Source organism: Vibrio sp. 1CM7H, assembly GCF_023161645.1.
Taxonomy (GTDB): Bacteria; Pseudomonadota; Gammaproteobacteria; order Enterobacterales; family Vibrionaceae; genus Vibrio; species Vibrio diabolicus.
In genome coordinates this window covers 1-57,671 of the sequence record NZ_JALNTV010000006.1, presented here as the reverse complement: position 1 = coordinate 57,671, position 57,671 = coordinate 1, and the positions used below count along the sequence as shown (strand labels likewise).

General features: G+C 44.9%; 51 protein-coding genes and 1 other annotated feature (1 of these 52 running past the window's edge). Of the genes, 31 read left to right on the top strand and 20 right to left on the bottom strand.

Annotated elements, in window-relative coordinates; translation table 11 throughout:
* On the bottom strand, positions 1 to 123 hold the 5' end (the start) of the coding sequence (gene fldB / locus MSG33_RS18645) for a flavodoxin FldB (RefSeq protein ID WP_005397338.1). The gene continues 396 nt to the left of window position 1, outside the view; the window shows 123 of its 519 coding nt (coding positions 1-123); the start codon lies at positions 121 to 123; its stop codon lies off the left edge, out of view.
* 158 nt (positions 124 to 281) lie between these two features.
* Here fldB and xerD point away from each other — a divergent pair, with 158 nt between their 5' ends.
* From xerD to MSG33_RS18610, 7 genes are all read left to right on the top strand, one after another.
* Complete coding sequence (gene xerD / locus MSG33_RS18640; RefSeq protein ID WP_005397336.1) at positions 282 to 1,199, top strand: site-specific tyrosine recombinase XerD; 918 nt, start codon at positions 282 to 284, stop codon at positions 1,197 to 1,199.
* A gap of 59 nt (positions 1,200 to 1,258) precedes the next feature.
* Positions 1,259 to 2,047, top strand: a complete 789-nt coding sequence (gene dsbC, locus MSG33_RS18635; protein ID WP_012842135.1) for a bifunctional protein-disulfide isomerase/oxidoreductase DsbC — start codon at positions 1,259 to 1,261, stop codon at positions 2,045 to 2,047.
* Positions 2,048 to 2,091: 44 nt separating this feature from the next.
* On the top strand, positions 2,092 to 3,831 hold the full coding sequence (gene recJ, locus MSG33_RS18630; protein ID WP_006742673.1) for a single-stranded-DNA-specific exonuclease RecJ: 1,740 nt from the start codon (positions 2,092 to 2,094) through the stop codon (positions 3,829 to 3,831).
* A 173-nt stretch (positions 3,832 to 4,004) separates the two neighbouring features.
* Positions 4,005 to 5,103, top strand: a protein-coding gene (gene prfB, locus MSG33_RS18625) for a peptide chain release factor 2 (RefSeq protein WP_100068604.1) whose coding sequence is annotated in 2 segments (ribosomal slippage) — positions 4,005 to 4,079 and positions 4,081 to 5,103 — 1,098 coding nt in all. Because the reading frame shifts where the segments join, the coding sequence is not laid out codon by codon here.
* Between the two features lie 34 nt (positions 5,104 to 5,137).
* Complete coding sequence (lysS, locus tag MSG33_RS18620; RefSeq protein WP_005397328.1) at positions 5,138 to 6,655, top strand: lysine--tRNA ligase; 1,518 nt, start codon at positions 5,138 to 5,140, stop codon at positions 6,653 to 6,655.
* Positions 6,656 to 6,899: 244 nt separating this feature from the next.
* Positions 6,900 to 8,234, top strand: a complete 1,335-nt coding sequence (vpsR, locus tag MSG33_RS18615) for a cyclic-di-GMP-binding transcriptional regulator VpsR (protein WP_046873964.1) — start codon at positions 6,900 to 6,902, stop codon at positions 8,232 to 8,234.
* A gap of 529 nt (positions 8,235 to 8,763) precedes the next feature.
* Positions 8,764 to 9,015, top strand: a complete 252-nt coding sequence (locus MSG33_RS18610) for a hypothetical protein (protein ID WP_005397324.1) — start codon at positions 8,764 to 8,766, stop codon at positions 9,013 to 9,015.
* 134 nt (positions 9,016 to 9,149) lie between these two features.
* Here the strand turns inward: MSG33_RS18610 and MSG33_RS18605 are convergent, their stop codons facing one another.
* Positions 9,150 to 10,184: an NADP(H)-dependent aldo-keto reductase gene (locus tag MSG33_RS18605; protein WP_047009105.1), complete on the bottom strand. Its 1,035-nt coding sequence runs from the start codon at positions 10,182 to 10,184 to the stop codon at positions 9,150 to 9,152.
* A 154-nt stretch (positions 10,185 to 10,338) separates the two neighbouring features.
* Here MSG33_RS18605 and MSG33_RS18600 point away from each other — a divergent pair, with 154 nt between their 5' ends.
* A complete protein-coding gene (locus MSG33_RS18600; RefSeq protein ID WP_005397320.1) occupies positions 10,339 to 10,650 on the top strand; it encodes a DUF6482 family protein in 312 nt (103 codons plus the stop codon).
* Between the two features lie 15 nt (positions 10,651 to 10,665).
* Here MSG33_RS18600 and mutH read toward each other — a convergent pair whose 3' ends face one another.
* Positions 10,666 to 11,346, bottom strand: a complete 681-nt coding sequence (gene mutH, locus MSG33_RS18595) for a DNA mismatch repair endonuclease MutH (RefSeq protein WP_006742669.1) — start codon at positions 11,344 to 11,346, stop codon at positions 10,666 to 10,668.
* A gap of 619 nt (positions 11,347 to 11,965) precedes the next feature.
* On the opposite strand from mutH, the gene rppH reads away from it, so the two are divergent.
* The 5 genes from rppH to MSG33_RS18570 all read left to right on the top strand — a co-directional run bounded on the left by rppH (position 11,966) and on the right by MSG33_RS18570 (position 17,305).
* Positions 11,966 to 12,487, top strand: coding sequence for an RNA pyrophosphohydrolase (gene rppH / locus MSG33_RS18590; RefSeq protein ID WP_005381953.1), 522 nt, complete (start codon positions 11,966 to 11,968; stop codon positions 12,485 to 12,487).
* A 2-nt stretch (positions 12,488 to 12,489) separates the two neighbouring features.
* Entirely contained in the window at positions 12,490 to 14,736 is a 2,247-nt protein-coding gene (gene ptsP / locus MSG33_RS18585) for a phosphoenolpyruvate--protein phosphotransferase (protein ID WP_114323169.1), read from the top strand.
* Positions 14,737 to 14,742: 6 nt separating this feature from the next.
* On the top strand, positions 14,743 to 15,534 hold the full coding sequence (locus MSG33_RS18580; RefSeq protein ID WP_006743341.1) for a sulfite exporter TauE/SafE family protein: 792 nt from the start codon (positions 14,743 to 14,745) through the stop codon (positions 15,532 to 15,534).
* Positions 15,535 to 15,622: 88 nt separating this feature from the next.
* The gene (lgt, locus tag MSG33_RS18575; protein WP_248381702.1) at positions 15,623 to 16,444 is read left to right on the top strand and encodes a prolipoprotein diacylglyceryl transferase; all 822 of its coding nucleotides are present in this window, start codon (positions 15,623 to 15,625) and stop codon (positions 16,442 to 16,444) included.
* A 9-nt stretch (positions 16,445 to 16,453) separates the two neighbouring features.
* Entirely contained in the window at positions 16,454 to 17,305 is an 852-nt protein-coding gene (locus tag MSG33_RS18570; protein ID WP_005381947.1) for a thymidylate synthase, read from the top strand.
* Between the two features lie 70 nt (positions 17,306 to 17,375).
* Here the strand turns inward: MSG33_RS18570 and MSG33_RS18565 are convergent, their stop codons facing one another.
* Positions 17,376 to 18,518 (bottom strand): flavohemoglobin expression-modulating QEGLA motif protein, encoded by a 1,143-nt coding sequence (locus MSG33_RS18565; RefSeq protein WP_248381700.1) that lies wholly within the window; start codon positions 18,516 to 18,518, stop codon positions 17,376 to 17,378.
* Positions 18,519 to 18,666: 148 nt separating this feature from the next.
* Positions 18,667 to 19,812: a Na/Pi symporter gene (locus tag MSG33_RS18560; RefSeq protein ID WP_031780616.1), complete on the bottom strand. Its 1,146-nt coding sequence runs from the start codon at positions 19,810 to 19,812 to the stop codon at positions 18,667 to 18,669.
* A gap of 386 nt (positions 19,813 to 20,198) precedes the next feature.
* Here MSG33_RS18560 and nhaR point away from each other — a divergent pair, with 386 nt between their 5' ends.
* Positions 20,199 to 21,089, top strand: coding sequence for a transcriptional activator NhaR (gene nhaR / locus MSG33_RS18555; protein ID WP_005381942.1), 891 nt, complete (start codon positions 20,199 to 20,201; stop codon positions 21,087 to 21,089).
* 289 nt (positions 21,090 to 21,378) lie between these two features.
* Positions 21,379 to 21,681, top strand: a complete 303-nt coding sequence (locus MSG33_RS18550) for a metalloregulator ArsR/SmtB family transcription factor (protein ID WP_005397309.1) — start codon at positions 21,379 to 21,381, stop codon at positions 21,679 to 21,681.
* Between the two features lie 306 nt (positions 21,682 to 21,987).
* Here the strand turns inward: MSG33_RS18550 and rpsT are convergent, their stop codons facing one another.
* On the bottom strand, positions 21,988 to 22,248 hold the full coding sequence (rpsT, locus tag MSG33_RS18545; protein ID WP_005381938.1) for a 30S ribosomal protein S20: 261 nt from the start codon (positions 22,246 to 22,248) through the stop codon (positions 21,988 to 21,990).
* A gap of 305 nt (positions 22,249 to 22,553) precedes the next feature.
* Here rpsT and murJ point away from each other — a divergent pair, with 305 nt between their 5' ends.
* The 6 genes from murJ (at position 22,554) to ispH (ending at position 30,175) form a co-directional block, all read left to right on the top strand.
* Positions 22,554 to 24,116 carry a murein biosynthesis integral membrane protein MurJ gene (murJ, locus tag MSG33_RS18540; protein ID WP_074192056.1) on the top strand — a complete coding sequence of 521 codons (1,563 nt, stop codon included), beginning with the start codon at positions 22,554 to 22,556 and terminating at the stop codon, positions 24,114 to 24,116.
* Between the two features lie 70 nt (positions 24,117 to 24,186).
* Positions 24,187 to 25,122 (top strand): bifunctional riboflavin kinase/FAD synthetase, encoded by a 936-nt coding sequence (gene ribF, locus MSG33_RS18535; protein WP_006743103.1) that lies wholly within the window; start codon positions 24,187 to 24,189, stop codon positions 25,120 to 25,122.
* Between the two features lie 64 nt (positions 25,123 to 25,186).
* The gene (gene ileS, locus MSG33_RS18530) at positions 25,187 to 28,015 is read left to right on the top strand and encodes an isoleucine--tRNA ligase (RefSeq protein WP_248381698.1); all 2,829 of its coding nucleotides are present in this window, start codon (positions 25,187 to 25,189) and stop codon (positions 28,013 to 28,015) included.
* A 73-nt stretch (positions 28,016 to 28,088) separates the two neighbouring features.
* Positions 28,089 to 28,598 (top strand): signal peptidase II, encoded by a 510-nt coding sequence (lspA, locus tag MSG33_RS18525; protein ID WP_005397302.1) that lies wholly within the window; start codon positions 28,089 to 28,091, stop codon positions 28,596 to 28,598.
* A 156-nt stretch (positions 28,599 to 28,754) separates the two neighbouring features.
* The gene (fkpB, locus tag MSG33_RS18520) at positions 28,755 to 29,186 is read left to right on the top strand and encodes an FKBP-type peptidyl-prolyl cis-trans isomerase (protein WP_012842130.1); all 432 of its coding nucleotides are present in this window, start codon (positions 28,755 to 28,757) and stop codon (positions 29,184 to 29,186) included.
* Between the two features lie 23 nt (positions 29,187 to 29,209).
* Positions 29,210 to 30,175 (top strand): 4-hydroxy-3-methylbut-2-enyl diphosphate reductase, encoded by a 966-nt coding sequence (ispH, locus tag MSG33_RS18515; protein ID WP_047009110.1) that lies wholly within the window; start codon positions 29,210 to 29,212, stop codon positions 30,173 to 30,175.
* Positions 30,176 to 30,221: 46 nt separating this feature from the next.
* Here ispH and MSG33_RS18510 read toward each other — a convergent pair whose 3' ends face one another.
* The 4 genes from MSG33_RS18510 to MSG33_RS18495 all read right to left on the bottom strand — a co-directional run bounded on the left by MSG33_RS18510 (position 30,222) and on the right by MSG33_RS18495 (position 34,874).
* The gene (locus tag MSG33_RS18510) at positions 30,222 to 30,695 is read right to left on the bottom strand and encodes a low molecular weight phosphatase family protein (protein WP_248381696.1); all 474 of its coding nucleotides are present in this window, start codon (positions 30,693 to 30,695) and stop codon (positions 30,222 to 30,224) included.
* A 71-nt stretch (positions 30,696 to 30,766) separates the two neighbouring features.
* Positions 30,767 to 31,495, bottom strand: coding sequence for a two-component system response regulator BtsR (gene btsR, locus MSG33_RS18505; RefSeq protein ID WP_006743107.1), 729 nt, complete (start codon positions 31,493 to 31,495; stop codon positions 30,767 to 30,769).
* A gap of 12 nt (positions 31,496 to 31,507) precedes the next feature.
* The gene (locus MSG33_RS18500; protein ID WP_109168805.1) at positions 31,508 to 33,196 is read right to left on the bottom strand and encodes a sensor histidine kinase; all 1,689 of its coding nucleotides are present in this window, start codon (positions 33,194 to 33,196) and stop codon (positions 31,508 to 31,510) included.
* Between the two features lie 193 nt (positions 33,197 to 33,389).
* Complete coding sequence (locus tag MSG33_RS18495; RefSeq protein WP_005381914.1) at positions 33,390 to 34,874, bottom strand: carbon starvation protein A; 1,485 nt, start codon at positions 34,872 to 34,874, stop codon at positions 33,390 to 33,392.
* Positions 34,875 to 35,154: 280 nt separating this feature from the next.
* Here MSG33_RS18495 and MSG33_RS18490 point away from each other — a divergent pair, with 280 nt between their 5' ends.
* Together MSG33_RS18490 and MSG33_RS18485 are read left to right on the top strand one after the other, a co-directional pair.
* The gene (locus MSG33_RS18490; protein ID WP_012842128.1) at positions 35,155 to 35,496 is read left to right on the top strand and encodes a DUF2799 domain-containing protein; all 342 of its coding nucleotides are present in this window, start codon (positions 35,155 to 35,157) and stop codon (positions 35,494 to 35,496) included.
* Positions 35,497 to 35,609: 113 nt separating this feature from the next.
* Positions 35,610 to 35,882, top strand: coding sequence for a hypothetical protein (locus MSG33_RS18485; RefSeq protein ID WP_012842127.1), 273 nt, complete (start codon positions 35,610 to 35,612; stop codon positions 35,880 to 35,882).
* 51 nt (positions 35,883 to 35,933) lie between these two features.
* On the opposite strand, the gene murQ is transcribed toward MSG33_RS18485, so the two are convergent.
* Together murQ and MSG33_RS18475 are read right to left on the bottom strand one after the other, a co-directional pair.
* A complete protein-coding gene (gene murQ / locus MSG33_RS18480; protein WP_248381694.1) occupies positions 35,934 to 36,863 on the bottom strand; it encodes an N-acetylmuramic acid 6-phosphate etherase in 930 nt (309 codons plus the stop codon).
* A gap of 20 nt (positions 36,864 to 36,883) precedes the next feature.
* Complete coding sequence (locus MSG33_RS18475) at positions 36,884 to 37,996, bottom strand: anhydro-N-acetylmuramic acid kinase (protein ID WP_203346644.1); 1,113 nt, start codon at positions 37,994 to 37,996, stop codon at positions 36,884 to 36,886.
* A 99-nt stretch (positions 37,997 to 38,095) separates the two neighbouring features.
* Here MSG33_RS18475 and nagZ point away from each other — a divergent pair, with 99 nt between their 5' ends.
* From nagZ to tyrA, 3 genes are all read left to right on the top strand, one after another.
* Entirely contained in the window at positions 38,096 to 39,079 is a 984-nt protein-coding gene (gene nagZ / locus MSG33_RS18470; protein ID WP_248381693.1) for a beta-N-acetylhexosaminidase, read from the top strand.
* Between the two features lie 207 nt (positions 39,080 to 39,286).
* Positions 39,287 to 40,363, top strand: a complete 1,077-nt coding sequence (locus MSG33_RS18465; RefSeq protein ID WP_005397501.1) for a 3-deoxy-7-phosphoheptulonate synthase — start codon at positions 39,287 to 39,289, stop codon at positions 40,361 to 40,363.
* Positions 40,364 to 40,384: 21 nt separating this feature from the next.
* Positions 40,385 to 41,512 carry a bifunctional chorismate mutase/prephenate dehydrogenase gene (gene tyrA / locus MSG33_RS18460; protein WP_248381692.1) on the top strand — a complete coding sequence of 376 codons (1,128 nt, stop codon included), beginning with the start codon at positions 40,385 to 40,387 and terminating at the stop codon, positions 41,510 to 41,512.
* 77 nt (positions 41,513 to 41,589) lie between these two features.
* On the opposite strand, the gene MSG33_RS18455 is transcribed toward tyrA, so the two are convergent.
* The 3 genes from MSG33_RS18455 to ettA all read right to left on the bottom strand — a co-directional run bounded on the left by MSG33_RS18455 (position 41,590) and on the right by ettA (position 44,887).
* Entirely contained in the window at positions 41,590 to 42,591 is a 1,002-nt protein-coding gene (locus MSG33_RS18455; RefSeq protein ID WP_005397491.1) for a M23 family metallopeptidase, read from the bottom strand.
* A gap of 28 nt (positions 42,592 to 42,619) precedes the next feature.
* On the bottom strand, positions 42,620 to 42,988 hold the full coding sequence (locus MSG33_RS18450; protein ID WP_248381691.1) for a PilZ domain-containing protein: 369 nt from the start codon (positions 42,986 to 42,988) through the stop codon (positions 42,620 to 42,622).
* A 231-nt stretch (positions 42,989 to 43,219) separates the two neighbouring features.
* Positions 43,220 to 44,887 (bottom strand): energy-dependent translational throttle protein EttA, encoded by a 1,668-nt coding sequence (gene ettA / locus MSG33_RS18445; protein WP_005381894.1) that lies wholly within the window; start codon positions 44,885 to 44,887, stop codon positions 43,220 to 43,222.
* Between the two features lie 373 nt (positions 44,888 to 45,260).
* Here ettA and sltY point away from each other — a divergent pair, with 373 nt between their 5' ends.
* Complete coding sequence (gene sltY / locus MSG33_RS18440) at positions 45,261 to 47,198, top strand: murein transglycosylase (RefSeq protein ID WP_248381690.1); 1,938 nt, start codon at positions 45,261 to 45,263, stop codon at positions 47,196 to 47,198.
* Positions 47,199 to 47,211: 13 nt separating this feature from the next.
* Positions 47,212 to 47,520 carry a trp operon repressor gene (gene trpR / locus MSG33_RS18435; RefSeq protein ID WP_012842123.1) on the top strand — a complete coding sequence of 103 codons (309 nt, stop codon included), beginning with the start codon at positions 47,212 to 47,214 and terminating at the stop codon, positions 47,518 to 47,520.
* A gap of 111 nt (positions 47,521 to 47,631) precedes the next feature.
* Here the strand turns inward: trpR and yjjX are convergent, their stop codons facing one another.
* From yjjX to MSG33_RS18410, 5 genes are all read right to left on the bottom strand, one after another.
* Positions 47,632 to 48,165, bottom strand: a complete 534-nt coding sequence (gene yjjX, locus MSG33_RS18430) for an inosine/xanthosine triphosphatase (RefSeq protein ID WP_248381689.1) — start codon at positions 48,163 to 48,165, stop codon at positions 47,632 to 47,634.
* A gap of 24 nt (positions 48,166 to 48,189) precedes the next feature.
* On the bottom strand, positions 48,190 to 49,368 hold the full coding sequence (pheA, locus tag MSG33_RS18425; RefSeq protein ID WP_005397485.1) for a prephenate dehydratase: 1,179 nt from the start codon (positions 49,366 to 49,368) through the stop codon (positions 48,190 to 48,192).
* A gap of 12 nt (positions 49,369 to 49,380) precedes the next feature.
* Positions 49,381 to 49,502, bottom strand: a sequence feature (Phe leader region).
* Between the two features lie 108 nt (positions 49,503 to 49,610).
* Positions 49,611 to 49,937 carry a ribosome-associated translation inhibitor RaiA gene (raiA, locus tag MSG33_RS18420; RefSeq protein WP_005397484.1) on the bottom strand — a complete coding sequence of 109 codons (327 nt, stop codon included), beginning with the start codon at positions 49,935 to 49,937 and terminating at the stop codon, positions 49,611 to 49,613.
* Positions 49,938 to 50,262: 325 nt separating this feature from the next.
* Entirely contained in the window at positions 50,263 to 51,744 is a 1,482-nt protein-coding gene (locus tag MSG33_RS18415; protein WP_348983318.1) for a lytic transglycosylase F, read from the bottom strand.
* Positions 51,745 to 51,888: 144 nt separating this feature from the next.
* Positions 51,889 to 52,617: an outer membrane protein assembly factor BamD gene (locus MSG33_RS18410; protein WP_006743118.1), complete on the bottom strand. Its 729-nt coding sequence runs from the start codon at positions 52,615 to 52,617 to the stop codon at positions 51,889 to 51,891.
* A gap of 136 nt (positions 52,618 to 52,753) precedes the next feature.
* Between MSG33_RS18410 and rluD the strand changes: the two genes are divergently transcribed.
* From rluD to clpB, 3 genes are all read left to right on the top strand, one after another.
* Positions 52,754 to 53,731, top strand: coding sequence for a 23S rRNA pseudouridine(1911/1915/1917) synthase RluD (gene rluD / locus MSG33_RS18405; protein WP_005385913.1), 978 nt, complete (start codon positions 52,754 to 52,756; stop codon positions 53,729 to 53,731).
* 1 nt (position 53,732) lies between these two features.
* Complete coding sequence (pgeF, locus tag MSG33_RS18400; protein WP_006743119.1) at positions 53,733 to 54,461, top strand: peptidoglycan editing factor PgeF; 729 nt, start codon at positions 53,733 to 53,735, stop codon at positions 54,459 to 54,461.
* 144 nt (positions 54,462 to 54,605) lie between these two features.
* Positions 54,606 to 57,179 carry an ATP-dependent chaperone ClpB gene (gene clpB, locus MSG33_RS18395; RefSeq protein WP_005397478.1) on the top strand — a complete coding sequence of 858 codons (2,574 nt, stop codon included), beginning with the start codon at positions 54,606 to 54,608 and terminating at the stop codon, positions 57,177 to 57,179.
* Positions 57,180 to 57,671: the final 492 nt, after the last annotated feature.

Sequence of the window (57,671 nt, the reverse complement as noted above, 5' to 3'; positions counted from 1 at the left end):
TGATAACGGTGTCTCTTTCACATTGTGAATGTCGACAAGGTCTTCACCAATAATGGTACGAATTTTCTCTGCTGCCATTTCGGTGTAGCAGGTCGTTGAGCCGTAAAAGAGTCCGATTTTCATTATATTCATCGTTATTTGTGTTGCTGTTGTGGAAGATTCTAACCATAAATTGAGGAAGATTGCAGCGAATATCCTAAGCGGGATGATTTTTTTATGGTATTGGATCGGTAGGTGCCTTAATCTAAGTACTGTAAATATAAACAGATAAGGAAGCGTTCATGACGGCACAACAGCCTGTCAATCAACAAGATTTTTCGCTTGTTGAACAATTCTTAGATGCGATGTGGATGGAGCGTGGGCTATCAGAGAACACGCTGGCCTCCTATCGAAATGATTTGATGAAGCTGCTCACGTGGATGGAGAAACATCGCTACCGTCTTGATTTCATTAGTTTGTCTGGCTTGCAAGAATACCAAAGCTACCTTGTAGACTTGGATTACAAGCAGACGTCCCGTGCGCGTATGTTGTCGGCAATTCGCCGTTTATTCCAATATCTGCATCGTGAGAAAGTACGTGCTGATGATCCGAGTGCGCTCTTGGTCAGTCCTAAACTGCCACAACGCTTGCCCAAAGATATTAGTGAAGAGCAAGTGGACGCCTTGCTCGAAGCGCCAGACCCGAATGATCCTGTGGAATTGCGGGATAAAGCGATGCTGGAACTGCTGTATGCGACTGGTTTGCGTGTGACGGAATTGGTCAGTTTAACTATGGAAAACATTAGTTTGCGTCAAGGTGTTGTGCGTGTCACAGGTAAAGGCGGTAAAGAGCGCTTAGTGCCAATGGGGGAGAACGCGGTAGATTGGATCGAGACGTTTATTCAACAAGGGCGTCCTGCGTTACTTGGTGATACATCATCTGATATTGTTTTTCCTAGCAAACGCGCAAGGCAAATGACTCGTCAGACGTTTTGGCACCGTATTAAGTACTATGCTTTGATAGCAGGGATTGACACTGAACAGCTGTCGCCGCACGTACTGCGTCATGCCTTTGCCACGCATTTATTGAACTATGGCGCAGATCTCAGGGTCGTACAGATGCTATTAGGACATAGTGACTTATCGACCACGCAAATTTATACTCACGTGGCGACTGAACGATTGAAGCAGATCCACAGTCAACACCACCCAAGAGCATAACAATGGTTAGATTCATCCATGTCTTCTTGGAAAAACGATTTTATATTAAGGTGAATTTCATGAGCGTATTACGCCGACTAACTCTGCTGACTTTACCATTTTTTGTTACCGCGTGTGGTGCAGAAGAAAGTCAGGCTAAAACGGACACTCCTGCACAGCAAGTGGCACCAGCTGCGCAAAGCAGTTTTGATGAAGCGGCATTAAAAACTAAGTTCTCAAAGCTTGGTTTATCTATCGTTGATATTCAGCCATCAGAAGTTGCTGGTTTATTGGAAATCCAAACTAATGGCGGGATCTTGTTTGCTTCAAATGATGGTAGCCATTTTATCGCCGGTACGCTTTATGCCATCAATGACGATGGTAGTTACAAAGATGTCATTGCAGAGCGCCAAGCGCCGCTTAATGCGGAGAAAATCGCGCAGTTCTCCGATAGCATGATTGAATACAAAGCCGACGATGAAAAATATGCAGTGACGGTATTTACTGATATCACTTGTGGTTACTGTGTGCGTCTGCACAGCCAAATGCAAGGCTATAACGATCTAGGCATTACAGTGCGTTACATGGCTTACCCTCGCCAAGGTGCTACTGGCCCAGTGGCAGAGCAAATGGCGACGATTTGGTGTGCTGAAGATCCAAAGTCGGCAATGCACAACGCGAAAGTGAATCGTACGTTTGATAACCCTGCGAAAGACTTAAAACAGTGTAAAGAAACCATCCAATCACATTACAATCTAGGTCGCCAATTGGGAATTTCTGGTACGCCAGCGATCTTCTTACCGAATGGCGAAATGGTTGGCGGTTACCTACCGCCTGCAGAGCTATTGAAACGTTTAAAGCAACAATAATCCTTTAGGAGCAGAGCCGGCAAAGTCGCCGGCTCTTTTCAAGCATGATAGAAATTCAACGACGTCCTGAACCTGATCTTTCCCTTCTTCCTGATTCCATTCCTCCGATTCTCAAACGTATCTACATCAACCGTGGGATTACGGATCCTGCGCAACTAGAAACGTCAGCTCGTGGTTTGCATTCTTACCAAAAACTCGGGGGGATTGAGCAAGCTGTCGAGCTTTTGTTTCAGGCAATAAAAGAACAAAAACGCATCATCGTTGTCGGTGATTTTGACGCTGATGGTGCGACGAGCTCTGCATTGTCGGTGCTCGCGCTGCGTATGCTTGGTAGTCACAATGTGGACTACCTAGTACCGAATCGTTTTGAAGACGGTTATGGGTTAAGCCCAGAAGTCGTTGACCAGGCATTAGAGCTTGGCGCTGAGATGATCATGACGGTAGATAACGGTGTGTCATCAATCGAAGGCGTGCGTTACGCAAAAGAAAACGGCATTACCGTGCTCGTTACCGATCACCACTTACCGGGACAAGTGTTGCCTGATGTGGATGCAATGGTGAACCCAAACCTTGAGAGCTGTCATTTTCCGTCTAAAGCGCTCGCTGGTGTCGGGGTCGCATTTTATCTCATGATGGCACTATGCGTTCATATGCGAAAACACAATTGGTTTGCTGAGCAGGGCATGCAAGAGCCTAAGTTGATGGAACTGATTGACCTTGTTGCACTGGGTACCGTCGCCGACGTCGTTCCATTGGATGAAAACAACCGCATTCTTGTACACCAAGGCTTGCAACGTATTCGTGCGGGCAAAGCGCGCCCTGGCATTCAAGCATTGATTGAGGTCGCGAAGCGTGATGCGCGTCGTTTGGTGGCGTCCGATTTTGGTTTTGCTTTAGGTCCTCGTATCAATGCTGCTGGTCGCCTTGATGACATGTCATTTGGTGTTGAACTGTTGATGTGTAACAACATTCACGCCGCTCGTCGTATGGCAAGTGAACTGGATGGTTTGAACCAAACTCGTAAAGAGATTGAAGAAGGCATGAAGCAAGAAGCGATGGCTTTCTGCGAGCGTCTTCAGTTTGGTGAAGGCAGTGAGCTTCCTTACGGATTAGCCTTGTTCCAACGTGATTGGCACCAAGGTGTGATTGGTATTTTGGCCTCGCGCATCAAAGAGAAGTTTCACCGTCCAGTCATCGCATTTGCTGATGGCGGAGAAGGGACAATTAAGGGCTCGTGTCGTTCTATTCCGGGGTTACACATGCGTGATGCGTTGGATTTCATCGACACGCAAAACCCAGGTTTGATCATCAAATTTGGTGGTCACGCGATGGCGGCAGGCTTAACAATTAAAGAGCAGGATTTCGAACGTTTCAGCCGTTTATTTGATGAAGTGGTAAAAAAGGAACTCGATGAAGCGGCGCTAAAAGGCGTGATCATGTCTGATGGTGAACTTAAGCCTGAAGAATTCTCTATGCATGTCGCTGAACAGCTGCGGTCTGGTGGCCCTTTTGGACAAGCCTTCCCTGAACCAATCTTTGATGGTGAGTTTAAAGTGTTGCATCAAAAGCTGGTGGGTGAGAAGCATCTTAAATTGATGTTAGAACCGCTTTACAAAGGTCACCCTACCAATGTGATGATCGACGGCATTGCATTTAATGTCGATTTGCGTCGCTGGCCGGATGCATCAGTTAAAACGGTACGTTTAGCTTACAAATTGGATGTGAATGAATTTCGTGGTAATCAATCACTGCAATTGATGATCGATCATATCGAAGCTAAGTAATATTTAGATTAACCTTTCTTATAGAGTACGGTTGCCCCTAAGAGGGTGTAAAATTTTATGACCGTGCTCGCTCTAACCGCAATCTGATTTCTCATCCGAAATTTTCCTGTATCTCGGTCACATTTTTCAGTAGAATTTCTCGGTTAAATTCTATTCTAAAATGTTGAGTAAACATGTTTGAAATCAATCCAATTAAAAACCGTCTGCAGGACGTGTCTCAGCGCACAAATGTCCTGAGGGGGTATCTTTGACTATGACGCGAAGAAAGAGCGTCTAGAAGAAGTCAACGCAGAGCTTGAACAACCTGATGTATGGAACGAACCTGAACGTGCACAAGCACTGGGTAAAGAGCGTGCATCGCTAGAAGCGGTTGTTGAAACTATTGATCAACTAGAGCAAGGTGTAGAAGACGTAGAAGGTCTTCTTGAGTTGGCTGTAGAAGAAGAAGATCAAGAAACATTTGACGAAATCGAACCAGAACTTGCTGAGTTGGAAGAGAAGCTAGAAAAGCTTGAATTCCGTCGTATGTTCTCGGGCGACCATGATAGTTCAGATTGCTACATCGATTTGCAAGCTGGCTCTGGTGGTACGGAAGCACAAGACTGGACCAACATGCTGCTGCGTATGTACCTACGCTGGGCAGAGGCGAAGGGCTTCAAAGCTGAAGTGATTGAAGTCTCTGAAGGTGAAGTCGCGGGTCTTAAGTCGGCAACAGTTCGCATCTCTGGTGAGTATGCCTACGGTTGGTTGCGCACTGAAACGGGCGTTCATCGTCTTGTTCGTAAATCTCCGTTCGATTCAGGCGGCCGTCGCCATACGTCATTTGCGTCTGCGTTCATCTATCCAGAGATTGATGAAAACATCGATATCGACATTAATCCTTCTGACCTACGCATCGACGTTTACCGTGCGTCAGGCGCAGGTGGTCAGCACGTCAACACCACAGAATCTGCGGTACGTATTACGCACGTACCAACGAACACCGTGGTTCAGTGTCAGAATGACCGTTCTCAACATAAGAACAAAGATCAGGCAATGAAACAGCTTCGAGCGAAGCTATTTGAGCTTGAATTGCAAAAGCAAAACGCGGAAAAACAAGCTAATGAAGACGCTAAGTCTGACATTGGCTGGGGTAGCCAGATCCGTTCTTACGTATTGGATGACTCACGTATTAAGGACCTCCGTACGGGCATTGAAAACCGTAATACTCAAGCGGTTCTTGATGGCGATCTGGACAAATTTATTGAAGCTAGCCTGAAATCAGGCCTATAAAGCTTTTCACCGACAAAAACAGGATACATCGAAAATGACTGATGCTGTTCAAAACGAAACTGTACTAGAAGAAAATAAGCTGATTGCTGAACGCCGCGCTAAACTGGATGAAATCCGAAAGAGCTGCAAAGCAAACGGCCACCCAAACGACTTCCGTCGTGACGCACTAGCGGGCGACCTTCAAAAAGAGTTCGGTGAAAAGACGAAGGAAGAGCTAGAAGAGCTTAACCACGTGGTTGCAATTGCTGGCCGTATTATGGCTAAGCGTGGTCCATTCCTAGTAATTCAAGAAACATCTGGCCGTATCCAAGCTTACGCTGCTAAAGACGTACAAAAAGAGCTAAAAGAGAAATACCAAGGTCTTGATATCGGTGACATCATCGGTGTTAAAGGTGCGCTGCACAAATCTGGTAAGGGTGACCTGTACGTGAACATGGAAGAATACGAGTTGCTAACTAAAGCACTTCGTCCACTTCCTGAGAAGTTCCACGGTCTTACTGACCAAGAAATGCGTTACCGTCAGCGTTACGTTGATCTGATTGTGAACGAAGATTCACGTAAAGCATTTATTGTACGTTCTAAAGTGATGTCTGCAATTCGTAACTTCATGATCTCAAAACAGTTCATGGAAGTAGAAACGCCGATGATGCACGTGATCCCTGGTGGTGCAAGTGCACGCCCATTCATCACGCATCACAACGCGCTAGACATGCCAATGTACCTACGTATTGCACCTGAGCTATACCTGAAGCGTCTAGTGGTTGGTGGCTTCGATCGCGTATTCGAAATTAACCGTAACTTCCGTAACGAAGGTCTTTCTCCACGTCATAACCCAGAATTCACTATGATGGAATTCTACATGGCGTACGCGGATTACAAAGATCTGATGGACTTTACTGAAGAACTACTAAGCTCGGTAGCGCAAGAAGTTCTAGGTTCAACATCAATGCCTTACGGTGATGAAACGGTTGAATTTGGTGGCACTTACACTCGTATGAGCATGTTTGAAGCAATCAAGCAGTACAACCCAGATCACGCGCAAATCCAAGCGCTAACCGAAGAAGATCTACAAAACCGTGAACTGATGGTTTCTATCGCGAAATCAGTACATGTTGAAGTAGAAGACTTCTGGACATGCGGTCAGCTTCTAGAAGAAATCTTCGGTGAAACAGCAGAACCTAAGCTAATGCAGCCAACGTTCATCACTGGCTACCCAGCGGACATCTCTCCACTGGCTCGCCGTAGCGATGACAACCCGTTCTTTACAGACCGCTTTGAATTCTTCATCGGCGGCCGTGAAGTGGCGAATGGCTTCTCAGAGCTTAACGATGCAGAAGATCAAGACGCGCGCTTTAAAGCACAGGTTGAAGCTAAAGAGTCTGGTGACGACGAAGCCATGTTCTACGATGCAGATTACATCACTGCACTAGAGCACGGCCTACCACCAACGGCAGGCCAAGGTATCGGTATCGACCGTCTGGTTATGCTACTGACTAACACGCACACTATCCGTGACGTGATCCTATTCCCAGCAATGCGCCCACAAGCGTAATTTGGCAGGATGATCAAAAAAACCACCTTCGGGTGGTTTTTTTATACCTTTTAGTTAAATAAGTTCAAGTTGTTGCATTTGCTTTTTAATAGGATATGCAAATAAACATTCGCCAAATCTCAATCTATTGCATAGTCTTAATACTGAGACAGACGTGGGGGCGCGGAGTCTCGATAATGTTACCCGCTCGCAAAGATAGGTTTGTGGCGCAAAATTTCTATTAACAATGAAAAAGGGTTAGAGAATGGCTGGGCAGTTTAAGATGGATTCCATCCCGGGATCGCTTGTGGTAGTTGGCGGTACTTATGAGCCTTGGTTATCAGTACTTGAGCAAGTGGGCTGGAAGTGTCACCAAGTGGGTGACTTACGCAAAGCTAATACGTTGTTAGAGGATATTGGTCCATGTATCGGTATTGTCGATCTCAGCCATGACGAATTCAGCTTGAACGGTTTGGCGAACTTAGTCAGTTCTCACAAACACGTGCGTTGGTTAGCGTTTATTCGTGAATCTCAGCTTGGCACTGACACCATATGCCAGTTCATTGTTAACTTTTGTATCGACTTTTTCACTGCGCCAATCCCGGATGCCCAGCTTTTAAGCACGATTGGTCACCAGCTTGGTATGCTCAAGTTGGAGAAAAAAGTTTGGCCTAGTTTTGGTAGCAGCTTAGACATGGGGCTGATCGGTGAATCTATCCCGATGAAGCGTTTACGCGATCAAGTAAAGCGAATCGGTCCGACGGACGTCAGTATTCTGATTTCTGGGGAAAGTGGTACAGGTAAAGAAGCGGTTGCTCGCGCTATCCACAAAGTCTCTTCACGCTCTCATAAACCGTTTATGGCAATTAACTGTCGCGCGCTCAATGAGCAACGTTTCCAGGCGGAAGTATTTGGTATTAACGCCGATGAAGATATGGAAGCATGTATGCTCGAACAAGCAGATGGCGGCACCGTGTTGTTTAATGACATTCTTACCATTTCAAAAGAGCAGCAAATGAATCTGCTGAGATTCTTGCAAGAAGGCACCATTGATACCAAAGATGGTGTAAAAGCGGTCAATGTGCGCATCCTTGCGGCTAACTCGTCAGATGTAGAAAAAGCCTTGATTGACGGAGATTTTAATGAAGAGCTTTACCACTACATTAACGTATTACGCATTAATGTCCCGAGCTTAAAAGAGCGCGCGAGCGATATTTCTTTGTTAGCGCGCTACTACTTACAAGAGTTTTCTAAAGAGTATAACTCGCAAGCAAAAAGCTTTTCTGAGGATGCACTCAAGGCTCTGACACGTTATTTCTGGCCAGGTAACGTACGTGAATTGATGAACCAAGTGAAACGAGCGGTTCTGATGTCTGACAGCGTAATGATTGAAGAGCATCACCTAGATTTGCCTCAGCGTAATGACTCAAAGCGTAGTTTGAAATCGATTCGTGAGAAGAGTGAGCGTGACGCGTTACTGGTTGTTTTGGAATCTCATTCTGGTCAAGTTTCGAATGCGGCGAAGGAGCTTGGTGTTTCACGCGCGACGATGTATCGACTACTGAACAAACATAATTTGATTTCTGATCAAGCCATGTAAATTTGTTCTTTCTGAAGTTAAATTGGTGAATGAATATCAGTGAAGGAGCGGCTACAAAGCCGCTCTTTTTGTTTTGTATTCAGTTTGATTTATAAAATCCGTAATTTCATATATTCCCTAGGTGAATATGTTATATAGAAAAGTATATGAAACTGAATTGCGGTGTATTGATTTGTTTTTAATCAAAAAGACAAAAAATGTTTGATATATATTCATCAAAGCTTACAATTTAACCGTAACTCAATGAGTTATACCTTTCATAAACGGATTAATTTTTAGCTAGGAGGTGCAAGATGAAACATTACGTTGTTAATACCACTGCTTGCGCTGATCGTATGCCTATCGCTCCGATGACTCTTAAGTCGGATGATACCAATACCACTGGCTCACAAGATAAAAATTAATCCGTAACCTATCTTATTTATTACTAGGCTGCGGAAAAGTAGCGGCTTAGTATCAACAGAGCACCTCTGTTCATTTTACGCACTATTTTTCCCAGTCGAATACATCGATAATCGGAGAAAATATTATGCGTCACTCTATTTACCTACAACTGGCAACTTTGCTATTGAAAGCAGACCTTAAACGCGAAGAAAAGCAATGGCAGCGAACCATACGCCGCACTGCTCATGATGTTCCATGGACGAATGTTCATCTATTGAGGGATATTGGTTTAGATAGCGATGGTCGTTCCACACGCGCCAATGTTCCGGATGCAGTAAAAGTTGAACGTCGAGTTCGTCACCTTCGTCGAGTTTTAACGTCGCGAATAATGACGTAATCGTTAGCGTGTTGGACTGACTGAGTTGCTATCGAGTCATTCAACACGCTTAACGTGCGATATGAAGTCATACTTCATTTGATGAACAGTTGACCTTGAAGGTCAGCTGTTTTCGTTTGAGGGGAGCTTTACTGTTAAGGGCATGGATTCGAGTAGGTTGTACCAATTGCTTGAATCTCAGTAAGGAGCTCATCGCTTAGTTTTAGATCGATACTGTCGATGTTGGCTTTTAATTGGTCGAGGTTGGTCGCGCCGATAATATTAGATGCAACAAATGGGCGCTGATTGACAAATGCGAGTGCCATTTGTGCAGGATCCAAACCATGCTCTTGGGCTAAATTGACGTAAGCTTCGGTCGCTTTTATCCCCTGAGGAGTAAAGTAGCGCGCAAAACGCTCCCACTTAGTGCATCGAGCACCCTCTGGTCTCTCACCATTCAAGTATTTGCCGCTTAGGCAGCCAAATGCCAGTGGAGAGTAGGCCAGTAGCTGGACACCTTCATAGTGGCTGATTTCAGACAAGCCCACTTCGAAGCTGCGGTTCAATAAGTTATATGGGTTTTGAATCGAGACAATGCGTGGCAAATCATGCTTTTCGGCTAAACGCAGTAATGACATCACACCCCATGGCGTTTCGTTTGATACACCGATGTAGCGTACTTTGCCTGCATTCACTAGCTCAGTCAGCGCTTCCAAGGTTTCAATTAATGTGACTTCTTCTTGTTTGTCTGGGTAAGGGTAGTTGAGTTGACCAAAGCAGTTAGTTTGGCGTTGAGGCCAATGTAATTGGTATAAATCGACATAATCCGTTTGCAGGCGGTTAAGGCTGTCATCAATTGCTGTATGGATGTGGCGACGATTAAGGCTCATGTTGTCTCGGATGTGAGGGACACCGCGAGGGCCAGCCACTTTTGTTGCCAGCACAACTTTTTCACGTTTGCCGCTCTTTGCTAACCAATTCCCTATGTATTGCTCGGTGAGTCCTTGGGTTTCCGCTTTGGGAGGTACAGGGTACATCTCTGCGGTATCAATGAAATTCACCCCATGATCAAGGGCAAAGTCGAGCTGTTCAAAGGCGTCCTTTTCTGTATTTTGCTCGCCAAACGTCATGGTTCCGAGGCAGATTTTACTGATCTCAAGTGATGAGTGCGGTAGTTTTGTGTATTGCATATCACGTCCTTGAAGAGTTACCGACTAAATAAGTGATTCCAATATAGGGGATTTTTAACCGCTATCGCAAATGATTTACGTATAAAGGAAGACCAAACTCGAAAGCTATACATAGCCTAACTACACTTAAATGATCGTGTGAAGGAGGTACGTTATGCAGAAGCATCAATTGGACATGTGGTTACACGGTCCCCATAAAGATACTTATAAAACTCCCAAAGTATTTGTGATTGGGTGTTCTGATGTCTCTGACTATTTGCTAGCAGTGGAGTACAAGCATCAACTTGAGCCAATTAAAGACGGTGAAGATCCGATACATTTCGGTTCGCTAGATTTGGTGAAAGAAGAGCTGCTGAGGTTAGGGGTAGATAAAGCGTACTTAAGGCTGCACAATGCGTATGACGAATGTGGCACTGAAGAGGCAGCCTCGTACTGTGATATCGAGTTATCGCTCGTGACGCACTAAATGGCGGAAACAACATTACTCAGATTGCGTGTTGATGTAGTGCTTGAGTAAGATCTGTTCAGTAAACTGTGTTCTGAGGTAAAAACCTCGGGGCAGAGTTTTTATCGGCTTGCCATTTGAGCTGTATGCTTCGGTGAGTGCTTTTGCATTCGCGGCTTTAGGGCGAAGATGCAGCGCTTCTCCGTGTCTGGCGGAAATTTGATCGAATTTCCCCAAGACGATCATCTCCATTAGCTCTTCCCAGTCGTTTCGTAAAATACGCTCTTCGTCGTCGTCTGGTGACCAAATCAGTGGGCTACCAACACGTCTTTCTGCAAGTGGAATTTCTCGTTCCCCTTCCACTGGTACCCAAAGCACACGAGATAGCTTGTTTCGAACATGACTTGTTTCCCATGTAAGACCATGAACACCAGTGAGGGGGGCCACAGAAACAAAGGTTGTTTCCAACGGTTTGCCAGAGTGACTGATCGGAATACTTTTCAGCTCGATCCCTAGCTTAGCGAAATCTTGTTGAGGTTTACTGCCAGCTGGAGCGCCCAAGTGCCATTCGAGTAATTGACCCACCCAACCTTTATCACGTTTTAAGTTTTCAGGAACAATCATATTCGCCTCGGCGGCCAACTCAGCAAAACTGAGTCCTGCCATATCATGCGCTCGTTCCAATAGCTCTGCTTCTGTTTGTGGTTCTGGTTTCATAGTCACAAGGTGGTATTACAAAAAATATAGTTTATCAAACTCCGGCCAAATCTACTGTTTAAGATTTCACCGAGGCGGTGTAAGAACGATCAATTCATAACTTATCCACAGGTGGAGGAGGTATTGATAAGATCCTGACGGGGTCTGTATGAATAAACAGGGGTTAAAATGCATTTTTGGGGTTGATTTTGTTGTAATCATCTAAACGAATAGCAGGTGAGTGTGGATAAATAGCCTATTGGTGGATCTTTGACCGATCTGAGTTTGGTGAAAAGATCATCAAGAAACTGAAGATCGATTTATCGCTATTTTTTAAAATAAAGACTTTTTTATCAATGTTTTATGTTCGTTTTTTTGTTTCTTTATTTGTTTTGCTTGTGATGGGGTTGAACAGAATTACTCATTTGAATTGAATTCTTCACAAAGTTATTCACAGAAAAGGTGAATAAATGTGGGCAATGTCTCACTCTTGTGTTGATAAGGTATGGCTTGATTAAAAGATATCCAAATATGGTGAAAAGGTAATAAATCTTGCTCATATCACATCAGTAAGTTTGCTAGTAATGGGGATATGTGGAAAAATCACGGTAATAAAAAATTTATTCATAGAGGTTAGCCAGTGATAGATGGCGATGGTTACCGACTTAATGTTGGTATTGTGATATGTAATAACCATGGTCAGGTCTTCTGGGCTAAACGATACGGGCAACACTCATGGCAATTTCCACAAGGTGGAATTGACGAAGGTGAAACTCCTGAACAAGCCATGTTCAGGGAGTTATATGAAGAAGTCGGTTTAACGAAAAAAGACGTTAAGATCATTGCAACAAGTCGTCATTGGTTAAGATATAAGCTACCAAAACGATTGGTGCGTTGGGACTCCAAGCCTGTTTGTATCGGCCAAAAACAGAAATGGTTTCTGCTGAGATTAGAATGCGATGAATCTCGTATTAATATGCAACGCGGAAAATCCCCTGAATTTGATGGTTGGCGCTGGGTGAGTTACTGGTATCCAGTTAGGCAAGTTGTTTCTTTCAAGCGAGATGTTTATCGACGAGCGATGAAAGAGTTTGCATCCTTAGCCATGCCTTTTCGAGAGAGAAAAGCGAAAGGGAAAAGAAAAAAGCAACGTAGAGGATAATCATGCTCAGTCAGCTAAGGGAAATAGTTGAGAAAGTCTCCAGGGTCGATGATGTGCATCTGGCACTCGATATATTGGTGAAAGAGACTTGTGCTGCCCTTCGCACTGAGTGCTGTACTATCTATCTTGCTAATGAAGAAATGCAGCGCCTTGAGTTAATGGCAACTCAAGGCCTTATTTTTGAAGGTGATAGTATTCATATCAACTTCAATGAAGGCTTGGTTGGGTTGGTTAAACGAAGCGCAGAGCCACTCAACCTTGCCGAAGCCTCAAAACATCCCGAGTTTAAATTCTTCCCTCAACTCGGTGAACAGATTTACCACTCCTTTTTAGCCACTCCAATCATTCATCGCAAACAAGTTTTAGGTGTGTTGGTGATCCAGCAAAAAACACCTCGCTTGTTCAGTGAAATGGAAGAGTCTTTTCTTGTCACGTTGTCCGCTCAGCTAGCAGTGCTTATTGCGCATGCGCAGAATCTTGGGCATTGGCAGTTGGCATCTAAACCCACGGTATTAAAAGGTTTGCCTGCATCTACTGGTGTCGCGATTGGAGAGTTTTGGTTCGACAATACCCAGCCGAGTTTATCGGATGTTTTCCCTTCGTCCACGTTAGATAAAGAACGTGAGCACGAGACATTGCTGGTGGCGATAGAGCGAGCGTTAAATGACTTTCGCCGTATGCGGAAAAAGCTGGACAGTGAAATCAACAAAGATGCGCTGGCGATCTTCGATCTGTTTACGCACTTACTCAATGACCCGATGCTTCGTGGTGATTTGAAGAAGCAGATTGAAAAAGGAGACAGGGCCGATTGGGCGTTACGCCAAGTGGTAGAATCATACTCGAATCGATTTGCCAGAATGTCGGATGTCTACATGCGCGAGAGAGCGCAAGACATCCGAGAGTTAGGGCAAAGGCTGCTCTATTTTCTGCACAACAGTGAGCAAGAAAATTCTGCAATTGATCGTCCCATTATTTTGGTGGCGAATGAACTCACTGCCACCTTGCTCGCGTCTGTACCTAAAGAATTTTTGTTAGCCGTCGTGTCACTAGAAGGTGGCGCGAACTCTCATGCGGCTATTTTGTCTCGCGCACTTGGAGTTCCCGCTGTCATGGGCGCCAACATTAACCCGGATGTGGTCAATGGCAAACTCGGGATAGTGGATGGTTATACGGGCGAGATCTTCCTAGAGCCAAACCGTCAATTATTGCGAGAGTATCGCAGCTTAGTGAGTGAAGAGTCAGAATTGTTTGCAATGGTAAACAAGGACCTCGCACTCCCAGCGGTTACGCAAGACAATCACCACATCGAAATTATGCTCAATGCGGGGCTCAGTGCAGACAGTAATATTGCCATCAATACAGGTGTTGATGGAGTTGGGTTGTACCGAACTGAGATTGCATTTTTACTTCAGCATCACTTTCCGTCAGAAGATGAGCAGTATCATCAATACCAAGCGATACTCAACAGTTATCCGAATCAACGAGTGGTGATGCGCACTTTGGATATTGGTGGTGACAAACCTTTGCCATATTTGCCGATCGAAGAAGATAATCCGTTTCTAGGCTGGCGTGGCATTCGTTTTACATTAGATCACCCAGATATTTTCTTGATCCAGCTGCGTGCAATGTTAAGGGCGAGTGCAGAAAGCGGTAATTTAAGTATTTTGTTGCCAATGGTGTCAGGGGTAAAAGAGCTAGACGATGCCATTAGCTTGATTAATCAAGCTCACAGCGAAGCCGTGTTGCTTGATGATAGAATTCAGTTCCCACAAGTTGGGGTCATGATCGAAGTGCCATCAATGGTGTATTTATTGCCAACGATTGCTCACCGTGTTGATTTTGTTTCTGTCGGGACAAACGATTTAACTCAGTATTTATTAGCGGTAGATAGGAACAATTCGCGCGTAGCGGATGTCTATGAATCTATGCATCCTGCGGTACTACTAGCGCTTAAGCAAATCCATGAGGTGTGTGATAAATATCAGGTGCCCGTGTGTATTTGTGGTGAGCTAGCGGGTGATCCATTTGGCGCTCTTCTCTTACTTGGGTTAGGGTATACCAGTTTGAGTATGAACACCTCTAATGTGGCTAAGGTGAAATATTTGATTCGTCATAGCCAACAAGAAGAATTAGAAAAATTAGCGGAGCAAGCAATGACAAAGTCCTACGGGGAGGACATTCATCAAATGATGCATGACTTCTTCATCCAACAGGGTTTTGCGGGCTTTATCCGTGCAGGTAAAAAGTAGGAAATCGTGACCGTCTCTTTATTTTTGTTATTGTTGGCGCTAGGCGCTTTTGTGGGTGTGATGGCGGGGTTACTCGGTATCGGTGGTGGTTTGATAGTTGTTCCTGCCTTGTTGTATTTGCTTCCTCTTGCTGGAATCTCTCCAGAAATGAGTATGCACATGGCCCTAGCCACTTCGTTAGCGAGTATTATTGTTACGTCAGGCTCATCGGCGATGAATCACCTTAAGCTCGGCAATGTCGATATGTTCGTCGTAAAATGGTTGATGCCAGGTGTGGTTATTGGTGGTTTTGTCGGTGCCAATATTGCTGAGTGGATCCCTACGCACTACTTGCCGAAAGTATTTGGTGTCATTGTTCTTTGCCTGTCAGTACAGATGTTCCGTTCCATTAAAGTTACGAGCAGTAAACCTATGCCGAGCAGCCCGGTGACCGTTGCGTATGGCACGGGGATTGGCGTCGTATCAAGCCTTGCTGGTATTGGTGGCGGTTCACTGTCGGTCCCATTTTTAAATAAACACGGGATAGAAATGCGTAAAGCGGTAGGTTCATCTTCCGTTTGTGGTTGCGTGATTGCTATTTCTGGTATGATCGGTTTTATCTTACATGGCTATAAAGTGGAAGGCTTACCTTCATACAGTATTGGCTATGTTTATCTTCCCGCTTTATTAGCGATTGCCATGGCCTCGATGCTCACAACAAAAGTGGGTGCGAAGCTGGCAACTAACCTTCCAACTGCGGTATTAAAAAAGATATTCGCGGTGTTCTTAATGTTTGTAGCAGCGACCATGCTGCTCTAAGTTTGTACCCAAGTCATTCTCGCTGAACCAAGCATCTAGAGGTTACTTGGGTATATTTATTTTGTTTGTGATAAGAAGAGAATGATTTATGTCTCAGGGATATATTGAATTTCCCAATATTGATCCGGTTTTAATCTCTATTGGTCCTGTTTCGGTTCGTTGGTACGGTTTGATGTACCTTGTGGGCTTTATGTTCGCCCTATGGTTGGCGAACCGACGTGCGGATAAGCCGGGAAGTGGTTGGACACGAGAACAGGTTTCTGATTTGTTGTTCGCAGGCTTCCTTGGCGTGGTGATTGGTGGCCGTGTTGGCTACGTGCTTTTCTACAATTTTGAGCTTTTCCTGGCTGACCCTTTGTATCTGTTTAAAGTGTGGACCGGTGGTATGTCTTTCCACGGTGGCTTACTGGGTGTGATTACCGCGATGTTCTGGTATGCACACAAAAACGGGCGAACGTTCTTCGGCGTTGCCGACTTTATCGCGCCGCTTGTGCCATTTGGTTTGGGTATGGGGCGTTTAGGTAACTTCATGAACAGCGAATTGTGGGGCCGAGTAACGGATGTGCCTTGGGCGATCGTTTTCCCAAATGGTGGTCCACTGCCACGTCATCCATCGCAGCTTTATGAAATGGCGCTTGAAGGTATCGTACTTTTCTTCATCTTGAATTGGTTCATCAAGAAACCTCGTCCTCTAGGTTCTGTTTCAGGACTCTTTCTTGCGGGTTACGGAACCTTCCGTTTCCTAGTAGAATACGTGCGCGAACCAGACGCTCATTTGGGGTTATTCGGTGGCTTTATTTCCATGGGACAGATTTTATCCCTGCCAATGGTGGTTATCGGTGCCCTAATGATGGTTTGGGCATACAAACGTGGTCATTACAAAGACGAGTTACCACAAAAGACGAAGTAAGGTATTGGTGTGAAACAGTATTTAGATTTGTGTCAACGCATCGTTGACCAAGGTGTTTGGGTTGAAAATGAGCGTACAGGCAAGCGCTGCCTGACCGTAATCAACGCGGATTTAACCTACGATGTTGCGAACAATCAATTTCCGTTGGTAACCACACGTAAAAGTTTTTGGAAAGCGGCCGTTGCAGAGCTACTAGGGTACATTCGTGGTTACGATAATGCGGAAGATTTTCGTAAGCTGGGCACGAAAACCTGGGATGCCAATGCCAACCTAAATGATGCTTGGTTAAATAATCCATATCGTAAGGGCGAAGACGACATGGGCCGTGTCTACGGTGTCCAAGGGCGCGCATGGGCGAAGCCTGATGGCGGGCATGTTGACCAATTACGCAAGATAGTGGATGACTTAACGCGTGGTGTTGATGATCGCGGTGAAATCTTGAACTTCTACAACCCGGGTGAATTCCACATGGGGTGCTTGCGTCCTTGCATGTATAGCCACCATTTTTCATTGCTGGATGATACGCTATACCTGAACAGTACTCAGCGTTCGTGTGATGTACCGCTTGGCTTAAACTTCAATATGGTTCAAGTTTACGTGTTCTTGGCGATCATGGCGCAAATCACGGGCAAGAAACCTGGTCAGGCATTTCATAAGATTGTGAATGCGCACATTTATGAAGATCAGCTTGAACTGATGCGTGATGTTCAGTTGAAACGTGAACCATTAAAAGCGCCGACGTTCCACATCAATCCAGAGATTAAATCTCTAGAAGATCTGGAAACATGGGTCACACTGGATGACTTTTGGGTTGAAGGATACGAGCATCACGACCCTATTCGTTACCCATTCTCAGTGTAACCAGTATTATTCTTCAAGATATGAAAAAAGCTCCAAATGGAGCTTTTTTGCTTTTTGTACTTTGAAGGTATTACTTGAGTGCACTGACAATATAGCGGTGAATAGGGTTGGTTTGCAGCGGTGCAGACAGTGCTGGGCTAATAAACTTGGGTTGGGTGAATATTTGCTTCCTCACTAATGAGCGGATAAGCTCAAAATACTTCAGTTCTGTTTTTCCACATAGCAACAATGAAAAGTCATCGCCCAGTTTATCGTAGGCATTGAGCACCTCTCGGAACCCCCTGAGGTACAAGTAATCCTTCGTCAAACCGCCTCCTCGATACACACGAGCAGTCGTCGTAAATGCTTGAAGGTCAGACGTTTTATACTGTTCTTTTAATAGCATGAACGTATGGCGGAAATCGCGATCCTTGATCATCGACTCTACCGCCAGGACTCGTAAGGCTAAGGTTCTTAGGCGTTTGATACTGAAATGTCCTGACAGATATTCACACAATATAGCCAGCCCTTCTTGGGTGTTGGTATTGGCTGGGCACCCTAAGCTCAGGACCTTTAGCGGTTGTTGACGACCATTAAGCGTAGTAAGAAGGTGTACACCCATTTCATGATGTGCGAGAGCCTCTAACTCATCGGTCGTGATGTATGCTGCGTGGTTAATTTTGACTCGAGACCCCGAAACGAGTGCGTTTGCTAACATCCCATCCAACACCTGTATTTCACATTCATATCCATTACGTTGAGCAAAGTTTTGCATGAAGTGTGCTATCGCACGGCTATCATGCTGAGGTTTGCTCTCTTCTTCCGTGGGAAGGTGTAAAATGAAATGGGCGTTGGCAATATCTTTGGCGCTCGGCTCTCCGTAATAGCGCAAGGAGTTATAAAGAAACTCTTGTGTACCGATAGTATTCACTTGATCCAATTTATCTGCGTAAGACTGAATCACATCCGCGTACAGCTTTTGTAATTGGGTGTCTTGAATATTTTCTAAAGGCAGTTCATACAGACGTCGCTTTGCGCTGTGAGTATCTAGATTGGTGGTTGAGTATTGGAAGTTAGGCTCTTGAGAGTATTTGTTCTTAATAAAGCGCTCTCTTTCCTGAGCATAATTGAGAGGATTCACGCTACTAAGGATATCAATATCAGCAACCAGTTGAGTTAGGTTTTCGTCTATTGCGAGTAGCTGATCAGAAATAGTGCCATTAAGCTGCGTCATGTTGTCGACTCCAAATGAGGTAGCCCAGCATAAGTATGCTGGTATGGCTCAAATTATCACCAGACAACGAATTTGAACAGCGTCATTAACGCAAAAAAGGCCCCACAATGTGGAGCCTAAACAATAAGCGATGGTATGTAAGTTATTGTTATGTCGTTAGGGCTAAGATCGCGCCTGGTAAAATAACGAATACAGACATTAGGTAGCCACCGACAACAGCTTTGTTCTTGATAGCCATTTCAGAAATCATCTCAGCGCCTTTCACTGGAATTTCACGTAGGAACGGAATACCAAAGATAAACAGTGTTGCCATGATATTAAATACTAGGTGTACCAGAGCGATTTGAAGCGCGAATACCGCGAACTCACCCGATACGGCTGTTGCTGCTAGTAGCGCCGTAATACAAGTACCAATGTTTGCACCTAGCGTGAATGGGTAAATATCACGAACTTTAAGAACGCCTGTACCCACAAGTGGAACCATCAAGCTAGTTGTTGTTGATGAAGATTGTACCAACACAGTCACGATTGAACCCGATACAATACCGTGAATAGGGCCACGACCAATCGCGTTTTTCAAAATTTCACGTGCGCGGCCAACCATTAAGCTCTTCATTAGCTTACCCATTACCGTAATTGCAACGAAGATTGTCGCAATACCCAAAACGATAAGCATGATGCCACCAACAGTATCACCGAATGTTGAAAGTGGCTCTTTAATTGCACCCACAACTGGTTTTGTTATTGGCTTAATGAAGTTGAAGCCTTTAATGCTCATATCGCCAGTAGCAAGTAGTGGAGAAACAAGCCAATGAGAAACTTTCTCTAAAATGCCGAACATCATTTCCAACGGAAGGAAAATAGCAACAGCAAGTAAGTTGAAGAAGTCGTGAATAGTTGCGCTTGCAAATGCACGTTTGAACTCTTCTTTACAACGTACGTGACCAAGAGAAACAAGCGTATTAGTCACTGTGGTACCAATATTGGCACCCATCACCATCGGAATCGCGGTTTCTACTGGTAAGCCACCTGCAACTAAACCTACAATAATAGACGTTACAGTACTTGAGGACTGAATTAAGGCTGTTGCCACCAAGCCGATCATTAGACCTGCAACAGGGTGAGCGGCAAACTCAAATAGCACCTTAGCTTGATCGCCAGTTGCCCATTTGAAGCCACTACCAACCATAGATACTGCTAGAAGAAGCAGATACAACATGAATGCCAAGTTAGCCCAGCGTAACCAACGAGCAGTGCTCGAAATTGGCGCCACTGTTGAAGTAGCTTGGTTCATCATAATTTTCTCCGTTGACCTTTCAGTTCATTTTTCGGTCTGTAGTTGAAACTGCGGGCGATGTTAGAGAACAAATATTTCAGTAATATTACAGATTTCTTGCTGTGAGTAATTTTTATTGTTCTTTTTGATAGTGGTGTGAGTAGGGAAAATTGATGGTTTTTAACTCTTTGAATTTAATGAATAAATTTGACTTTTGTTTTGTGTGGTTTTTGCGTTTTCTTTAGAAAGAAAATGCGCCTCAGTTCAACTTTTATGACAGTGTTAATTTTATATATTCGGTAAAACTTATGTTTTTGTAATGTATTGTATGGTTTTGTCGAGTTTATTGTTTGTCTCTGTCACATTTGGTATAAAAAGCATCACTTTCTTTTCGGGACTTGATCATGTCACATCTAAACTACAACCATCTATATTATTTCTGGATGGTGTGCAAACAGGGCTCTGTAACTAAAGCGGCCGATGCGCTTTTCCTGACACCGCAAACCGTGACAGGGCAGATTAAAGCGCTTGAAGAACGCATGAAAGGAAAGTTAACCAAACGAAATGGTCGTACAGTTGAGCCAACTGAGTTAGGGCAACTTGTTTTTAAGTACGCCGACCGAATGTTTGGTTTGAGTTATGAGATGTTAGATATCGTCAATTACAGTCAGCACTCGAACATTCTGTTTGAAGTTGGCGTAGCCGATGCGTTATCTAAACGCTTGGTCAGTAAAGTACTAATGACGACTGTCCCGGAAGATAACAGTATTCATTTACGCTGTTATGAGTCAACCCACGAATTGCTACTTGAACGACTGTCTCAGCACAAGCTGGATATGATCCTCTCGGATTGTCCCGTTGACTCAACTCAAAGCCCTGGCCTTTATAGCAAAAAGCTAGGTGAGAGCAGCATGAGCTTTTTCGCCTCTTCTGAAATTGAAAATGTGCGTTTCCCTGAGATTCTGGAACAGAAAAAGCTTTTGATTCCTGCAAGCCGAACAGCAATGGGGCGTAAGGTTATTCAGTGGTTTGATCGTCAAGGTCTTCAGCCTAATGTGTTGGGAGAATTTGATGATGTTGCGTTGATGAAGGCTTTCGCACGGTATCACGATGATGTAATTTTCTTAGCGCCGACCGTATACATGTCGGAGATTGAGGACGACCGAAATCTACAGCTAATTGGTCATGTCGATGGGTTAAAAGAAGAGTACTACGTGATTTTTGCGGAACGAATGATCCAACACCCAGCGGTAAAAAATGTTTGTGATGCTGATTTCAGTCAAATGTTTGAGTAAACCCGTATCGTTGCGCAAATAAATAGATTACTATCAATAAAAATATAATTCTAAATAATACCTAAGTAACTCAAGATACTTGTTTTAGTGAGCAAAACTATTAATTATTGATGGCGCATCAATTCTTCACTTTGGTGGATAATATTGGTGTATCACTAACAACTAAATTAGAGGTTCTAATAATGAAGACTCTGGAAGTGTATCTTGATTTTCTTAGATATATAAATCAGTGCAACACAACAAGCTGGCCAGGGTTGGAATAAGTAAGTTGTAGCTAGAGGTCCAACACATGAATCTACAAGAAATGGAGCAGAACTCCGCAAAAGCCGTCGTGTTGCTCAAAGCGATGGCAAACGAGAGACGCCTACAAATCCTTTGTATGCTGCATAACCAAGAGCTGTCCGTGGGAGAGCTGTGTGCAAAGTTAGAGCTAAGCCAGTCGGCATTATCTCAGCATCTTGCTTGGCTTCGCCGTGATGAGCTAGTCACGACAAGGAAAGAAGCACAAACCGTGTACTACACATTGAAGAGTGATGAAGTGAAAGCGTTAATAAAAACACTGCATAGTCTTTATTGCGCTGAAAGCGCTTAGCGTTAATTACATATACCTAATATATCGTTCATTTTAGGCTGTGAATCTAACTCGTTGGAATATTTGAGAGTGGCGTTAAACTTTTGATGGTAGAGTTGCTGCGCATCGACCAATTTGCTTTGTTCTCAAGTGTTTTATTGGTGCTTTCCAGTTTGAGCTTTATAAGGTAAATAAGCTGATGCCTTTGAATAGGCGTGCAGAAAAAAGAAAAGCTGGCATTGCCAGCTTTTTTATTAAGAAAATTTTGTAGATATAAAAAAACCGACACAAGGTCGGTTTTTTCTTCACTGTAAAACCAGGACTCTATTAAAGAGCTTTGATTTGTGCAGCGAAACGAGACTTATGGCGAGCTGCTTTATTCTTGTGAATAAGGCCTTTAGTTGCCATGCGGTCTAGGATAGGTGTAACTACAGCGAATGCAGCAGTTGCAGCTTCTTTGTCGCCTGCTTCGATAGCAGCAACAGTTTTCTTCATGTAAGTACGCATCATTGAGCGACGGCTAGCATTGTGCTGACGACGTTTCTCAGCTTGGATAGCGCGCTTCTTAGCAGATTTACTATTTGCCAAGGGTCTAACTCCCAAAAACTTAGTTCTGTGACAATTTAAGGGCGAGGAATATCCCTCATTTGCGCTTAAATGTCAAATGATTTGTGCAAAAACCGATCTAAGCCAAAACAAATTTTGGTAAGAGAGGTTATCGCGGTTAAGATGGCGGGGATTCTAACAGCATTTTTATACCAATGCTAATAATTATCCGCGAAAGGCACACTTATTCCTTACAACCCGCGGATAGATTTTTGACGTCTATTTACAGCACCTGTCAGAGAAACAGTATAGGGTTAGCTGTCTTATGGTGATATTCCGAGGTTACAGTGAGTAAACGACTACTCAAGTCTGGCATGATCGTCAGTGCTATGACATTTATTTCCCGCGTTCTTGGCCTAGTTCGTGATGTTGTAGTGGCAAATTTAATGGGGGCAGGAGCAAGCGCAGACGTCTTTTTCTTCGCCAATAAAATTCCTAATTTTTTACGACGTTTGTTTGCTGAAGGGGCTTTTTCCCAAGCGTTTGTACCTGTTTTAACGGAAAGCCATGCTCAAGGCGACATGGATAAAACTCGGGAACTGATTGCTAGAGCGGCGGGTACGTTAGGGGTGATAGTCTCTATTGTTACTATTTTAGGTGTCCTAGGCTCCGGCGTGGTCACTGCAGTGTTTGGTTTTGGTTGGTTCCTTGACTGGATGCATGGTGGCCCGGCTGCAGCAAAGTTTGAGCTTGCTAGCGTGATGCTCAAAATCACCTTTCCCTATTTATGGTTCATTACCTTCGTCGCTCTATCGGGCGCTATCCTCAATACATTAGGTAAATTTGCTGTCTCCTCCTTTACCCCTGTTTTCCTCAATGTGATGATTATTTTGGCGGCGTGGTTTATCTCGCCGCAAATGGAAATGCCAGAAATAGGGCTTTCCATTGGTGTTTTCTTAGGTGGTTTGGTCCAGTTCTTATTCCAAATTCCCTTCCTTATTAAAGCTGGCGTCATGGTTAAGCCAAAATGGGGCTGGCGCGATCCGGGTGTAGTGAAAATCCGTACTTTGATGATCCCCGCTTTATTTGGTGTATCGGTCAGTCAGATTAACCTGTTGTTTGATACGTTCATCGCCAGTTTTTTGCAAACCGGTTCGATCAGCTGGCTGTATTACTCAGACCGCTTATTGGAATTTCCTTTAGGCCTGTTTGGTATTGCGATTGCGACTGTGATTTTACCCGCGCTTTCACGTAAACACGTTGACGCACAAAGTGAAGGCTTCGCGCAAACCATGGATTGGGGGGTGCGCATGGTGATCTTGCTTGGCCTTCCTGCAATGCTTGGTCTGATGGTACTGGCAAAACCTATGCTCATGGTTCTGTTTATGAGAGGTGAATTTTCTCCTCAAGACGTACATCAAGCATCATTGTCGCTCTTTGCCTACGCTTCAGGTTTGTTGAACTTCATGTTGATCAAGGTGCTCGCACCAGGTTATTACTCGCGTCAAGATACTAAAACGCCAGTAAAGTACGGCATCATTGCGATGGTGACCAACATGGTGTTTAACGCAATTTTTGCGTACTTTTATGGCTACGTTGGTTTGGCTATCGCGACGGCACTTTCGGCGTTCGTAAATATGGCATTGCTGTATCGTGGTCTACATATCGCAGGGGTATACCAAATCACCAAACGAACCGTCTTCTTTATTATACGTTTGGTTATTGCAGGTGCAGCGATGGTGGCTGCGATCTTATGGCAATTGGAAGACATGTCAGTGTGGCTCGATTGGAGCTTTGCTCACCGCAGCGGTGTACTAGGAATGTTGATCGCTCTAGGAGCCGTGGTTTACCTAGTGGTTCTATTTTTAACTGGTGCACGCTTAAAAGACCTAAAAGCTGGGACAGACTAAGGGTGATTAGTATATAATCCGTCAGTTTCACACAGTGTAAAGTAAAAACAGAGGCAGAAAGCAGTATCCAATGGAACTGATTAGAGGCATTCACAATATCACCCCGCGACATCATGGTTGCGTGCTGACTATTGGCAATTTCGATGGTGTCCATAAAGGCCATCAACAAGTATTGCAGCAAGTGTCTGAGCAAGCGGACAGGCTATCATTGCCTTCTGTTGTGATGACCTTTGAACCTCAGCCGATGGAGCTGTTTGCCAAAGATAAGGCACCTGCACGGTTGACGCGATTACGCGATAAGTTCGTGCAATTGAGTAAGCTCGATATTGATCGCTTGCTCTGCGTCAATTTCAATCGTCATTTTGCAAGTTTAACCGCGGAAGAATTTATCCGTGACTTGTTGGTCGAGCGTTTGGGTGTTAAGTTTCTTGTCGTTGGTGATGATTTCTGCTTTGGCAAAGGCCGTACAGGTAACTTTGCAATGCTGCAGGAAGCAGGGGAAAAGTACGGTTTTGATGTCGTGAGTACCCAGAGCTTTTGTTTACAACAATTACGTGTCAGCAGTACGGCTATCCGTCAAGCGCTGGCGCGTGACGATTTGCATTCCGCGCAACAGATGCTGGGAAGAAACTACAGCATCAGCGGTCGTGTTTCTCACGGAAGAAAGCTGGGCAGAACGATAGGTTTTCCTACTGCGAATATTCCTTTGAAACGCTGTGTTTCTCCGGTTTCCGGAGTCTATGTTGTTCAAGCGCTTGGCTTAGGAAATAAGCCAGTTGGTGGTGTTGCTAATATTGGTCAAAGACCGACTGTCAATGGCGTTCGCCAGCAGTTAGAAGTACACTTATTCGACTTTCATGCCAATTTATATGGCAAGCAACTAGAAGTGGAACTTTTGCATAAACTTCGAGATGAGCAAAAGTTTGAGTCGTTTGAAGCACTTAAACAACAAATCGAATTGGATGCTGAAGCAGCAAGGGTGTGGCTGCGTCAGCTTAAGCGTTGAGCGGTTTATTCCACCGTTCAACATAATGTCTAATTTTCGCCCAATATAACGGAATTAAGAATCGATGAGTGAGTATAAAGATACCCTGAACTTACCTGAAACAGGGTTTCCAATGCGCGGCAATCTGGCCAATCGTGAGCCAGAAATGCTTAAGCGTTGGTACAAAGAAGATCTTTACGGTGAAATCCGTAAAGCTAAGAAAGGCAAAAAGTCATTCGTATTGCACGATGGCCCTCCTTACGCAAATGGTGACATTCATATTGGTCACGCACTAAACAAGATTCTTAAAGACATTATTATTAAATCCAAAACACTTTCAGGTTTTGACGCACCTTACATCCCAGGCTGGGACTGCCACGGTCTACCTATCGAATTGATGGTAGAGAAGAAAGTAGGCAAGCCAGGCCAAAAAGTGACGGCAGCTGAGTTCCGCGAGAAATGTCGCGAGTACGCTGCAGGTCAAGTTGAAGGTCAAAAAGAGAGCTTCAAGCGTCTTGGCATCATGGGTGAGTGGGACAAGCCATACCGCACTATGGACTTTGCAACTGAAGCGAACATCATCCGTGCACTTGGTAAGATCGCAAGCAAAGGTCACCTGCTAAAAGGTTTCAAACCTGTTCACTGGTGTACAGACTGTGGTTCTGCTCTTGCTGAAGCGGAAGTAGAATACAAAGATAAAGTATCGCCATCTATCGACGTTCGTTTTAAAGCGGCTGACGAAGCGGCACTGCTATCTAAATTTGAACTGACAGAAGGTCATGAAGGTCACGGTGACGTATCTATCGTTATCTGGACAACAACACCTTGGACACTGCCTGCAAACCGCGCAGTATGTCTACGTGATGATCTAGAGTACGTGCTTATCCAAACAGAAGGCGACAACGCTGAGCGTATCATCGTTGCTGCTGAGCTAGCGAAAGACGTAATGGACCGTGCGGGTATCGAGCACTTCCACAACCTTGGCTTTGCTAAAGGTGCGGACCTAGAGCTTTCTCAATTCCAACACCCATTCTACGATTTCACTGTACCGGCGATCCTTGGTGATCACGTTACGACTGATTCAGGTACTGGTGTTGTTCACACTGCTCCTGGTCACGGTCAAGAAGACTTCGCGGTTGGTAACAAGTACAACCTAGAAGTAGCAAACCCAGTTGGCTCAAACGGTGTTTACCTACCAGATACAGAGCTATTTGCTGGTCAGCACGTATTTAAAGCGAACGATGCAGTAGTAGAAGTACTGAAAGAAAAAGGTGCACTACTACACCACCACGCTTACGAGCACAGCTACCCACACTGTTGGCGTCATAAGACTCCAATCATCTTCCGTGCTACACCTCAATGGTTCGTTTCTATGGACCAAGCTGGCCTACGTGCTAAAGCATTAGAGTCAATCAAGAACGTAGAGTGGATGCCTGAGTGGGGTCAAAGCCGCATCGAAGGTATGATCGAAGGTCGCCCTGAGTGGTGTATCTCTCGTCAACGTACTTGGGGTGTGCCAATTGCTCTGTTTGTTCATAAAGAAACAGCAGAACTTCATCCAAACACGCTAGATCTGATCGAGAAAGTCGCTAAGCTGGTTGAAGAGAAAGGCATCCAAGCATGGTGGGATGTAGATGCCGCTGAACTACTAGGTGCTGACGCTGACCAATACGAAAAAGTACTAGATACGCTAGACGTATGGTTCGATTCAGGTGTCACTCACTTCTCCGTTGTTGATGCTCGTGAAGAGTACAACGGCAACAGTGCAGACCTATACCTAGAAGGTTCTGACCAACACCGTGGTTGGTTCCAATCTTCTCTAATTTCATCTATCGCGATGAAAGACGAAGCGCCTTACAAACAAGTACTGACACACGGTTTCGTGGTTGATGGTCAGGGTCGTAAGATGTCTAAATCTATCGGTAACGTGGTTGCGCCAAAAGACGTAACTAACAAGCTAGGTGCTGATATTCTTCGTCTATGGGTTGCTTCAACAGACTACACTGGTGAAGTTGCGGTTTCTGATGAAATCCTAAAACGTAGCGCAGATGCTTACCGTCGTATCCGGAACACAGCGCGTTTCTTCCTTGCTAACCTAAGCGGCTTCAACCCTGAAACAGACATCGTTCCTGTTGAAGAGATGGTTGCGCTAGATCGCTGGGCAGTTGGTCGTGCGCTAGCAGCACAAGAAGAGATTGTTAAAGCATACGAAGAGTACAACACACACGGTGTGACTCAGCGTCTAATGCAATTCTGTTCGATCGAAATGGGCTCTTTCTACCTAGACGTAATTAAAGACCGTCAGTACACAGCAAAACGTGGCGGCAACGCTCAACGTAGCTGTCAGACTGCGCTTTACTACATTGTTGAAGCGCTTGTTCGTTGGATGGCTCCTATCATGTCGTTCACTGCAGATGAAATTTGGAACGAAATGCCAGGCGAGCGCGACAAGTTCGTATTCACTGGTGAGTGGTTCGACGGTCTATTCGGCCTTGCTGAAGGTGAAGAGCTGAACAATGAATTCTGGGCTGAGATCCAAGCGGTTCGTGGTGCAGTAAACAAACTTCTAGAAGATGCGCGTAAAGAGAAAACCATCGGTGGTGCACTACAAGCTGAAGTGACTCTATTTGCTGATGACGCTTTAGCGGCGAAGATCAACAAACTTGAAGATGAACTGCGCTTTGTTCTACTAACCTCTGCGGCGAAAGTTAAGCCTCTAGGTGAGAAGACTGATGCAGCACAAGCCACGGATATCGAAGGCTTGTTTGTTGAAGTAGCAGCAGCTGAAGGCGAGAAGTGTGATCGTTGTTGGCACCACACGCCAGACGTAGGCACAATTGAAGGTCACGAGAAAATCTGTGGTCGTTGTGTATCTAACGTAGAAGGCGAAGGTGAAGTACGTAAATTCGCGTAATTGCCTAGAACGACTGAACTTTTTTTAAAATTAACAGCCCCAGTATTTACTGGGGCTGTTTGTAGGTAAAGTAATGAGTGAAAAAGCACTGTCTTTAAAGCAATCTGGTATTCGCTGGTTATGGTTAGCGGTGGTTATCTTTTTAGCTGATATTGGCATTAAGTATGTTGTAATGAACAACATGGGATATGGCTGGGCAAACCGCATAGAAATTTTGCCATTCTTTAATCTTTTGTACGTGCATAACTATGGTGCTGCTTTTAGCTTTTTGAGTGATCAAGCGGGCTGGCAACGTTGGTTATTTACAGGTATTGCTTTTATCGTTACGGGTCTTTTGACTTACTGGATGAGTAAACTACCAGCGAAAGAGAAATGGAATAATATTGCTTATGCCATGATTATTGGTGGCGCAGTAGGCAACGTATTCGACCGAGTAATACATGGGTTTGTCGTGGATTATTTGGACTTTTTCTGGGGTAATTATCACTGGCCAGCGTTCAACCTTGCAGACATGGCGATCTGTATTGGTGCCGCGATGATTATTCTTGACGGCTTTCGAAAGAAAGACGAGGCGAAAGCCTAAGTAGTGGCAGTGTATATTGTGAAAAGTTGAATAACCTTAAGCGTCGCCCGTTGATTCGAGCGACGCTTTTTATTATGTTGGAGCGCCAACCAGCATATCAATGTATAAAAAGACCAAGCTGACAGCGTAATAACCCAAGAACAAGGAAGCAGTAACGTGACAACAATAACCAATGAATCTGTAGTAACCCTTCACTTTACGATTAAAATGAAAGATGGATCGGTTGCGGATAGTACTCATAACATGGGTAAACCAGCGAAATTTGTTATGGGTGATGGCAGCTTGAGTGAAAACTTTGAGCAGTGCTTGATCGGCCTCGAAACAGGCGCACAAAAAGCGATTGAGCTAAAAGCAGAAGACGCGTTTGGCATGCCAAACCCAGACCATGTACACCATATGGATCGCACTAAGTTTGTAGGTGATGCAGAAGTAGAAGTGGGTACAATCATGGCGTTCAGTGGTCCTGATGGCATGGAAATCCCGGGCATTATTACAGAGATTGCTGGCGATTCAGTCACTGTGGACTTCAACCACCCTCTAGCGGGACAAGACGTGACTTTCGAAGTTGAAATTTTGTCAGTAGAATAGCGAACCCAATAAAGATAATTTCCATGAGCAATGAAATGAAAATCCTATTAGCTAACCCACGCGGCTTTTGTGCTGGTGTAGACCGTGCGATTAGCATCGTAGAGCGTGCGCTAGAGATGTATCAGCCACCGATTTATGTTCGTCATGAGGTGGTGCATAACCGTTTTGTGGTTGAAGGGCTAAAACAACGTGGCGCTGTCTTCGTTGAAGAGCTGCATGAAGTGCCAGACAACAACATTGTGATTTTTTCTGCTCATGGTGTATCGCAGGCGGTTCGTCAGGAAGCCAAGCAGCGAGATTTGACGGTATTTGACGCGACTTGCCCGTTGGTAACCAAAGTGCATATGGAAGTAGCGCGAGCAAGCCGCCGCAATATGGAAGTGGTTCTGATTGGTCACGCAGGTCACCCTGAAGTGGAAGGCACAATGGGGCAGTACGCGAGTGAAACCGGTGGTATGTACTTGGTTGAAACCCCGGCCGATGTTGAGAAACTGAAGTCGATCGTGAAAGATCCATCTGATCTTCATTACGTAAGCCAAACGACACTTTCTGTAGATGAAACTGCCGATGTTATCGAAGAACTACGCCGCGTCTTCCCAGATATCCAAGGACCTCGTAAAGACGATATCTGTTACGCGACACAAAATCGCCAAGATGCCGTACGTGAATTAGCGGGTGACGTAGATGTGATGGTTGTTGTGGGTTCTAAAAACTCATCAAACTCTACACGCCTTAAAGAGCTAGCTGAAAAGCTAGGGACACCAGGCTACTTAACCGACTGTCCGGAAGATATCAAACCTGAATGGTTCGAAGGCAAAACAAAGGTCGGCGTGACTGCGGGGGCATCTGCTCCGGAAGAGCTCGTTAATCAGATTCTAGAGCGAATCAAAGAACTAGTCGGTGCCGAAGCGGTCGATGAAGTACTTGGTCGTGAAGAGAATATGTTCTTTGAAGTACCCAAAGAACTGCAAATCAAGCAAGTGGATTAATCCCCATTTATCGAATATTCAAAAGGCGACCAGTGGGTCGCCTTTTTTACATCTCTCTCAGTTCATTTAGGTAATCACGAATTTGGTCTTTTCCTAAACCATCGATAATCATATCGGACATCTTCGTGATTCTTCGCTCAAGCGACTGAGCAACCCTTTCGCAATGTGCGTACACCTCTTCATCAGAACCTTCAGTCGGAAAGGCATCGACTTGCCAGTTTACTCGAACGCCACCCGCAAGCCACTGAGGAGCTGCCTCTTGATGTAAAGAGTCACAGAGAATAATCACGATGTCAGGAAGAAACTGAGTTCGCTCTTCCCATGAGTGGGTGTGGATATGTGGAATGGGAAGTTGGTGGTCATCTAAATATTTTTGCACCACCGGGTGAACTTTGCCTGTGGGATGAGACCCACCGCTGGCGACACAAAAATCTGCTGGCAGGATATGGGTTGCGATCGACTCAGCGAGCACACTTCGTCCAGCATTGTGCTTACATATGAACAAAACTTTATACATCATCGCCTCGTCTTTTCGGAGCGTCTTATTTATACGCTAGCGGAAACTCAGCGGTGATGTGTGAACTTTTTGTGTTAGTGGCTAATGCCCAGCATCTCTTTGAGCACTTTAAGGTAGCGGCGGCTTACTGGTATCTCAAAGCCAGTTTTGGTGATGATTTCTGCTAATCCGTTTTCGAGTAATTTGATTTCGCTGATGGCCTTAATGCTGACTAAGTATTGGCGATGACAGCGTACCAGTGGGGTTTTCTCTTCTAGTGTTTTTAATGTCAGTTGAGTGCTCGCGGCTTGGCTGGTGGAGCGTACATGCACGCCGCTGATGTCACTGTATGCACATTCTACCGTGTCGGTGGCCATGATAACGATACGGTTGTGCCCGATGCACGGAATCTGATCTAAAGTATCGGGCGTAATAGCAGACAGCTGTTGAGTTAGGGCTGATTGACTAATGACTTTATTTAGCCGTTTGACCGTTTTGGTTAAACGGCATGGGTCGACAGGTTTGAGCAAGTAATCAAAGGCGTTGTCTTCAAATGCTTGAATTGCATACTGGTCGTAAGCCGTGACAAAAACCACATAAGGCATGGTTTCTGGATCAAGCATTCCAAGTAGTTCAATCCCAGTGACTTGAGGCATTTGGATATCGAGAAACACCACATCAGGTTTGAGCTCATTGATTTTTTTTAGGCCAAGGATCGCGTTTGAGGCATTGCCCACGACTTCAACTTGGCCTGTTTCATCCAATAACTCTGTCAGCTCTTCACGAGCAAACTGTTCATCATCAATGACGAGTGCGGTTAACATCCAACATTACCTTTATTGCTTCAGCGTGCTTTTATGATTTTGGGGAATGATAAAGCTCATTTTAGTAAATTGATGTGGCTCGCACGTAATTTTTAGCGATGCATCACGCCCAAATTGATTAGTGAGACGTTTGTCGACAATTTCTAAACCTAGCCCGGAGTGGTTTTCTTTTGGCGGTTCAAAACTGCCTGCATTGTCTTCGACGGTAATCAAATGACCTTGTGGGTGTGCTTCGCTGTATATATGAACTTTACCACCTTCAAGCATGTTTGAAATGCCGTGTTTAATGGCATTCTCAACCAAAGGCTGGAGTGTAAAGCTTGGCAATTTGATGTCCAGCAATTCAGGCTGAATATCGATTTCAACCTCTAAGCGGTCCGTAAAGCGGGCTTTCTCGATGCTCAAGTACGAGTTCACATGTGCAAGCTCTTCCTTTAGCGTCACGGTATTAATGTTCTGCTTTAAATTGCTGCGGAAGAAGTGCGATAAATTTTGGATTAGCTCGCGCGCTTTGTCAGGATCACGACGAGTAATCGCACTAATAGTATTGAGTGCATTAAACAAAAAGTGTGGATTCACCTGAGCGTGAAGCAGTTTGATTTCTGCTTGAGCGAGTAAGGCTTGTTGTTGTTGGTAATCGCCATACAGGATTTGGCTAGAGAGAAGCTGAGCTATCCCTTCCGCCATTGACATGTTGGCCGTAGAGAACAATTTACGCTTCGGTTCATACAGCTTTATGGTACCAATGACCTCTTTTCCCGCACGTAGTGGGATGATCAGCGCGGAGCCAAGTTTGCAGTCTTTTGCGATGGAACATTGGTATGGACGTTCTGCGCCATCAAGATAAATGATGTCGTTTTTCTCCATGGAGTCTAATGTGCTTTGCGATGAAATCGGCGTGTTCGGTTTATGGTGATCATCGCCAATGCCCACAAACGCTAAGATTTTTTCTTGGTCGGTAATCGCGACAGCGCCCACTTTGGTTTCTTCGTAAATAATACGTGCGATTTTCTCTGCGTTTTCGGTGTTGAAGCCGTTGCTTAGAATTCCCACTGAGCGATCAGCAATGGTGAGTGCTCGACGCGAAAACGTCGCAGAAAACTTTTCAAAGATCGCTTTTCTGTCTTGCAGGATACTCATGAACAATGCCGCACCAAATGAGTTCGCGATGATCATCGGTGCTGCAATGGCAGACACCAGCTCATAGGCTTGATCAAAGGGTTTAGCGACGGCGAGCAGCAAAATCATTTGCACCACTTCTGCAACAAACGTGACGCTGAATACGACGCTTGGATTAAACAGCAATGCGCCTTTATTTCGCTTGATAAGGTAAACGTGGAGCAAGCCACCAATTACACCCTCGGCGGTGGTTGAAATTGCACAGGCGAGGTCAGTAAAGCCACCAAGAGAGTATCGATGGATGCCACCAGTAAATCCGACGGCGAAACCCACCACTGGGCCACCAAACAGCCCGCCCATGACCGCGCCGATCGCACGAGTATTGGCAATAGCGTCGTTGATATGCAGACCGAAATAGGTGCCGAGAATACAAAAGCCAGAGAAAAGTACGTAACAAATTAGGCGGTGGCTTAAGCGCGAAGAAATACTCAGCAAAGGTAAGATGATTGGCGTTTTACTTAGCATGTAAGCCAAAACTAAGTAAACACACATCTGTTGTAAAAGGGAAACGACCAGTTCCATAGTGAACCTAACCTAGAATCAATGTTGTTATTGTATACCTAAGTCACCTCAAGATGCTTGGCTCAGATAAATAAGAACAGCTAAGTAAATGACGCTGCGCTCCGAGTTCTGAATCTTAAAGTGACTTGGGTATAAAACAAAAAGAGCCTGCAATTGGCAGGCTCCTATCTTAGTCACTCGGATGTGACGAGTATTACGCTGTTTCTGACACGGCTTGTGGTTTCTCTTCGTCAGCCAGTTCAGTTTCACCTTTACCCTTAGAGGTTTTGATAACGTAACCAGTCACTGCTAGGGCAAACACAATACCGACGATAGTTGATAGTTGCATTGGCAGGCCAAAACCTAGCGAGCTGTTGTTTAAGATGAACGTGACACATACCGTGGTCATGAAGATAGCAGGGATAGTGGTAATCCAGTGCAGCTTGTTGTGACGTAGTAGGTAAGCGGACGCAGTCCAAAGCATCATTACTGCTGTTGTTTGGTTAGCAAAACCGAAGTAGCGCCAGATAATACCGAAGTCTACTTGAGTTAAGATGCCGCCGATAACGAACAGTGGAAGTGCCATCAGTAGGCGGTTACGTAGCGTCTTTTGTTCCATGTTGAAGTATTCAGCAAGGATCAGACGGCTTGAACGGAATGCTGTATCGCCAGACGTAATTGGTAGGATAACCACACCTAGGAACGCAAGGATACCACCGAACACACCAAGCAGACCAAATGATGCGCTGTATACCACGTTACCAGGACCACCGTTTTTCACAGCTTCTGATAGTGCGTCTAGAGAGCCGAAGAAAGACAGAGCGATAGCACACCAGATTAGCGCGATAACACCTTCACCAATCATTGCTCCGTAGAAAACGAAACGACCGTTTTTCTCGTTTTCCATACAACGCGCCATCAGTGGAGACTGAGTCGCGTGGAAGCCAGAGATAGCGCCACATGCGATAGTGATGAACAGTGCTGGCCATAGTGGCATATCATTTGGGTTAAGGTTCGAGAACATGTCTGAAACTTGAAAGTCACCCATTACTGTGTGTTCGCTAGAAAACGCAACGGCTGTCATTAGACCAACAGACATAAAGATAAGTAGAGCGCCAAACAGTGGGTAGAAGCGGCCAATGATTTTATCGACAGGAACAATCGTCGCAATGATGTAGTAAGCGAAGATAGCGATAACCATTGTAGTCATGCTTACGCTCAAGCTTGTTTGATCATTGATGAGGTTAGTAATCATGCCTGCAGGAGCAGAAACGAACACTACGCCAACAAGAAGCAGTAGGACAATGGCAAAAATATTCATAAAGTGTTTTGCGCCATTACCTAGGTAGCGACCTGTGATAGTAGGTACAGATGCGCCGCCGTTACGCACTGAAAGCATGCCAGAGAAGTAATCGTGTACTGCGCCAGCAAAAATACAACCGACAACAATCCAAAGCATTGCCGCTGGACCGTATAGCGCACCCATGATTGGGCCGAAAATTGGACCAACACCAGCGATGTTAAGTAGCTGAACTAGATAAACTTTCTTTGTTGACATTGGAACGAAGTCAACACCGTCCGATTTGGTGTGAGCAGGCGTTTGGCGTTTTTCATTGATGCCGAAAATCTTCTCGACGAAAGCGCCGTAGATGAAGTATCCGCCGATTAGGGCTGCGACACAGGTTAGAAACCACATCATAGCAATTGTCCTTGGTCTTAGTTGGGTAGGGTAATTTTTTAATCTCAGGATGCATGTTATGCGTCACTTGTGTTAAATGCATTCGGTTAGTAGATGAGTGGTCGAATAGAGCACTGAGTGGTCGATATACTGCTTGAGCGGTTTTTAAAAATGGCGAACGGTTGATTGCAGTAGTGAGCGGTTGATTCGAGGCGTCAGTGGTTTAATCTGCAAGCTAAGCGGCAAACGCCAATAATTAGTGGTAAGCTTATTTTTGAAAACAATTACTTAAGGAAGAACCATGAAAAAGGCAACGTTAGGTTTGGCGCTGGCTTTACTTGCAGGATGCGCTGCAACGACGGAAGATCTTGCCAAGTCAGGAGATTGGCATCAGATCGGATATCAAGATGGTGTAGCCGGACATACATCACGCACGATGAGCGAGCTGCGTGAGTTGGGTAGCGTTAAGCAAAGTGATTACGACCAAGGTTATTTAGAGGGGCTACGTGAATACTGTAACCCTGCTTTTGCGTATCAAATGGGGCTATCTGGTCAGTATTATGAAGGAGTTTGTGAAGGTACTGAGCAAGCACAAAAATTCCGTATGGAATGGCAGCGTGGCTGGAATGAGTACTCAAATTAATAGTCAATAAAGCCGCAGTGATACCGTCTGCATAACATAAATGTGGCAAAATTCCCGCTATTAAACTATGTTCATATTGTTTGATAGTGAGCACAGAAAAAAGGAATCACATTATGTCAACGCAAATGGCTGGTGGCTGGAGTCCATTTAATGAACTCAAAGCAGAGGATAAAGAAGTATTTGCTAAAGGTATCGAGGGGTTTGTCGGCGTCAAATACTCCCCTTTGGTTGTGGCTACTCAAGTCGTAGCCGGACAAAACTATGCGTTTTTCTGTAATGCAGAAGTTGTCTATCCTGGAGCACAACCATACCCAGCAATGGTTCATATGTTCAGCGACCTTGAAGGTAAAGTCGGTATTACTCACATTGAACGATTGAACTACTAAATTAAGCCATAAAAGGCGCCTGACTTTTAAATAAGTGAGGCGCTTTATTGATTAAGATTGATTCGCTTGATCGATCACGACTTTTCTTAAATATCCTTGTTTGGCTTTCAGTTGCTCAGTCGCGCTTTCTTTATCCAGCCCGGTTAAAATCATCAAAATCGCTAACTTGGCGTCGTAGTCCGTTTCTTTGAGAGCCGTTTTAGCCTCTTGGTTAGTACAATCTGTTGCTTGCATAACAATACGAGCCGCTCTTGCAACTAGCTTTGCATTCGTCGCTTTCACATCTACCATTAAGTTCTGATAACTTTTGCCTAGGCGAATCATGCTTGCGGTAGTGAGCATGTTCAGTACGAGCTTTTGCGCCGTCCCTGATTTTAAGCGAGTGGAGCCCGTTAACGCTTCAGGTCCAACAACGGGGCTGATCGCAATATCGGCAATATCTGCAATCGGAGAGTCAGGGTTACAAGATAGTGCTACAGTGGTGGCACCAAGTTCGTTCGCATACTCTAAGCCACCAATCACGTACGGTGTCCGTCCACTTGCCGCAATACCAACGACGACATCGCGTTGTGTTAGCGCATTCTCTTTAAGATCTTGCTCGCCTAGTTCAGGGTCGTCCTCTGCCCCTTCTTTTGCACGGAACATTGCCTCTTTTCCACCCGCAATAATACCAACGACCATCTCTGGAGCTGTGCCAAAAGTTGGTGGGCATTCTGAAGCGTCCAAGACGCCGAGCCGACCACTGGTGCCTGCACCGATGTAAAACAACCGACCTCCGACCTTAAATGCTTCCGTGATCTTATCAACGGCTTGAGCGATCTCTGGTAGCACTTTCTCGACCGCAATTGGGACGAGTTTATCTTGTTGGTTTAAACGCTGCACAATATCTAATGAAGGAAGAAGATCGATATCCATTGTTTCAGGATTTCGACCTTCAGAGACAAGGTGAGAAAGAGCCGCAATAAGCGCGTCATTTGTCATAGTAATTTAAGCCTTCGTGATTAATTTTTTGAGTAGAGTACGCCAAGTGAAGCGAGACGACTTGCCCCTGTGACTTCCGGTAAATTGCTAGGGAGGCTATGAATATAGCGCTGCGCAAGCCAAGCAAATGCCATGGCTTCCATGTAGTCACCATCAACGCCTTTTTCTGCCGTTGTCGCAACGTGCCATTGTGGCAATAACTTAGTCAATCGCTGCATTAAAAGTGGGTTTCTTGCTCCACCGCCACAGACCAATAGTTGAGGCGTGATGCCATGAGAAAACTTGTCGACTTCGTTGGCAATGGTAATCGCAGAGTATTCGCAGAGTGTACGCTGTACGTCTTCGGTTGGTAAATTGTAATGAGCCAGTTGCTGATGCAGCCAGTCAATATTGAACAGTTCTCGCCCGGTACTTTTAGGTGCTGGCATGGCGAGGTAAGCTTCTTTAAGTAATTGAGTCAACAAAGTAGCGTTTACCGTTCCTTTCAGTGCAAATTGTGCATCTTTGTCGAAGCTTTGCCCAGTGTGCAGCGCACACCACGCGTCCATCAACATGTTGCCCGGACCAGTGTCATAGCCAATGACTGGTTGCTCGGGATGCAGTACAGAGATGTTGGCTATGCCACCGATGTTCAGCACCACGGTAGTGGAATCTTGCATGGCAAAGATACTTTTATGAAAAGCGGGAACCAGCGGTGCACCTTGACCACCTAGCGCCATATCTTTACGTCGAAAATCTGCAACCGTATCAATCCCTGTTTTCACTGCGATGATGTTGGCATCACCCAACTGAGTGGTAAAGGGTAACTCTCCAGTAGGTTGGTGGAATACCGTTTGACCGTGATTACCAATCGCACGAATTTGTTCCGCGACGCAGCCAGACTTATTGAGCAGTTGTAAAACGGCGTCAGCGAAGAGGTGGCCAAGTTGGTGATCCAATTCACCTATGGCTTTTAAATTTGTGGCTTGACCGGTACAAACAGATAACAGCATTTCTTTCAGTGCTGTGGGCATTGGGTAATCGTCGTGCGCAACCAGACGAACGTGCTCATCACTTATTTCAACCAGAGCGGTATCAACGCCGTCCATACTCGTTCCAGACATCACACCAATGTACAGTTCGTTAAATTTCATAGCCGATCTCGTCAATTCTTCATTCACTTATTGTAAAGCAAATCTGAAGCGAATAACCTCATCGAATACGAGATATTCAGCCGATTTTGAGGAGAAAACATGGGACCGTTATGGGTTGACGTCGCGGGTTGTGAACTTACCGCTGAAGACAAAGAAATTCTGGAACATCCTACGGTTGGTGGCTTAATTCTATTTGCTCGCAACTATCATGATAGTGAACAGCTTCAAGCACTTACTCAATCAATCCGCAAGGCTGCCAAGCGCCCGATTTTGATCGGTGTTGATCAAGAAGGGGGGCGAGTACAACGCTTCCGTGAAGGTTTCTCGTTGATCCCTGCAGCAGAAGAATACGCCAAACATCAAAATGGCGAAGAGCTAGCACGTATGGGCGGTTGGCTAATGGCAGCGGAGTTGATAGCACACGACATTGATTTAAGCTTTGCACCCGTGCTCGATAAAGGTCATCAATGTAAAGCGATCGGTAACCGAGCATTTGGCGAAGATGCCGATACCATTCTTCGATTTAGCACTGCTTACATGCAGGGTATGAAGAGCGTTGGAATGGCAACAACAGGCAAACACTTCCCGGGTCACGGTGGTGTGATTGCTGACTCACACTTAGAAACGCCATACGACGAGCGCAACGACATTTTTGAACAAGACATGGCTATCTTTAAAGCGCAAATTGATGCCGGTATTTTAGATGCCATGATGCCTGCTCACGTGATTTTTCCGAACTACGACTCTCAGCCTGCGAGTGGTTCAGAATACTGGTTGAAACAAGTTTTGCGACAGCAACTCGGTTTTAAAGGCTTGGTTTTCTCCGATGATCTGACGATGGAAGGCGCAGCCATCATGGGTAGTCCTGCCGAGCGTGGGGCTCAAGCCTTGAAAGCCGGCTGCGATATGCTATTGATGTGTAATAAGCGTGAAGCACACATTGAGGTGTTGGATAACTTGCCAGTATCAATAGTGCCACTGGCGGATGCGTTACTGAAAAAACAGTCGTTTTCTCTAAGCGATCTCAAGTTATCTCAGGAGTGGAAAGCGGCGAGTGAAGCGATGAAACGCTTGACCAGCTAAACCTCTTGTAAACGATTCAAAACACCGATTAGAAGCCAAAGTTAATTATACTTTGGCTTTTTATTTGTCTGTAAATAATTATTTACACCAAATGTTTTTTATTGTGTACGCTTGTTTTTCTTTTTTAGCCTGTTATCTTGTCGTTAAAACTTAGTTGTCTCACCAAGGATTTGGTTGGGTGTAAAAATAAATATACAGGTTAGAGTTATGCAGAAAAGTGAGTTGAGCAATATTAATATTAGCGAAGAGCAGGTTCTTATTACCCCAGAGGAGCTAAAAACCAAGCTTCCTTTGAGTGAAAAAGCGCGCCGCTTTATTCAAGAGTCTCGCCAAACTATCGCTAATATTATTCATAAAAAGGATCATCGCCTGCTGGTTGTATGTGGTCCATGTTCTATCCACGACGTGGAAGCGGCGAAGGATTACGCAAAACGTCTTAAAGCGCTCTCTGAACAACTAAGTGACCAACTGTATATTGTTATGCGTGTTTACTTTGAAAAACCACGCACCACGGTCGGCTGGAAAGGGCTGATTAACGATCCGCACCTCGATGGCAGCTTCGATATTGAACATGGTCTGCATGTTGGACGCGAATTGCTAGTGGAATTGGCAGAGATGGAAATCCCGCTCGCGACTGAAGCTCTGGACCCAATTAGCCCACAATACTTGGCGGATACTTTTAGTTGGGCTGCGATCGGCGCACGTACTACGGAGTCACAAACTCACCGTGAAATGGCAAGTGGCTTGTCTATGCCAATTGGTTTTAAAAATGGCACGGATGGCAGTTTGGCAACCGCAATCAACGCGATGCAAGCTGCGTCTTCTAGCCACCGTTTTATGGGGATCAACCGTGAGGGACAAGTAGCGCTATTGACCACTCAGGGTAATGCTAATGGGCATGTGATCTTACGTGGTGGCAAGCAAACTAACTACGACTCAGTGTCAGTTACTGAGTGTGAGCAAGAAATGGCGAAATCTGGCCTTGATGCATCATTAATGGTGGATTGTAGTCACGCCAACTCACGTAAAGATTACCGTCGCCAGCCATTAGTCGCAGAAGATGTTATTCACCAAATCCGTGAAGGTAATAAGTCCATTATCGGCCTTATGATTGAAAGCCATATCAATGAAGGAAATCAATCTTCTGACTTAGCTCTTGAAGAGATGAAATACGGTGTATCTATCACTGACGCATGTATCAATTGGGATTCAACTGAGGCACTATTACGTCATGCACATGAAGAGCTAGTGCCTTTCTTAGAAAATCGTCTAAAGGCTAATTAATACAGGATTTAAGGAACATCAATGGCAGTTGAACTTAACGCATTGCGCGATCAGATTGATGCAGTCGACAAGCAAATGTTGGAGCTATTGGCCCAGCGTTTGGCGCTCGTAGAGAAAGTTGGGGAAGTTAAAAGCGAACATGGTTTGCCTATTTATGCCCCTGATCGTGAAGCGGCGATGCTGGCTTCTCGCCGAGCAGAAGCTGAGAAAATGGGAATTCCTCCACAGCTTATTGAAGACATTCTGCGTCGTACCATGCGTGAGTCTTATGCCAGTGAAAAAGACTCCGGTTTTAAGTGTTTGAACCCTGAATTACGCTCAGTGGTCATTATTGGTGGTAATGGCCAGTTAGGCGGCCTGTTTGGACGTATGTTCAAGCTATCTGGTTATCAAGTCAAAGTGCTTGGCAGCAAAGACTGGGATCGTGCGGATGACATCCTAAAAGATGCGGGCCTGGTGGTGGTTACTGTGCCAATTCACCTAACAGAAGGTGTGATTGAAAAGCTAGGTAATCTGCCACAAGACTGTATTCTGTGTGACCTGACTTCTATAAAATCTAAGCCACTGCAAGCAATGTTGAATGTGCACCAAGGACCGGTGGTTGGTTTACACCCAATGTTTGGTCCAGATGTGCCGAGCCTTGCCAAGCAGGTGATTGTGTACTGTGATGGGCGTGGAAATGATCAATACCAATGGTTGCTGCAACAGTTTGGTATTTGGGGCGCGAGCTTGTGTCAGATTGAAGCGCAAGAGCACGATCATGGCATGACGTTAATCCAAGCGCTGCGTCACTTCACCTCATTTGCTTACGGCATGCATCTAAGCAAAGAGAAACCGAACATTGAGCAACTGTTAAAGTTGAGCTCACCAATCTACCGCCTGGAGTTGGCGATGGTAGGGCGTCTGTTTGGTCAGGATCCAAACCTCTACGGTGACATTATTCTCTCATCGCAAGAAAACATCGACATGATTAAGCGATTCCACCAACGCTTCGGCGAAGCACTTGCGATTTTGGATAGCAAAGATAAAGCCAAATTTGTCGAAAGCTTTGAGCAGGTGAGTGAGTGGTTTGGTGATTATTCACAACAATTTATGAATGAGAGCCAAAACTTACTCAAACAGGCGAATGATAATATTCATCGCGGTTAATCGCTGGTTATCTATCCGTGTGGAGCCCGAAACGAAAAGAGCAGCTTACGCTGCTCTTTTTTGTGTCGAGAGATAAATCAGTTAGTCGCGGTATTGCTGGTATCTTCACTTGATACTGTATTGATACTGGTGTCGCGATAGGGGGAGTTGGTTAAATTGACTTGCAGACGCACGACATTATCAATCAATTGAACTAAAGGGCCCCATTTCACTTTTTTCTCTTTTTCAAATACATAATTGAAGTTTTCAGGTGTCCACTCCATCAAGTATTGAGGGTTGAGTGCTCGCCCGAGAAAGCGCACCTCATAATGCAGGTGCGGGCCAGTGGAATTACCTGAACTACCACATTGAGCAATCACATCGCCTTTACTGACAAATTGGCCGCTTTTCACTTTAAAGCGTTGTAAGTGAGCAAAGGAGCTCATAAAGCCAAATGAATGACGAATAGTGACATAGTTGCCATAGCCACGATTACTCGGGCGAACGGTTTCCACCACTCCGTCTGCAGGTGCGAGGATTTCTTCTCCTCGTTTACAGGTAAGATCGATACCAGTATGAACGTGTCGTTTACCTGAAATAGGATTAATGCGACTGCCGTAGGAAGAAGAAATACGTTGGTATGTCACTGGGCTATCATTTGGAATCAAACGAAACATGGTTGCTCGAACCGCGGAATCGATAGCTGCTGCATCAATTCGCTCTTCTAACGCCATGTTGTTTTCATCGATCATCAGCTCTTCGTCAGCGAGACCTAGAACCGATTCGACGTCGAATACTCGTTTTCCTAATAGCTGAATTTGATTGTTTTTATCGGTCAATGACTGAGAAAGCGAGTGGTTGGTATCAAGCTGCTCTTCATAAAGAGCGGTGATTTCAGCCTTTTCACTTTCTAGTTTGGCGATGGTTTGTGTTAGTTCGTCTTTATTGTGTATCTGCTGTTGATTGAGATACCACGCGCCACCAACGACGGCGGGTAATGCCAATACCGAAGCAAATACTGCTAGGACCGAACTGCGGCCCAAATAGAACTGCTGATCGCCGTCTTTCGTCGGGATCTGCATGATGATTTTTTTAGACATAGTTATTGTTACTTAAATAGGCGTTCATTTATTTTTCTCCTAAATCAGAGAGATGTTCTAACTCTCGGTTCAGAAGGTCGTTATTGCCTACATTCAATTCTATAAATCGTTTTAGTTGGCTAATGCTCTCGATGTCTATCTTGATGATCGTTAACCTAATCTCACACTTAGAAACATCCACAATTTGCGCTTTTAACGTAATCACTTGTTCAGATTGATCAAATGAAAAAGTAACATGGGCTGGAAGGGTTGGATCCAAAGCCTCAGTCTCTTCCACTTTCATGAGTAAACCATGTAAGGAAAGATCTTGAATCCTAGCTTCAATTGCCAAGTCACGTTGTTCTACCTTCGCTAGCGCTTGATGGAGAATGCGTGAAAAGCGTCGTCTCTCTGCCATGTGCATTTTCTCGTCATGTCTTCAAACAGAATTGAATAGTATATCAATGCGAACAAAAAATGTTCGATTGCTGTTTGAAAAGTGTCGAGGTCGCTACAGAGTGACGTAAGTGCAATGTCATGTTCTTAACGAACGAGACGGGCTAATGAGCTCTTTTTTATAACAAAGAAAACAAAGGCCGCTATGATAGCGGCCTTTGTACAAATTACAATCAAACTTTGCGGGTTGCGATTACTTCGCAATACGCTTGTATTTGATGCGGTGTGGTTCTGCGGCTTCAGGGCCCAACGTTTTCTTCAACCAGTCCATGTACTCGGTGTAGTTACCTTCGTAGAAGTTAACTTGGCCTTCGTCACGGTAGTCAATGATGTGGGTCGCGATACGGTCAAGGAACCAACGGTCGTGCGAGATAACCATTGCACAACCAGGGAACTCTAGTAGTGCTTCTTCTAGAGCACGCAGTGTTTCCACGTCAAGGTCGTTGGTCGGTTCGTCGAGTAGTAACACGTTACCGCCCGCTTTAAGCAGTTTCGCAAGGTGGACACGGTTACGCTCACCACCTGATAGCTCACCAATGATTTTTTGTTGGTCGCTGCCTTTAAAGTTAAAGCGTGAACAGTATGCGCGAGCAGGGATTTCGAAGTTGTTGATCTTAATGATATCAGCGCCTTCAGAAATCTCTTGGAATACGGTTTTAGAATCGTCCATGCTGTCACGGAACTGATCGACCGATGCAAGTTTCACAGTGTCGCCCATTTCAATTGTGCCTGAATCTGGTTGTTCAGTACCACTTAACATCTTGAATAGGGTCGATTTACCTGCGCCGTTCGCACCGATAATACCAACAATCGCACCTTTAGGGATGCTGAATGATAGGTCATCAATTAGAACACGGCCGTCAAATGACTTCGTTAGGTTCTTCACTTCAATAACTTTATCACCTAGGCGCTCACCTGGCGGGATAAACAGTTCATTGGTTTCGTTACGTTTTTGGTGATCAGAGCTTTGCAGTTCTTCAAAGCGTGCCATACGTGCTTTTGATTTCGCTTGACGACCTTTAGGGTTTTTACGTACCCACTCAAGTTCTTTCTCGATGGTTTTTTGACGAGCACTTTCTTGAGACGCTTCTTGTTGTAGACGAGCGTCTTTTTGCTCCAACCATGAGGTGTAGTTACCTTCCCATGGGATACCTTCACCACGGTCAAGCTCTAAGATCCAACCCGCGGCGTTATCTAGGAAGTAACGGTCGTGGGTGATAGCGACTACAGTACCTGTGTAATCCACTAAGAAGCGCTCTAGCCAAGCAACAGATTCTGCATCTAGGTGGTTGGTAGGCTCATCAAGCAGCAGCATGTCTGGCTTAGAAAGTAGCAGGCGACAAATAGCGACACGGCGGCGTTCACCACCTGATAGGTGCGCAATTTTTTGGTCCCATTCAGGTAAACGAAGTGCGTTTGCTGCTCGCTCAAGTGCGTTTTCTAGGTTGTGACCATCTTTCGCTTGGATCAGAGCTTCAAGTTCGCCTTGCTCTTTTGCAAGTGCGTCGAAGTCTGCATCTGGTTCTGCGTAAGCCGCATAGACCGCATCCAAACGTTTCAGTGCGTCAGCAACGTCAGCAACTGCTTCTTCAACAACTTCACGAACGGTTTTTGATTCGTCTAATACTGGCTCCTGGGGTAGGTAGCCTACGTTTAGACCAGGTTGTGGACGTGCTTCACCGTCGATATCCGTGTCGATACCTGCCATGATACGTAGCAGTGTGGATTTACCTGCACCGTTCAGACCTAAAACACCGATTTTCGCACCAGGGAAGAAGCTCAGAGAGATGTCTTTAAGAATTTGACGCTTAGGTGGCACAATCTTGCTCACCCGCGACATGGTATATACGTATTCAGCCATTGCCGATCGTTCCTAAATTAACTGTCATTCAAACCCATCATTTTATACCAAGTGCTTTGTTTTTGTTACCGCATTGCAAGAATTTCCCTTTCGAATGGATTTCTTATTTTGAGCTGACCGGAAACTTACACGGTTAGGGTATACACTTTTGTTATTCGTTATAAATGACGAAGTGCTTTCTGCACAAGTTAGGAACTCCTTGTCTCCATCGTCTTAAAAGTTTCACGAGTACAATTTTTAATACACTAAGTTGCTTTACATGGACATCTGCATTCTGTGTAAATAGATGCATGTGTGAAAATTGCCTTAACATCACATGAACGCTAACAAAACGAGGCTTTGGGGCAGTATATGTCTGGGGAAAATGACACAAATGAGATTCAACGTATCTGAATTGGCTAAAAACGTATGCTGTGCAGCCGCGCTGTGTGCGATGAGTTTGAGTGCTAATGCCGCGCTGAGCTTGGAAAAGCAGCGTGAAGTTTATGAGCAAGCTCAAGATCTATTAGATAAAAATGACATCGACGGATACCTTTCGATCCGTCCTAAAATTTCTGACTATCCACTGACGCCTTATGTGGACTACCGAACATTTATTAGACAGTTACCGGAAAAGTCGCCACAGCAGGTGAACGAATTTATTTCGGAGCACAAGTCGTTTCCTTTTTCTCGTCGTGTTCGCGCTCCATACCTCAACCATCTTTATAAGCAAAAAGATTGGAAAACCATTACTGAGTTTCAAAAAGTCATTCCAAGTGGCGAGCGTTACCAATGTATTTTCTACGTGGCTCAGTTAGAGCAAGGTAAGAAAGTCGCCGCGTTTAAAGGGGCTGAACATATGTGGTTACGTGGCAGAAGTATTGCCGATGAGTGCGATCCATTATTCGCAGCATGGGACAAGGCAGGTGAACGTACTGATGAATTGATCCTCCAGCGTATGCTACTGGCGTTTGATGCTCGTAATGGCAGTTTGATGAGTTACTTACTTAAACTGCCTAAATCCTCGCAGGCAAGGCAACAAGCGAAAGAAATGAAGGCGTTGTTTGATAACCCTTCAAGCGTTGCGGAGTTCGCGAAGAAAAAACCGGCTAATGATTTTAATCGAGCGCAAAGCGAATATGCGTTGGAAAAGCTAGCTCGCATGAATACCAGTCAAGCGCAGAGTGCGTATGATGCCGTCATTAAAGGGCAGAAGTTTTCTCCAGAAAAGGCGCAAGCCCTGGCTGACTATATCGCATTTCGATTGACCCGTACGGAGTCTGAGTCACTAGCGAAGTGGCGTGATGATAAAACGAAAACCAGCCAGTACTTATCGCTCATTGAAACTCGCATTCGCTTAGCGATTCAGAACGCGGATTGGAAGGGCGTACAAGAGTGGATTGCCGTTCTCAATAAAGAAGAGCAAGCGTCGCTTCGCTGGCAATACTGGCTTGGACGAAGTGAAATTGCGTTAGGTGATGACATCGCAGGGAAACAGCGTTTAGCGACTTTGGTCGGGCAGCGAAACTTCTATAGTGTGGCAGCCGCCAATGCGATTGGACAATCAATCAAATACCCTACGCATACGGTTAAGTTTGATAAGCGAGTGGTTCAACCCTATCAAGACTCGTTAGTTCGTATTGAAGAGTTAATCGCGACGGATAAAATCGCAGCAGCGAAAAGTGAATGGGCACATTTATTGCGCCGCGTAGGGAAAGATGAAAAGGCGATGTTGGCGGCTTATGCGTCTTCTAAGCGTTGGCATAACCTAACGGTGACCGCGAGTATTCAAGCGCAGATGTGGGATAATATCGAACTGAGGTTCCCGATTGCACATCGCTGGTGGTTTAACTTTTATGCAAAAAAACACAACATAGATCCCGTTACGATGATGTCCCTGGCTCGACAGGAAAGTGCGTTGGATGTCGAAGCCCGTTCTCCAGTTGGTGCTCGTGGTCTTATGCAGATCATGCCCGCAACAGCAAAGTACACAGCACGTAAATATAAGTTGAGTTATCAAGGTACGCAGGACCTCTACAATGTGGGCAAAAATATCGAAATTGGTAGCCATTATTTGCAAGGCTTATTAGAGGATTACGATAATAATCGTATTTTTGCTCTTGCTGCTTATAATGCAGGTCCTAACAGAGTAAAAACGTGGCGAGAGCGTACCCAAGGAAAAGTGGATGCTTATGCCTTTATTGAGGCAATTCCATTTAGAGAGACACGCGGTTATGTACAAAACATCCTGATGTTTGAAACATATTACCGTGATCTTTTGGGTATCGATGGCGCGTTCTTGAATCAACATGAGATCAATACCAAGTATTGAGTGAGGTAACTTGATGTCGCACGAACCCGAGTACAAAGACTGGCAACAGATTATTGAGCTAATTCGAACTAGCATGGACAGTGAGCAAGATGACATGCTGTTAACCATGCTGATGTCACGTGATGAGAGAGAATCATTAATATCACGCGTTAATATTATTAACGAGCTTCTTAAAGGAGAATTATCTCAACGTCAGATCAGCCAGATGCTTGGCGTGGGTATTGCCACTATTACTCGTGGCTCTAACGAGTTAAAGTCTAAATCTGATGAAGAGAAAGACAAACTCAAGGTTTTGTTAGAGCAAGTTGCGGTATCTAAGTAGCCAGTGATTCCAATTCGCCTTTAGGTATTGGTATCACAAGTGGTTAAGATAACGTGTTAAAAAGGGCGGAAATATCCGCCCTTTTTCGTACCTAGCGAATGGGGGGGAGCGTTATAAATTTGAAGGGAAGTGCTCAGGGTTTGTGAATGGAATCAGAGCCAGAATCAAGGCTTGATGGTAAACCGAACTTCGAGTCAGCTGGTTTTGGGTGAGCAGGCTGATGGCACCACCTTTCTGTTTGATGTTCTCGGTACCAAACACCTCATCCATGACATCTCCCAGCTCATTCGCATGCTCGAGTTTTTCCAATACTTTAGGCGGCAGCATTAAGCTCGCAGAGCGAGATTCACCACGGTGAGTATTCGACTCAATCACCATCCACGCAAACGTCACGTTTGTTTCAATTCCCGCTTCAAGTCCGACATAGTAATCCGCGTTTGGCATCTCAACTTTTGCGTTTTTAACGCGGTTTAGTGCACCGCGATGAGTTTCTTCATCAGTCATAGGTTGATCTGCGACGTCACTCGGTACACTGACGCCAACGAAGTTGAACTCTTGGTGCGGAAATGCACTGTTAAATGCACTTTGAACGGCATTAATTTTAGCTGGGTTTAGCGATGCGATTACGACTTTTTGGGTTACCATGATCTTTTTACTCACTGGTGTCTATTAACTCAATTTTACTTGGGTAGGCTTTACGTTCTCACTAGGGTAACAGCCTAATACTTTCAAGTGCTTAGTAATTTTTGTTAGCTCTTCTAGTGCCTGTTGCATTTCTGTCGAAGCAAGATGAGATTCCAAGTCTACGTAGAACATCTCTTCCCATGGGTTCCCCATAATTGGACGTGATTCTAGCTTGGTCATATTGATGCCGTAACGTTGCAGCACTAATAGTGTTTCAACCAATGAGCCAGCCTCTTGGGAGGTCGACATGATCAAGGTAGTTTTTGCTGGAATCTGAGTTGAAACCTCAACTGGTTTGCGAGCAACCACGATAAAACGAGTATGGTTCTCAGTTTGGTTTGCGATGTTGCCTTGAATTGCTTGCAAGCCGTATAGCTTACCGCTTGATGCATTACCAATTGCAGCAACATCATCACGATCCATCTCTTGAACTTTCTGCATTGCATCTGCCGTGCTGGCGCAAGACTCCAGTTTTACACCTTTCATACGGCTTAAAAACTCACTGCACTGTTGGTGTGGCTGAGGATGTGAATACAGCGTTTTAATGTTTTCCAGACGAATGTCTTTTTTCGCAACCAAGCAGTGCTCGATTGGTTGAGTTAGCTCTCCAACGATGTACAGCGTCGTGTGTTGTAGTAGGTCGTACACTTCATTAATAGAGCCTGAACTGGTGTTTTCGATAGGCAGAACACCATAATCAGCATGGCCCGATTCTACTGTTTGAGTCACTTCTTTGAAGTGTTCGCAGTTGAGCTCGATAAGTTCTGTATTTTTACGGCTGAAGTATTCGCGGCTTGCCAAGTGCGAGTAAGAGCCTTTGGCTCCTAAGAAAGCGACGCGAGCAAGTGGCTTACGACTTTGTTGCGGGTTAACGAGGTTTTGCAGGTAACTTTGCTGAAGAAGCACTGAGTCTTCAATGATGGTATGGAATAGTTTAGTGATGTACTGCGCGTCGAGTTCGTATTTATCTCGGCCATTAGAAATCAGCTTAACTAATAGTTGTTGTTCTCGAACGGCATCACGAACGGGTTTTGAGGTTTGTACTTTGCTTTTGGCTACTTCAATGCTGAGTTTACGGCGCTCAGACAATAAGCTGAGAAGTTGGTCATCTAGCTCATTCAAGCGCAAACGAATTTCTTCGAGGGAAATAGGTTGGTCAGTCATCAATTCTTTCCTTATAAAAAAGCCTCCCGATTTGGGAGGCTTTCTGTTTGTTTTTGACTTTTCTTTCACAAACGAGTTCGCCCCTCCGACTATGGGAGGAAAAAGAAGTCAAAAATAAACAGTGAGGTTAAATGCATAAATAGTGCTTAATTTATGAGTGTTTAAACACAATAAGCAAGGCAGGGGAGAGCGTCAAGCAAAAAAATAGCGCCTTTCGGCGCTATTTCCTCAATCTGGTCAGTTTACTCTTCTTCTTCCACTAGCTCAGGCTTATTTGCACGTCGAGCTTCAGGTTTGTGGGTCAGCTTGTTCAATTGTCGTTCTAGTTTTTGCTCCACTTCGTTGATAGCTGCGTAAAGATCTTCGTGAGTTGCTGAGGCAATGAGCTGGCCTTTAGGAACTTTAATAACCGCTTCGAATTTCTTCTGTTTGTTTGGTTCCTCACTGAAAGTTGCTTGGCAACCAATTAGGTCTACTTGCCATTTCTCCAGTTTTTTAAACTTGCTCTCAATATGAGCTCGGATTGCAGAGGTGATTTCGATGTTTTTGCCAGTGATATTCATTGTCATAAGTGTTTTTCCTCTGTTGCATCCCTCATGGGTTGAGTTCAGATTACCGCTTTAAGTATAAAAAAATGTGACTCAGATCATTATTTTGTTCGGGTTTTTTATGATGAAAAATGAATGTGATCTCACTCAAGATCTGCTGAGATTTATCGTGAAATTGCTTGTTATCGGTTAGTAAATCCGTAGATTGGATAGAGTACTCAGCTGAAAACGTCTTCGTTTTTAGGGAAGTTTTACGGCCTAATATTAGAGGTGGTTAAAATTTAACTATACGTAAAGTGTGATGATAGTCACTGAGTCTCTCAGACGAATTTATTTACAAAGCCGCTTATTGTACAAGCGGCTTTTTTGTGTCTGGCGTTTGACTGACTTTTCGTAGCGGTATCATGAAGAAGGGATCCTTTGGTGCCAGTGATACCCGCTCTAGACTTTTGACCTGGTCCAAACTTTCTAGCTGTTTGTATATAACGTAATAGCGATTAATGCTTGTGACGTACCCAACCGTTGAGCTTAAACTTTTCCGCATAACGACTTCCACGTTATTGAACCAAATATTAGGATCGTAGCCTTGCTGGGCTGCACGTTTACGAATTCGTTCTACATTCCCGGGGCCAGCATTGTAAGCCGCTAAGGTAAAGTAGAGTTTATTTTCCGCCGTAATAGCAGGATCACTGAAGTACTGTTTACGCAAAAATGCTAAATACTTCACGCCAGCATGAATATTGTTTTCTAGCTGTCGAACGTTTTTGATATTGATATTAGGGTCTCGAGCCGTGCTGGGTAGAACTTGCATTATGCCGACTGCACCTCGACTTCCAACGAGGTCGTTATTAAAGCCGGACTCTTTATAAGCGACGGCTGCGATCAGTAAATAGTCGATATCGTACTTCTCGCCATAGCGTGAAAACAACGTAGCAAGCTTTTCTAGTTGAGCAATTTTGTTGGGGTTAAGGGCTTTGTTTAGCCAACCTGTGTTATCGATGTATTTTCCGTAAATGACGTTACCTAGCAGTGTCCCAGAACGAGATTTCTGAATAAACTTGTTCACGACGGCTTTCAAACTTGGGCTGTTTTCCCGCATTGCCCAAGCGATTTTACCATTTTCACGAATAGGAATTTCTGGGTGAGCTCGAATATCATCCATCACTTTCAGCCAAAGTTTGGCTTTATGGCTATCGAGAACAATGGCTTTGACGTAGCCGTTATTGAGCATCCCAACCAGTTCGTAGTCTTGCAGTGTTTCTTCAATAAAATGTACGACAACGGGTGGTAAGCCTTTTTTATTTAGCTTCTTATTTAGTGCTTGAATACTCTCAAAGTAGCTAGAACTGGCACGTACCCAAACCTCTTTGCCGCTCAGTTGCTCAATGTTAGTCATAGCTGGTGTGTTTTTGTTCGTGACTATCCACTCGTCAATACCAGTAAGAATGGGTGAACTAAAATCGACTTTCTGTTTACGTGAGTTGGTAATGGTCAGATTGGCGACGACTAGATCACCGGAGCCATTTTCTAAGGCTGGCAGAAGTTGGTCACGGGCTAGAGGAATAATTTGTACGTTAAGTTTCGGTTTGAGCTTACGAAGGTCTTTTTCGAAATGCGCCAGCAGTTCTGCACCTATTCCTTTTGGTGTACCGCCCTCAATGTAATAGAAGCCTAGATCAGCAGAAACGAGGACACGTAAAACATTCTTCTCTTTAATAACATCGAGGTCCCCAGTGTAAGGAGGTTGCTTGAGTGGTGATATTTGCAGTGCGCAAACGGAAGCAGACAATAAGAGCAGCATAACTGCGCATAGCTTAGGTATCGTCACGTTCACATCCTTTTATAAAGGGGAGGGGAACTTTAAGCATATGTAGAGCCCCGTAGATCATCAAGCAAGGGCAGAACACGCTATTGCGGGTAATAAAAAACCGCCACGGTAAAAACGGTGGCGGTTTAGTTTGAAGCGGCTCAGTTACTTCACAGGGTTGAGCTCGATAAGCTTTTCAGTTCTTGCTACGGCGTCTTCCAAACCGAGTTGCTTGTAGGCCTCTAGCTGGATAGTCAGTGACTTACGTGCCGCTTCTGTGTCTGGGAATGCTTTTTGTAGCTCTTGACTGCGATTAATTGCAGCTACCCAGGCTTCACGGCGGAGGTAGAAGTCAGCCGTCGCTAAGTCATAGTTCGCTAGGCGGTTTTTCAGTGCAACCATGCGTTTTTGTGAATCTTCTGCGTATGGACTGTTCGGGTAGCGTTGAAGCAGTTTTTTGAAGTCATCAAACGCTTTTTTTACTGGCTCAGGATCGCGATCGCTTCGATCTACGCTGAACAGATCATGCATAAAGTTACGATCTTGCGCCATATGGCTTAGACCGCGCATGTACAGTACCCAGTCCATTTTTTCATGGGTTGGGTTTAAACGCATAAAGCGAGAAATGGTTGCCAAGCCCAAAGCAAGGTCGTCGTTTTTGTAGTACGCATAGATTAGGTCAAGCTGCACCTGTTCTGAGTAGGCACCGAATGGGTAACGTGAGTCTAATGCTTCCAGTTTCTCAATTGCAGAAAGCCAATTACCACTTTGAAGAGAAATCTGTGCGTCTGCATACAGTTCCGAAGGCGGCACATCAGGAACGATTTCTTCTTTGCTTGCACATCCAAACAGAAGGGATACCGCTAAAAGGCCTGTTAAAGTCTGACGTTTCATATCAGGAGTCTGTTCCTTGAATCTAAATATTTCTTAAGCTGCCGTTACTTTCTTTCCAGTAACAGATACAATGACGTAATAGTCTATTTTTTCACAGTCGTGAGCATTAGTCTCACAGTTTTTAAAAAAGTTCGATATGGCTCAGCAGATTGTATTAACAAATACCGTAAAAGATAGCCAGTTAGGTCAACGTTTAGACCAAGCTATCGCCGAATTATTCGCGGACTTCTCTCGCTCGCGCCTGAAAGAGTGGCTGCTTGATGGGAAAGTTCAAGTTAATGGTGAAGTTGTCACCAAACCTCGCACCAAAGTAATGGGTGGCGAGGAAATTACATTGCAAGCCGAGTTAGAAGATGAAGAACGCTGGGAAGCGCAAGATATCCCGCTAGATATCGTTTTTGAAGATGACGATATTATCGTTATCAATAAGCCTCGTGACTTTGTGGTTCACCCAGGTGCCGGTACGCCAGATGGTACGGTGCTTAATGCGTTGTTGCATCATTACCCTGATATCGCAGAAGTGCCTCGTGCTGGCATTGTGCACCGTCTGGATAAAGACACAACGGGTCTGATGGTGGTGGCGAAAACCGTTCCTGCACAAACTCGTCTGGTTCGCGCACTGCAAAAACGTAATATTACTCGAGAGTACGAAGCGATCGCTATTGGTCGTATGACAGCGGGCGGTAAAGTGGACCAACCTATTGGTCGTCATTCTACCAAGCGCACGCTTATGGCGGTAGCACCAATGGGTAAACCAGCGGTAACACACTACCGTGTCGCTGAACGTTTCCGCGAACACACACGTATCCGTCTGCGTCTTGAAACGGGTCGTACGCACCAGATCCGTGTGCACATGTCTTACCTTCAGCATCCGCTGCTCGGTGATATTGCATATGGTGGACGTGCTCGCATCCCGACAGGTGCTTCTGAAGAGCTAACGGCAATGATCCGTGGCTTCGATCGCCAAGCATTGCACGCCGTAATGCTACGCTTTGAACATCCAATTACGGGAGAAGTACTTGAGTTCCATGCCCCTGTGCCTGATGACATGGTGGCGATGACCGAAGCGCTTCGTCAAGATACGGAAGAGCACGGTTTACCGGAAGAGTTCTAAGATGAAGACAATCATTCCGAATTGGCGTGCGCCTAAAAATGTCAAAGCTTTTGCCTCAACACGTATAGGCGGTTTTTCGACAGGCCCTTATCAAGGGCTAAATTTAGGTACTCACGTTGGGGATGATTTGTCTTTAGTAGAGAAGAACCGAGCTTGGTTGGCGCAGCAGGCGAACATGCCCAATGCGCCAATCTGGTTAAACCAAACACATTCGACTGTTGTGGCTCAAGCAAATGAACCAACAACACAAGTGCTTGATGCGGACGGTGTATTTACTTCTTCAAGCCATGTTGTTTGTTCAGCGATGACCGCCGATTGTCTACCTGTATTATTGACGAATACACAAGGCACTCAGGTAGCCGCCGTTCATGCAGGTTGGCGCGGCTTAGCAAATGGTATTGTCGAAAATGCATTAGCGTTATTTTCAGGTGAAGTGATAGCGTGGCTTGGCCCTGCCATTGGCCCTCAAGCCTTTGAAGTGGGTGAAGATGTTCTGCAAGCTTTTGTTGATTTTGACTCACAGGCGCATCAAGCATTCACTCCACGCGATATCGACGGCAAATGGTTTGCTGACATGTCGGTGCTGGCAACGCAACGTCTAAATCGAGCTGGAGTGACACAAGTGTTTGACTCTGGACTTTGTACTTACCAAGATAAAGCCTCTTTTTATTCGTATCGCCGTGATGGTAAAACTGGTCGACAAGCCACCTTTATTTGGATTGAAGATTAGTTATAAGCACTAAAGTGCCAAGATGCATAGTGCTATTTTTGCAAAGCTATCTTTATTCATTCACTCCCTTGAAATTCCTCCTCTGAGTATCCATCTTTCTAACTGTCAAAAGAATTTCCTTTAGTTGAGGTTAGGAAGGTAGATATGCGTCTTGATCGATTCACAAGTAAGTTTCAAATCGCTATCTCTGATGCTCAATCACTAGCGTTAGGGCGCGATCATCAATATATCGAGCCAGTTCACCTCATGGTGGCTTTGCTTGACCAAAATGGCAGTCCAATTCGTCCATTGCTTACTATGCTGGATGTGGACGTAACGCATTTACGCTCTAAATTGAGTGAAATGCTAGATCGATTACCAAAAGTCAGTGGCATCGGTGGAGATGTACAGCTCTCTAGTTCGATGGGCACGTTGTTTAACCTGTGTGACAAAGTGGCGCAAAAGCGTCAAGACTCCTATATCTCGTCTGAAATCTTCCTGCTTGCTGCTTTAGAAGATCGCGGACCATTGGGGCAATTACTCAAAGAGATCGGTTTAACAGAGCAAAAAGTTAGCCAAGCAATCGAAAAGATCAGAGGTGGTCAAAAAGTTAATGACCCGAATGCAGAAGAGCTTCGCCAGGCATTGGAAAAGTTCACCATTGACCTTACCGAGCGAGCAGAGCAGGGCAAACTGGATCCGGTTATCGGCCGTGATGATGAAATTCGCCGTACCATCCAAGTATTGCAGCGCCGTACTAAAAACAACCCTGTGATCATCGGTGAACCTGGCGTAGGTAAGACCGCAATTGTTGAAGGCTTAGCTCAGCGCATTGTCAACAATGAAGTGCCAGAAGGTTTGCGTGGTCGCCGCGTGCTGTCATTAGATATGGGTGCACTGGTTGCTGGTGCTAAGTACCGTGGTGAATTTGAAGAACGCTTGAAGTCGGTATTGAATGAACTCGCTAAAGAAGAAGGCAATGTCATTCTGTTTATCGACGAGCTCCATACTATGGTTGGTGCGGGTAAAGGTGAAGGCTCAATGGATGCGGGGAACATGCTCAAACCTGCATTAGCCCGTGGTGAACTGCACTGTGTTGGCGCAACAACACTGGATGAATATCGTCAGTACATCGAAAAAGATGCGGCGTTAGAACGTCGTTTCCAAAAAGTGCTGGTGGATGAGCCGACCGTTGAGGATACCGTGGCGATTTTACGTGGCTTGAAGGAGCGTTATGAGCTTCATCATCACGTTGAAATTACTGACCCAGCGATTGTTGCAGCGGCGAGTTTGTCACATCGTTATGTTTCTGACCGTCAACTGCCAGATAAAGCGATCGACTTAATCGACGAAGCGGCTTCAAGCATTCGTTTACAAATTGACTCTAAGCCAGAGTCATTAGATAAGCTTGAACGTAAAATTATCCAACTTAAGATTGAGCAACAGGCGCTTAGTAACGAGCACGACGAAGCGAGTGAAAAGCGTTTGAAAGCGCTTAATGAAGAACTCAATGAAAAAGAACGTGAGTACGCTGAACTAGAAGAGGTTTGGAATACAGAAAAAGCCGCACTTTCTGGCACTCAACATATTAAGTCTGAGCTTGAACAAGCTCGTATGGATATGGAGTTTGCTCGCCGAGCTGGTGATCTAAACCGCATGTCGGAACTTCAATATGGTCGTATTCCTGAACTTGAGAAGCAGTTAGATCTTGCAACCCAAGCGGAAATGCAGGAAATGACACTATTGCGTAATAAAGTAACCGACAACGAGATTGCAGAAGTACTTTCTAAGCAAACTGGCATCCCAGTATCCAAGATGCTAGAAGCGGAAAAAGAGAAACTACTTCGTATGGAAGACGTACTGCATAATCGTGTGGTAGGGCAAAGCGAAGCGGTCTCTGTTGTATCGAATGCTATTCGTCGTAGTCGAGCTGGGCTTTCTGATCCAAACCGACCAATTGGCTCCTTCTTATTCTTAGGTCCAACTGGTGTAGGTAAAACAGAGCTTTGTAAGACACTTGCGAGCTTTATGTTCGACAGCGAAGATGCGATGGTCCGTATCGACATGTCTGAGTTCATGGAGAAACACTCAGTAGCAAGATTGGTGGGTGCGCCTCCAGGCTATGTCGGATATGAAGAGGGTGGTTACTTAACGGAAGCGGTTCGTCGCAAGCCGTATTCGGTAATTTTGTTAGATGAAGTAGAGAAAGCGCATCCGGATGTATTTAACATTCTGCTGCAAGTTCTCGATGATGGGCGTTTAACGGATGGTCAAGGTCGTACTGTTGACTTCCGTAATACGGTTGTGATCATGACATCGAACTTGGGTTCATCTCGTATCCAAGAGAATTTCGCAACATTAGACTATCAAGGTATCAAGAGTGAAGTAATGGATGTGGTTAGCAAACACTTCCGTCCTGAGTTCTTGAACCGTGTTGACGAAATAGTGGTGTTCCATCCACTTGGTCAAGAACACATCAAGTCCATCGCTTCTATTCAATTAGAACGTTTGGCGAAACGACTAGAAGAAAAAGGATATCAACTAGAGGTTTCTGACAAAGCACTCGATTTGATCGCTCAAGTTGGTTTCGACCCTGTATATGGTGCGCGTCCTTTAAAACGCGCAATTCAACAGAATGTCGAGAACCCATTAGCCAAATCGATTCTTTCTGGTGAAATTGTTCCAGACAAGAAAGTGCAGCTAATCGTTACTAATGACCAAATTCGTGCCCATCAGTAATTGCACAGATACAATAAGAAATGAGATAAAAATCACATTCAAGGGGCCATTTGGCCCCTTTTCTATAATGTTTTAGAACCTTTTGCCTGTTTTCTATACGAATGAACTAAAAAGGTGAGTTTTTTTTAAAAATGCACTTGTGTTCCTTAATGAACGCCCTATAATGCGCCTCCGTTGTCAAGGGAAAGCAAGTTAAGCGAAGCCTAGACAACAAGGTCAGTGAGTTAAGAATTAACTCGCAGATAAATAACTTAAAAAAGTGTTTGACACGATAAGTTATCTAGCTAAAATGGCCGTCCACTTTGAAGAGAAGTTCAAAGTGTGCTCTTTAAAAATATAGACCTATCAATCTGTGTGGGCACTCGTTGATGATAATCCAATTAGATACTTCGGTATCAAATTAGGTTTCAATGAAACGAAGTGACCATTGAATCTTCGGATTCAGCACAGTCAATTCAAACATTACTTTATGTAATGTTCAGTATTCATTGA

What these genes read in the sequence shown, in the direction of transcription:
- dsbC (WP_012842135.1), top strand. Translation starts at nt 1,259, where the DNA reads ATGAGCGTATTACGCCGACTAACTCTGCTGACTTTACCATTTTTTGTT.
- btsR (WP_006743107.1), bottom strand. Translation starts at nt 31,495, where the DNA reads ATGTTAACCGCACTCGTCATTGATGATGAACAGTTTGCTCGTGAAGAG.
- MSG33_RS18465 (WP_005397501.1), top strand. Translation starts at nt 39,287, where the DNA reads ATGCAGAAAAGTGAGTTGAGCAATATTAATATTAGCGAAGAGCAGGTT.
- MSG33_RS18550 (WP_005397309.1), top strand. Translation starts at nt 21,379, where the DNA reads ATGAATCTACAAGAAATGGAGCAGAACTCCGCAAAAGCCGTCGTGTTG.
- lspA (WP_005397302.1), top strand. Translation starts at nt 28,089, where the DNA reads ATGAGTGAAAAAGCACTGTCTTTAAAGCAATCTGGTATTCGCTGGTTA.
- raiA (WP_005397484.1), bottom strand. Translation starts at nt 49,937, where the DNA reads ATGACAATGAATATCACTGGCAAAAACATCGAAATCACCTCTGCAATC.
- MSG33_RS18485 (WP_012842127.1), top strand. Translation starts at nt 35,610, where the DNA reads ATGTCAACGCAAATGGCTGGTGGCTGGAGTCCATTTAATGAACTCAAA.
- nhaR (WP_005381942.1), top strand. Translation starts at nt 20,199, where the DNA reads ATGTCACATCTAAACTACAACCATCTATATTATTTCTGGATGGTGTGC.
- MSG33_RS18410 (WP_006743118.1), bottom strand. Translation starts at nt 52,617, where the DNA reads ATGAAACGTCAGACTTTAACAGGCCTTTTAGCGGTATCCCTTCTGTTT.
- MSG33_RS18560 (WP_031780616.1), bottom strand. Translation starts at nt 19,812, where the DNA reads ATGAACCAAGCTACTTCAACAGTGGCGCCAATTTCGAGCACTGCTCGT.
- nagZ (WP_248381693.1), top strand. Translation starts at nt 38,096, where the DNA reads ATGGGACCGTTATGGGTTGACGTCGCGGGTTGTGAACTTACCGCTGAA.
- xerD (WP_005397336.1), top strand. Translation starts at nt 282, where the DNA reads ATGACGGCACAACAGCCTGTCAATCAACAAGATTTTTCGCTTGTTGAA.
- ptsP (WP_114323169.1), top strand. Translation starts at nt 12,490, where the DNA reads ATGCTCAGTCAGCTAAGGGAAATAGTTGAGAAAGTCTCCAGGGTCGAT.
- pheA (WP_005397485.1), bottom strand. Translation starts at nt 49,368, where the DNA reads ATGACTGACCAACCTATTTCCCTCGAAGAAATTCGTTTGCGCTTGAAT.
- ileS (WP_248381698.1), top strand. Translation starts at nt 25,187, where the DNA reads ATGAGTGAGTATAAAGATACCCTGAACTTACCTGAAACAGGGTTTCCA.
- recJ (WP_006742673.1), top strand. Translation starts at nt 2,092, where the DNA reads ATGATAGAAATTCAACGACGTCCTGAACCTGATCTTTCCCTTCTTCCT.
- MSG33_RS18455 (WP_005397491.1), bottom strand. Translation starts at nt 42,591, where the DNA reads ATGTCTAAAAAAATCATCATGCAGATCCCGACGAAAGACGGCGATCAG.
- MSG33_RS18600 (WP_005397320.1), top strand. Translation starts at nt 10,339, where the DNA reads ATGCAGAAGCATCAATTGGACATGTGGTTACACGGTCCCCATAAAGAT.
- MSG33_RS18605 (WP_047009105.1), bottom strand. Translation starts at nt 10,184, where the DNA reads ATGCAATACACAAAACTACCGCACTCATCACTTGAGATCAGTAAAATC.
- ribF (WP_006743103.1), top strand. Translation starts at nt 24,187, where the DNA reads ATGGAACTGATTAGAGGCATTCACAATATCACCCCGCGACATCATGGT.
- ettA (WP_005381894.1), bottom strand. Translation starts at nt 44,887, where the DNA reads ATGGCTGAATACGTATATACCATGTCGCGGGTGAGCAAGATTGTGCCA.
- trpR (WP_012842123.1), top strand. Translation starts at nt 47,212, where the DNA reads ATGTCGCACGAACCCGAGTACAAAGACTGGCAACAGATTATTGAGCTA.
- MSG33_RS18510 (WP_248381696.1), bottom strand. Translation starts at nt 30,695, where the DNA reads ATGATGTATAAAGTTTTGTTCATATGTAAGCACAATGCTGGACGAAGT.
- MSG33_RS18490 (WP_012842128.1), top strand. Translation starts at nt 35,155, where the DNA reads ATGAAAAAGGCAACGTTAGGTTTGGCGCTGGCTTTACTTGCAGGATGC.
- yjjX (WP_248381689.1), bottom strand. Translation starts at nt 48,165, where the DNA reads ATGGTAACCCAAAAAGTCGTAATCGCATCGCTAAACCCAGCTAAAATT.
- lysS (WP_005397328.1), top strand. Translation starts at nt 5,138, where the DNA reads ATGACTGATGCTGTTCAAAACGAAACTGTACTAGAAGAAAATAAGCTG.
- clpB (WP_005397478.1), top strand. Translation starts at nt 54,606, where the DNA reads ATGCGTCTTGATCGATTCACAAGTAAGTTTCAAATCGCTATCTCTGAT.
- rluD (WP_005385913.1), top strand. Translation starts at nt 52,754, where the DNA reads ATGGCTCAGCAGATTGTATTAACAAATACCGTAAAAGATAGCCAGTTA.
- MSG33_RS18495 (WP_005381914.1), bottom strand. Translation starts at nt 34,874, where the DNA reads ATGATGTGGTTTCTAACCTGTGTCGCAGCCCTAATCGGCGGATACTTC.
- ispH (WP_047009110.1), top strand. Translation starts at nt 29,210, where the DNA reads ATGAGCAATGAAATGAAAATCCTATTAGCTAACCCACGCGGCTTTTGT.
- MSG33_RS18500 (WP_109168805.1), bottom strand. Translation starts at nt 33,196, where the DNA reads ATGGAACTGGTCGTTTCCCTTTTACAACAGATGTGTGTTTACTTAGTT.
- MSG33_RS18565 (WP_248381700.1), bottom strand. Translation starts at nt 18,518, where the DNA reads ATGACGCAGCTTAATGGCACTATTTCTGATCAGCTACTCGCAATAGAC.
- mutH (WP_006742669.1), bottom strand. Translation starts at nt 11,346, where the DNA reads ATGAAACCAGAACCACAAACAGAAGCAGAGCTATTGGAACGAGCGCAT.
- lgt (WP_248381702.1), top strand. Translation starts at nt 15,623, where the DNA reads ATGTCTCAGGGATATATTGAATTTCCCAATATTGATCCGGTTTTAATC.
- vpsR (WP_046873964.1), top strand. Translation starts at nt 6,900, where the DNA reads ATGGCTGGGCAGTTTAAGATGGATTCCATCCCGGGATCGCTTGTGGTA.
- MSG33_RS18450 (WP_248381691.1), bottom strand. Translation starts at nt 42,988, where the DNA reads ATGGCAGAGAGACGACGCTTTTCACGCATTCTCCATCAAGCGCTAGCG.
- tyrA (WP_248381692.1), top strand. Translation starts at nt 40,385, where the DNA reads ATGGCAGTTGAACTTAACGCATTGCGCGATCAGATTGATGCAGTCGAC.
- pgeF (WP_006743119.1), top strand. Translation starts at nt 53,733, where the DNA reads ATGAAGACAATCATTCCGAATTGGCGTGCGCCTAAAAATGTCAAAGCT.
- MSG33_RS18475 (WP_203346644.1), bottom strand. Translation starts at nt 37,996, where the DNA reads ATGAAATTTAACGAACTGTACATTGGTGTGATGTCTGGAACGAGTATG.
- sltY (WP_248381690.1), top strand. Translation starts at nt 45,261, where the DNA reads ATGAGATTCAACGTATCTGAATTGGCTAAAAACGTATGCTGTGCAGCC.
- murQ (WP_248381694.1), bottom strand. Translation starts at nt 36,863, where the DNA reads ATGACAAATGACGCGCTTATTGCGGCTCTTTCTCACCTTGTCTCTGAA.
- MSG33_RS18610 (WP_005397324.1), top strand. Translation starts at nt 8,764, where the DNA reads ATGCGTCACTCTATTTACCTACAACTGGCAACTTTGCTATTGAAAGCA.